At 42.3% G+C, this 57,671-nt stretch carries 40 protein-coding genes and 1 tRNA gene (2 of these 41 cut by a window edge); 19 read left to right on the forward strand and 22 right to left on the reverse strand.

The annotated features are described in order from the left end of the window. Positions 1 to 1,006, forward strand: the final stretch of a protein-coding gene (gene glgX / locus ACEYW6_RS06490; protein WP_412979074.1) for a glycogen debranching protein GlgX. 1,121 nt of this gene lie to the left of the window's left edge; only the last 1,006 of its 2,127 coding nucleotides appear in the window; its start codon lies off the left edge, out of view; the stop codon is at positions 1,004 to 1,006. A 428-nt stretch (positions 1,007 to 1,434) separates the two neighbouring features. Here glgX and ACEYW6_RS06495 read toward each other — a convergent pair whose 3' ends face one another. The 4 genes from ACEYW6_RS06495 to ACEYW6_RS06510 all read right to left on the reverse strand — a co-directional run bounded on the left by ACEYW6_RS06495 (position 1,435) and on the right by ACEYW6_RS06510 (position 4,694). Then, a complete protein-coding gene (locus tag ACEYW6_RS06495) occupies positions 1,435 to 1,725 on the reverse strand; it encodes a tetratricopeptide repeat protein (RefSeq protein ID WP_412979075.1) in 291 nt (96 codons plus the stop codon). 286 nt (positions 1,726 to 2,011) lie between these two features. Beyond that, a complete protein-coding gene (gene petJ, locus ACEYW6_RS06500) occupies positions 2,012 to 2,347 on the reverse strand; it encodes a cytochrome c6 PetJ (protein ID WP_196512008.1) in 336 nt (111 codons plus the stop codon). Positions 2,348 to 2,659: 312 nt separating this feature from the next. Beyond that, positions 2,660 to 3,154 (reverse strand): N-acetyltransferase family protein, encoded by a 495-nt coding sequence (locus ACEYW6_RS06505; protein ID WP_412979076.1) that lies wholly within the window; start codon positions 3,152 to 3,154, stop codon positions 2,660 to 2,662. Between the two features lie 367 nt (positions 3,155 to 3,521). Beyond that, positions 3,522 to 4,694, reverse strand: a complete 1,173-nt coding sequence (locus tag ACEYW6_RS06510; RefSeq protein WP_412979077.1) for an RpoD/SigA family RNA polymerase sigma factor — start codon at positions 4,692 to 4,694, stop codon at positions 3,522 to 3,524. An 808-nt stretch (positions 4,695 to 5,502) separates the two neighbouring features. Here ACEYW6_RS06510 and priA point away from each other — a divergent pair. Continuing rightward, entirely contained in the window at positions 5,503 to 8,022 is a 2,520-nt protein-coding gene (gene priA, locus ACEYW6_RS06515) for a primosomal protein N' (protein WP_412979078.1), read from the forward strand. Between the two features lie 517 nt (positions 8,023 to 8,539). Here the strand turns inward: priA and ACEYW6_RS06520 are convergent. The 4 genes from ACEYW6_RS06520 to ACEYW6_RS06535 form a co-directional block, all read right to left on the reverse strand. Beyond that, the gene (locus ACEYW6_RS06520; RefSeq protein WP_412979079.1) at positions 8,540 to 13,780 is read right to left on the reverse strand and encodes an FG-GAP-like repeat-containing protein; all 5,241 of its coding nucleotides are present in this window, start codon (positions 13,778 to 13,780) and stop codon (positions 8,540 to 8,542) included. A 482-nt stretch (positions 13,781 to 14,262) separates the two neighbouring features. Continuing rightward, positions 14,263 to 18,735, reverse strand: a complete 4,473-nt coding sequence (locus ACEYW6_RS06525) for a DUF4347 domain-containing protein (RefSeq protein ID WP_412979080.1) — start codon at positions 18,733 to 18,735, stop codon at positions 14,263 to 14,265. Between the two features lie 678 nt (positions 18,736 to 19,413). Then, a complete protein-coding gene (locus ACEYW6_RS06530) occupies positions 19,414 to 20,088 on the reverse strand; it encodes a response regulator (protein ID WP_412979081.1) in 675 nt (224 codons plus the stop codon). 193 nt (positions 20,089 to 20,281) lie between these two features. Continuing rightward, positions 20,282 to 21,358: a sensor histidine kinase gene (locus ACEYW6_RS06535; RefSeq protein ID WP_412979082.1), complete on the reverse strand. Its 1,077-nt coding sequence runs from the start codon at positions 21,356 to 21,358 to the stop codon at positions 20,282 to 20,284. A gap of 567 nt (positions 21,359 to 21,925) precedes the next feature. On the opposite strand from ACEYW6_RS06535, the gene kdpA reads away from it, so the two are divergent. The 5 genes from kdpA (at position 21,926) to ACEYW6_RS06560 (ending at position 28,153) form a co-directional block, all read left to right on the forward strand. After that, a complete protein-coding gene (kdpA, locus tag ACEYW6_RS06540; RefSeq protein ID WP_412979083.1) occupies positions 21,926 to 23,611 on the forward strand; it encodes a potassium-transporting ATPase subunit KdpA in 1,686 nt (561 codons plus the stop codon). Positions 23,612 to 23,825: 214 nt separating this feature from the next. Then, complete coding sequence (gene kdpB, locus ACEYW6_RS06545) at positions 23,826 to 25,931, forward strand: potassium-transporting ATPase subunit KdpB (RefSeq protein WP_412979084.1); 2,106 nt, start codon at positions 23,826 to 23,828, stop codon at positions 25,929 to 25,931. A gap of 116 nt (positions 25,932 to 26,047) precedes the next feature. Beyond that, positions 26,048 to 26,227, forward strand: a complete 180-nt coding sequence (locus tag ACEYW6_RS06550; RefSeq protein ID WP_412979085.1) for a hypothetical protein — start codon at positions 26,048 to 26,050, stop codon at positions 26,225 to 26,227. A gap of 72 nt (positions 26,228 to 26,299) precedes the next feature. Continuing rightward, complete coding sequence (gene kdpC / locus ACEYW6_RS06555) at positions 26,300 to 26,902, forward strand: K(+)-transporting ATPase subunit C (RefSeq protein WP_190893887.1); 603 nt, start codon at positions 26,300 to 26,302, stop codon at positions 26,900 to 26,902. 72 nt (positions 26,903 to 26,974) lie between these two features. Then, positions 26,975 to 28,153: a universal stress protein gene (locus tag ACEYW6_RS06560; RefSeq protein ID WP_412979086.1), complete on the forward strand. Its 1,179-nt coding sequence runs from the start codon at positions 26,975 to 26,977 to the stop codon at positions 28,151 to 28,153. Positions 28,154 to 28,157: 4 nt separating this feature from the next. On the opposite strand, the gene ACEYW6_RS06565 is transcribed toward ACEYW6_RS06560, so the two are convergent. The 3 genes from ACEYW6_RS06565 to ACEYW6_RS06575 all read right to left on the reverse strand — a co-directional run bounded on the left by ACEYW6_RS06565 (position 28,158) and on the right by ACEYW6_RS06575 (position 32,375). After that, positions 28,158 to 29,702 (reverse strand): carotenoid oxygenase family protein, encoded by a 1,545-nt coding sequence (locus ACEYW6_RS06565; protein WP_412979087.1) that lies wholly within the window; start codon positions 29,700 to 29,702, stop codon positions 28,158 to 28,160. A 119-nt stretch (positions 29,703 to 29,821) separates the two neighbouring features. Next, on the reverse strand, positions 29,822 to 31,237 hold the full coding sequence (locus ACEYW6_RS06570; protein ID WP_412979088.1) for a folate/biopterin family MFS transporter: 1,416 nt from the start codon (positions 31,235 to 31,237) through the stop codon (positions 29,822 to 29,824). Between the two features lie 391 nt (positions 31,238 to 31,628). Next, positions 31,629 to 32,375: a PEP-CTERM sorting domain-containing protein gene (locus tag ACEYW6_RS06575; RefSeq protein WP_412979089.1), complete on the reverse strand. Its 747-nt coding sequence runs from the start codon at positions 32,373 to 32,375 to the stop codon at positions 31,629 to 31,631. Between the two features lie 481 nt (positions 32,376 to 32,856). On the opposite strand from ACEYW6_RS06575, the gene ACEYW6_RS06580 reads away from it, so the two are divergent. The 4 genes from ACEYW6_RS06580 to ACEYW6_RS06595 all read left to right on the forward strand — a co-directional run bounded on the left by ACEYW6_RS06580 (position 32,857) and on the right by ACEYW6_RS06595 (position 38,418). Continuing rightward, on the forward strand, positions 32,857 to 34,149 hold the full coding sequence (locus tag ACEYW6_RS06580; RefSeq protein ID WP_412979090.1) for an anhydro-N-acetylmuramic acid kinase: 1,293 nt from the start codon (positions 32,857 to 32,859) through the stop codon (positions 34,147 to 34,149). A 101-nt stretch (positions 34,150 to 34,250) separates the two neighbouring features. Continuing rightward, entirely contained in the window at positions 34,251 to 34,697 is a 447-nt protein-coding gene (locus ACEYW6_RS06585) for a hypothetical protein (protein ID WP_412979091.1), read from the forward strand. 205 nt (positions 34,698 to 34,902) lie between these two features. Beyond that, positions 34,903 to 35,916, forward strand: a complete 1,014-nt coding sequence (locus ACEYW6_RS06590) for a glycosyltransferase family 2 protein (RefSeq protein WP_412979092.1) — start codon at positions 34,903 to 34,905, stop codon at positions 35,914 to 35,916. A gap of 948 nt (positions 35,917 to 36,864) precedes the next feature. Continuing rightward, on the forward strand, positions 36,865 to 38,418 hold the full coding sequence (locus ACEYW6_RS06595; RefSeq protein ID WP_412979093.1) for a serine/threonine-protein kinase: 1,554 nt from the start codon (positions 36,865 to 36,867) through the stop codon (positions 38,416 to 38,418). 461 nt (positions 38,419 to 38,879) lie between these two features. On the opposite strand, the gene ACEYW6_RS06600 is transcribed toward ACEYW6_RS06595, so the two are convergent. The 5 genes from ACEYW6_RS06600 to abc-f form a co-directional block, all read right to left on the reverse strand. Next, positions 38,880 to 39,077, reverse strand: coding sequence for an NblA/ycf18 family protein (locus tag ACEYW6_RS06600; protein WP_041565841.1), 198 nt, complete (start codon positions 39,075 to 39,077; stop codon positions 38,880 to 38,882). 629 nt (positions 39,078 to 39,706) lie between these two features. Next, entirely contained in the window at positions 39,707 to 40,432 is a 726-nt protein-coding gene (locus ACEYW6_RS06605; protein WP_412979094.1) for a Stp1/IreP family PP2C-type Ser/Thr phosphatase, read from the reverse strand. A gap of 18 nt (positions 40,433 to 40,450) precedes the next feature. Next, a complete protein-coding gene (locus tag ACEYW6_RS06610; RefSeq protein WP_190893943.1) occupies positions 40,451 to 42,136 on the reverse strand; it encodes an ABC1 kinase family protein in 1,686 nt (561 codons plus the stop codon). A gap of 165 nt (positions 42,137 to 42,301) precedes the next feature. After that, positions 42,302 to 42,628 (reverse strand): DUF6825 family protein, encoded by a 327-nt coding sequence (locus tag ACEYW6_RS06615; protein ID WP_190893877.1) that lies wholly within the window; start codon positions 42,626 to 42,628, stop codon positions 42,302 to 42,304. Between the two features lie 184 nt (positions 42,629 to 42,812). Then, positions 42,813 to 44,414: a ribosomal protection-like ABC-F family protein gene (gene abc-f / locus ACEYW6_RS06620; RefSeq protein WP_412979095.1), complete on the reverse strand. Its 1,602-nt coding sequence runs from the start codon at positions 44,412 to 44,414 to the stop codon at positions 42,813 to 42,815. 479 nt (positions 44,415 to 44,893) lie between these two features. Here abc-f and ACEYW6_RS06625 point away from each other — a divergent pair, with 479 nt between their 5' ends. Further along, a complete protein-coding gene (locus ACEYW6_RS06625; RefSeq protein WP_412979096.1) occupies positions 44,894 to 45,616 on the forward strand; it encodes a Uma2 family endonuclease in 723 nt (240 codons plus the stop codon). 12 nt (positions 45,617 to 45,628) lie between these two features. Here ACEYW6_RS06625 and ACEYW6_RS06630 read toward each other — a convergent pair whose 3' ends face one another. Further along, a complete protein-coding gene (locus ACEYW6_RS06630) occupies positions 45,629 to 48,415 on the reverse strand; it encodes a CBS domain-containing protein (RefSeq protein ID WP_412979097.1) in 2,787 nt (928 codons plus the stop codon). Positions 48,416 to 48,565: 150 nt separating this feature from the next. Here ACEYW6_RS06630 and psbZ point away from each other — a divergent pair, with 150 nt between their 5' ends. From psbZ to ACEYW6_RS06660, 6 genes are all read left to right on the forward strand, one after another. Continuing rightward, positions 48,566 to 48,754, forward strand: coding sequence for a photosystem II reaction center protein PsbZ (gene psbZ, locus ACEYW6_RS06635; protein WP_185585168.1), 189 nt, complete (start codon positions 48,566 to 48,568; stop codon positions 48,752 to 48,754). Positions 48,755 to 48,943: 189 nt separating this feature from the next. Continuing rightward, complete coding sequence (gene ribH, locus ACEYW6_RS06640) at positions 48,944 to 49,522, forward strand: 6,7-dimethyl-8-ribityllumazine synthase (RefSeq protein WP_190893873.1); 579 nt, start codon at positions 48,944 to 48,946, stop codon at positions 49,520 to 49,522. A gap of 155 nt (positions 49,523 to 49,677) precedes the next feature. Beyond that, positions 49,678 to 49,749, forward strand: a tRNA-Gly gene (locus ACEYW6_RS06645). Between the two features lie 915 nt (positions 49,750 to 50,664). Further along, on the forward strand, positions 50,665 to 51,072 hold the full coding sequence (locus ACEYW6_RS06650; RefSeq protein ID WP_094348002.1) for a hypothetical protein: 408 nt from the start codon (positions 50,665 to 50,667) through the stop codon (positions 51,070 to 51,072). Between the two features lie 4 nt (positions 51,073 to 51,076). Continuing rightward, positions 51,077 to 52,342: a glutamate-5-semialdehyde dehydrogenase gene (locus ACEYW6_RS06655; RefSeq protein ID WP_412979098.1), complete on the forward strand. Its 1,266-nt coding sequence runs from the start codon at positions 51,077 to 51,079 to the stop codon at positions 52,340 to 52,342. A gap of 799 nt (positions 52,343 to 53,141) precedes the next feature. Continuing rightward, positions 53,142 to 53,993: a universal stress protein gene (locus ACEYW6_RS06660; RefSeq protein WP_412979099.1), complete on the forward strand. Its 852-nt coding sequence runs from the start codon at positions 53,142 to 53,144 to the stop codon at positions 53,991 to 53,993. An 80-nt stretch (positions 53,994 to 54,073) separates the two neighbouring features. On the opposite strand, the gene psbM is transcribed toward ACEYW6_RS06660, so the two are convergent. The 5 genes from psbM to ACEYW6_RS06685 all read right to left on the reverse strand — a co-directional run bounded on the left by psbM (position 54,074) and on the right by ACEYW6_RS06685 (position 57,005). Continuing rightward, on the reverse strand, positions 54,074 to 54,190 hold the full coding sequence (psbM, locus tag ACEYW6_RS06665) for a photosystem II reaction center protein PsbM (protein ID WP_138497365.1): 117 nt from the start codon (positions 54,188 to 54,190) through the stop codon (positions 54,074 to 54,076). A 117-nt stretch (positions 54,191 to 54,307) separates the two neighbouring features. Next, on the reverse strand, positions 54,308 to 54,604 hold the full coding sequence (locus ACEYW6_RS06670; protein WP_196511830.1) for a 2Fe-2S iron-sulfur cluster-binding protein: 297 nt from the start codon (positions 54,602 to 54,604) through the stop codon (positions 54,308 to 54,310). 185 nt (positions 54,605 to 54,789) lie between these two features. Further along, on the reverse strand, positions 54,790 to 54,927 hold the full coding sequence (locus ACEYW6_RS06675) for a photosystem II reaction center protein K (RefSeq protein ID WP_190893869.1): 138 nt from the start codon (positions 54,925 to 54,927) through the stop codon (positions 54,790 to 54,792). 78 nt (positions 54,928 to 55,005) lie between these two features. Then, on the reverse strand, positions 55,006 to 56,154 hold the full coding sequence (tgt, locus tag ACEYW6_RS06680) for a tRNA guanosine(34) transglycosylase Tgt (protein ID WP_412979100.1): 1,149 nt from the start codon (positions 56,152 to 56,154) through the stop codon (positions 55,006 to 55,008). A gap of 398 nt (positions 56,155 to 56,552) precedes the next feature. Then, positions 56,553 to 57,005, reverse strand: coding sequence for a hypothetical protein (locus ACEYW6_RS06685; protein ID WP_190893867.1), 453 nt, complete (start codon positions 57,003 to 57,005; stop codon positions 56,553 to 56,555). Between the two features lie 375 nt (positions 57,006 to 57,380). On the opposite strand from ACEYW6_RS06685, the gene cobS reads away from it, so the two are divergent. Then, positions 57,381 to 57,671, forward strand: the 5' portion of a protein-coding gene (gene cobS, locus ACEYW6_RS06690; RefSeq protein WP_412979101.1) for an adenosylcobinamide-GDP ribazoletransferase. 483 nt of this gene lie beyond the right edge of the window; only the first 291 of its 774 coding nucleotides appear in the window; its start codon is at positions 57,381 to 57,383; its stop codon lies beyond the right edge, outside the window.

The raw sequence follows: 57,671 nt of genomic DNA on the forward strand, positions 1-57,671 counted from the left end.
CCCAATCTTGGCAGATGTAAAGCTTATTGCTGAACCTTGGGATTTAGGAGAAGGCGGCTATCAAGTCGGGAATTTTCCACTGCGTTGGTCTGAGTGGAATGGAAGATATCGAGATACAGTACGAGATTTTTGGCGTGGTGCAGATGATAGTTTAGGACAATTTGCTTACTGTTTTACCGGTAGCCCTGACTTGTATCAAACAAACGGGCGTAACCCAAATGCAAGTATTAATTTCGTGACTGCTCATGATGGTTTCACGTTAAATGATTTAGTCAGCTACAACGAAAAGCATAACGAGGCAAACGGGGAAGACAATAGAGATGGTGAAAGCCATAATAGATCCTGGAATTGTGGTGTAGAAGGCGAAACCGACGATACAGAAGTGATGCGTTTGCGCCAACGGCAACGACGAAACTTTTTAGCAACCCTAATGCTATCTCAAGGTGTCCCAATGCTATTAGAGGGAGATGAAATTGGCTGTAGCCAAAAGGGAAATAATAATGTCTATTGCCAAGACAATGAGATTTCCTGGCGGCATTGGGATTTGCAAAAAGCGAACGCGGATTTACTAGACTTTACCCGTGAACTAATTAATTTTCGCCATCAACATCCAGTATTCCGACGGCGTAAGTGGTTTCAAGGTCGCCCCATCCACGGTTTAGGCATTAATGATATTGCTTGGTTTAATTCTGATGGCAGTGAAATGACTGAGAAGCAATGGCTAGTTAGTTATGCCAAAGTAATGGAGATTTTTTTGAATGGGCAAGGAATTTCCACTCCAGGAACTCGTGGTGAGCGGATTATTGATGAAAGTTTTCTGCTATTTTTTAACGCTCACTATGAGTTAATTGAGTTTGCTTTACCCAATGAATTTAAAGAAAAGGTATGGGAGATAGTAATTGACACTAATGAACCTCGCTTCCTAGATCGAGGAAAATTAGTTTCAGGCTCTCAAACTGTACCAGTCACAGATCGCTCTCTAATGGTGTTACGCCTTATTAGTTAGCAGTACGAGAATAAAAAGATACTAGACTTTATAGAAAAAATATTTTTCTATAAAGTTGCTAATGTGCTTTAACGATTTTTACTTGTAACTCTAATTAGAAAACGCAGAGCTTCATTTACTGCTTCCGAATTGGGAAACATTTCTGCAATGTCAAGATATCTTTTAGTCTGCTTCAGATGCTCAAATTCCCAGACGATTGAGACGAATTGCTAGATTAAAGTCGAGCATAGTTGCTTGGATATTTTGCAATACAAAATGCGCTAAACCTCGGTCATTATAGATATCTGCAAGCAGTGAGCTGCTGATTCGAGGTATCTGAGTTAGGGCTAAATTAAAGTCAAGAATTGCCTCAGAGTCTTTCCCTTCCCCAGCACGGGCTAGCCCTCGGTTGTGGTAAACTCGTAAATCATAGGGTTTGAGTGCGATGTCTACGACGGGCTACGCATACACTCGATTATGATCGACAGACAATGGTAGTCTGATAACCCCCTTGTCTGTAGTGCCACTCCCCGGTTCAGATAAGCCTCAAAGTTATCAGGTGCAAAATTTATAGCTTGAGTACAATCTGTAACACCTTGATGGTAATCTTGTAATTGCAGAAGCTTATAGCGATCGCTATAAGCTTCTGCAAAATCTTTTTCAAGTTCAATCGCCTGATTGAAATTCTCTATTGCTTCCTGGTAATTACCCCGCCGCATCTTAACTACACCCAATTCCAAGAAGTCATTCGCTGTAATTTTGGTAATTCAAATAGGTGAGGAATATGCAGATAAAGTCCACAAAGTCAGAGGTAAAGCAACAATTAAACTGAGAAATAATCGCCAGAAATTACTCATAGTACCAAATTAGGATAAGTAGTATTGTTTGATGTTTTTGGAACAGTCTTTTTGTCAAGACTCTAAATCCAAAATTGGTATAAGCATTCTATTTGACAATTTCGGCAACCTTAAAATTAGCGGGAGAAAAAGTCCCGCTAATTGTTAATTATTGAAGTTATATTTTAGTCTACTTCCAGTCCTTATCTGCTTGTGAAAGCACATAAGCAGTTACATCTTCAATCTGGTTAGATTTTAAACGACTGCCAAAAGCAGGCATAGCATTTTTACCTTTTGTAACTTGGGCGATAATCGCCTCTTCTGAGTACATACCATACTTTTCTAAAGCGTCCTTCTTGAGGTTCTTCGGAGCTTGAACCAGATTTTTACCCCCCGCGTGACAAGAGGCACAATTAGCACTAAATACTTTAGCTCCACTAACAGCATCTCCTGCCAAAGCTGGACTACTGAAGGCAAAGGTGAAGATTGCTATGCCTAACAGCATCACTGTAATAATTTTTTTCATTTCGTGTTCTCTCTGCAATAACGGCTTATTCGCTGCAATATCCTCCATAATTGTCAGTTGAGCTGCTGCCATAGTCAAATGACAAGCTGTCAAACTTCGCTCTCAAGTTTTTGGATTTTGAATATTCGGGGTTTTAGATTTAGGATTGTTAGCACAGAACGATATCTGGCAATAAACTGCTTACATCTACAATTAAAATGTAAATTTATACAAAATTTAATATTTTATATCCAATAAATAATGGGCGTTTAAGGATGAAATATTCAAGATGAAAATTGTCCTGCTTCATCCTTTATATTCATCCTTTGTTATTTAGTTAAGAGCCCCTAAGCGAGTAAGCGCATCTTCTGTAACACGACAAATGCGCCAATCATCTAATATAGATGCTCCCATACTCCGGTAGAATTTTTGGGCTGATTCGTTCCAATCCAACACACTCCACTCTAACCGCCCACAATCACGTTCTACAGCTATCTGAGCTACTTTACTAAGGAGAGCCTTTCCAATACCTTGCCTGCGATATTCTGGTAACACAAATAAGTCTTCCAGATAAATTCCTGGCTTAGTCAGAAATGTTGAATAATTATGAAAAAATAGGGCAAAACCAACAGCTTGACCCGCAGATTCTGCTAAAATCGCTTCTATATATCTCCGGGAACCAAATAAATGCTCCTTAAGTTCGAGAGCATTGCCGGTCACAGCGTGAGATAATTTTTCATATTCAGCCAGCCCCTGAATTAATTTAAACAGTACGCTGTAATCAGTTGGTTCAGCAAAACGCACAATCAAATTGCTACGCGAAGTCATTAGTATATAGTCTATAGTTCCTAGTCCATAGTCTATAGGCAACTGTGCAAGTTTTTTTGACTAATGACTAAAGAAAAGCCGAAAAAAGGTACAAAACGCCCGGTTTTTGCAATTTGCGATAGGTGAAGCTCAAGAAAGATGCAGATACAAGCTCGCCTTCATTCGTTAGCAATCTGGATTTAATAAAGAGCAAGTTTTGTAGGGTGTATTATCGCCAAGAGTACGGCACCATCCCGAATTTTAGGTGCGTTATGACAAATGCCCGTAACACACCCTACAAGATTTAAAGTTTTGCACTTTATTTGAACCATTTTCGTTAATGTAGCTAATTAGGTCAGGTATTGCATATCTATCTTCGTAAATGTAATTAAATCAACCAACCTTTTAAACGTTTGGCTATGTGGGGACGGCGCAATTTCCGCATGGCTTTGCTTTGAATTTGTCGCACTCGCTCACGAGAAAGATTGAACATGTTGCCAACTTCTTCTAAGGTACAAGGTTCGCTGGTTGTCAAACCATAGCGCAGAGAAATCACATCTTTCTCCCTTGGAGTTAACACGTCACCCAAGACTTCCCATATCTCCTGACGCATCATGTTTTCATTCATTTTTGCTTCTGGAGACAAGTTATCTTCATCTTCTAGCAAATCCATCAATTCCGTGTCTTCTTCTTTACCGACGCGGTGGTTAAGAGAAAGTGCTTGACGCCGTAGTTGTTGTAGCTGGCGTAGTTGTTGCACACTAATTTCTAAAGTTTCTGCCATTTCACCTTCAGTAGGATTGCGGCAAAGTTTTTGCTTGAGTTCCCGTTGTGCTTTTTTCAGCTTGTTAAGCTTTTCAACAATATGAATAGGTAGCCGGATTGTCCGCGCATCGTTAGCTATAGCCCTGGTAATCGCTTGTCTAATCCACCAATAGGCGTAAGTAGAAAACTTATATCCTTTATCTGGATCAAACTTTTCTGTAGCGCGATTTAAACCCATTGCTCCTTCCTGAATTAAATCCAGGAAAGGCACTCCTCGGTTCAGGTATCGTTTAGCAATAGAAACTACCAATCTCAAGTTCGAGCGAATCATTTTGCGTTTCGCTACTCTACCTTGATACAAGCGACTTTCTAATTGCTTTTCCGTCATTTCTAGCTCGGAAGCCACTTCTACCTTGCTGGGTTCTTGTCCCAGTTTTAATTGTAAAGCTGCTTGTAATTCCCTAACTTCCTCTAGAAACCTAACTCGCCGCGCTAACTCTACCTCTTCATCAGCTTTTAGAAGCGGATAACGCGCCATCTCTTTAAAAAACGCGCCGACAGCATCATCATGCTCGGTTTTGTTGTATCCCGAAGGACGGGCCGCAGCCATATCATCCCCGTCGCGTTCATCTGATTCCAGATTTTCTACTACAATTGGAGTCTCTTCATCAGCCACTGCTTCTAAAATATCGAGTGATGGTTCTTCAATATCAGCAGTATTCTCCAGTATTTCCATTTTTCCCAATTCAACAATATTCATAGTTTCCTTTAGGGATTGTTGTTTTGTTTGGTACATAAATTAGTTACAGCTACTCGTTTGAGGCTTGGTAGTTTTCCCTAAGGGACGAATGCACCCGTTTATATAGCGAAATACAGGCTGATGCTAATTTTTCTTTAGAAATAAAAATCGGCATCTACCTAATCTACCTACCACCTATGGGTTACAGTTAGATACAACCTTTAACGAAACTGGCCTTCGCACCCAACAAAACTTTCTTCTGAGGCTCCCAACAGATTATATTCTTCATTTTTTTCTTAATTTCCAAATATGTCAAACCCCCTCAAACTTTCTCAACCTTAACAAACATATAAATCTCAGCTAACCATCCAATTTTCTTAAACTTTCATATATTTTTCTAAATATTTTTAATGTTTAGACCTTGGAAGTCACTGGATAAATTTAAAACCTAGTGTTGGGGTTATGCATTCCCGATTTCAACTTACCCACATGAGACAAATTACAATAATGGCAGCTTAATTTCGAGATGTTCTTATTTGTATAAAAGCATCTCATATGCAGAAAGGCTTGAATATCTATCGATAGGCGGAAAAAGGCTACTCCCTATTTAGTAGATAGAGCAACTGTTGCAGAAAGGTCCGACATGCTTTTATTTGTATAGTGGGTACCAAATATTTATTGCATGTATAGTTGATACGAATTTGTCTAGTAGATTACATAAGAGGAAACTTATCAAGTATTATGAAGGATAACAGTATTGAGAATCACCATTTAAGTCTAAGAAAATAAAAAATTAGACTTTAGTTAGCTAGGTTATTTTTGACAAGCTATCTGAGGGAAATATCTAACTATAAAGTCAGCAAGTATGTATATTAATGACGTAAATTTATCTCCTTTATTAGTGGCCCAAGCTAGTGCATCGTACCAGTCAGGTGCAACTCTTAATAGGTGGGTTGAAGTACTGGTAGACTGTCCAGGAAGTACAGGACTATTTACTTATCGATTGCCAGCCCAGTTAGAAATAAAACCAGGGGATATTTTAAGCGTGCCATTTGGGGCACAACAATTAGGAGCGATCGCCATTCGGTTACTGGCACAACCAAATGTCGATTTAGCACCAGAAAAAATCCGGGAAGTAGAAGATATAGTGAGCGTTGGATTTTTCCCAAGTGCTTATTGGGAATTACTCAATCGAGTCGCTGCATATTACTATACGCCTCTAATTCAAGTAATCCGGGTTGCTCTGCCACCAGGGTTGCTGGGGCGATCGCAGCGTCGTATCCGCATCATTAAAGGCAGGAGGGCAGAGGGAAATAATTATTTACTTGCATCTCCCAATCCTGCCGCTTTTCTGACTCCAACTGCGCGACAAGTTTGGGAACTTTTGCAAGCACAGCCGGCGGGGGACTATAGTTTTGTCTACCTCCAGCAAAAAGTCAAATCTGCTTATCGGGGAATTCGGGAGTTGTTGCGATTCGGTTTAGTAGAAAGCTACTTAGAACCACCACGACTAACTCGACCAAAGCTGCAAAAAGCAGTCACGCTCACAGGTACAATCGACCACGACTTAACTACTCGCCAACGAGAAATTTTAGAAGTGCTGCGGCGGCATAATGGAGAGTTGTGGCAAAATGAATTACTGCAAATTTGCAATGCTAGTTCCTCTATTCTCAAAACGTTGGCACAAAAAGGTTACATCGTCATCGAAGAACGGGAAGTATTGCGAACCGAACAGGGGCCAGCATTAGCAGGCGATGGGGCTAAATCCTTAACTGTTGCCCAAGCTAGCGCCTTAGCGACAATCCAGACACTAGATGGCTTTGCTGAAGTTTTGTTGCATGGAGTGACAGGTTCGGGAAAAACAGAAGTATATTTGCAAGCGATCGCACCTCTCCTCAACCAAGGCAAATCCGCCCTTGTTTTAGTCCCAGAAATTGGACTTACACCCCAGCTAACCGATCGTTTTCGCGCCCGTTTTGGTAATAAAGTCAGCGTCTATCACAGCGCCCTCTCCGATGGTGAACGTTACGACACTTGGCGACAAATGCTCGCAGGAGAACCCCAAGTTGTCATTGGTACGCGCAGTGCTGTTTTCGCCCCTTTGCCCAACTTGGGTTTAATTATTTTAGATGAAGAACACGACAGCAGCTTTAAGCAAGACTCACCCATACCCACCTACCACGCCCGTACCGTCGCCCAGTGGCGAGCCGAATTAGAAAATTGCCCCTTATTGCTAGGTTCCGCTACCCCTTCCTTGGAGAGTTGGGTAAGTGTGAGGGGGCAGGGGGCAGGGGGCAGGAGTTATTACTTAAGTTTGCCCGAACGGATCAACTCCCGCCCTTTACCGCCGGTGGAGATAGTGGATATGCGGCAAGAGTTGCAGCAGGGAAATCGTTCTATATTTAGTAGATCGCTGCAAGAAGCTTTGCAACAGTTGCAAGAGAGAAAACAACAGGGAATTTTATTTATCCATCGCCGGGGACACAGTACTTTTGTATCTTGCCGCAGTTGTGGATATGTGTTGGAATGTCCACACTGTGATGTCTCATTAGCGTATCACCACACCGAAGAAAAAGCGCCGGAATTATTGCGCTGCCATTATTGTAACTATGCGCGATCGCATCCCAAATTCTGCCCCGATTGCAGTTCCCCTTATCTGAAATTTTTCGGTAGCGGTACTCAACGAGTAACGCAGGAACTAGCGCGACAATTCCCAGAGTTGCGCTTGATTCGTTTTGATAGCGATACCACCCGCAACAAAGGCTCACACCGGACTCTACTTACCCAATTTGCCAACGGCGAAGCAGATTTATTAGTAGGTACGCAAATGCTTACCAAAGGTTTGGATTTACCGCAGGTGACACTTGTGGGCGTTGTCGCCGCCGATGGATTGCTAAATTTATCAGATTATCGCGCCAGTGAACGGGCATTTCAAACCTTGACTCAAGTCGCTGGACGTGCTGGTAGAGGCGATGATCCGGGGAGAGTGATTGTGCAGACTTATACTACAGAGCATCAGGTAATTGCAGCAGTGCGATCGCACGATTATCACTCTTTCTCCCAAGCTGAATTAGAACAACGCCAAGCCCTCAATTATCCCCCATATGGGCGGTTAATTTTGTTGCGCTTAAGTAGTCTCGATCCCATTCAAGTGCAAAATACCGCGCAAATAATTGCCACCGCCTTGAGTACAGAAGAAGAATTTGAGATATTAGGCCCAGCACCAGCGAGTATTTTACGAGTAGCTAATCGTTATCGCTGGCAAATATTGATTAAATTTGCCCCCGATGCATTGCCACAATTGCCAGATTGGGAACAAGTGCGATCGCTTTGTCCCCAATCTGTTAGTTTGACAATAGATGTAGACCCATTAAATATTATGTAAAATAAAGAGATTCCTGCGGGAGCAATTTCTAAAGCTGAGGCAATCTATGAAGTGCGATCGCCACTAATTAGAGCGATTAACCACTTTCTTGGAAACACAGAATACAGTCAAAAATATTTTCATGAATTAAGTGTTTCTGAACAAAAAATTCCAATCATCATGAATGGAATAGATTTGCTTATTATTGATTTTACAAAAAATCCTTCTGGCTAGAAAAAATATAAAAATGTAGGCATTAGTTCAAAAAATGCTAAAAAGATGTTTGAAAAGTCCTTTTCTTAGTACTAAAACGTTTTAGATCCCCCTAAATCCCCCTTATAAAGGGGGACTTTGATTCCAGTTCCCCCCTTTTTAAGGGGGGTTAGGGGGGATCAACAAGTGCCTAAAATCACAGCTAAATACTTTTCAAACAACCTCTAAGAGAGCGCCGTTTTCTGGCGCTCCGAACTTTCGCTTTATAGGTAGAGTATTCTGACTTCTGACTCCTGAATTCTGACTCCTGACTCCTGTTTATAAATCAACTCAAAGTAATGAAATGATTAGCGTTTAAATCTGATGGCATAATTCCAGTTAACAAACCAATACTTTGGTTACCAGAAATCACCTTAATTAAGGTATCATTGCCGCTTTGAGTAATAGACAAAGCTGAGTAGCTTAAACCACCTGACAAAGCAATCAAATCTTCACTGATATTGAAGTCTTTGACAACATCTCTACCTTCACCTTTGGCAAGCACAAAGATATCGTTACCTGCACCCCCTGTGAGATTATCAGTACCAAAACCGCCATAAATGCGATCGTTTCCTCCTCCACCGACAATTGTGTCATTAGCAGCAAAGCCAAAAATCAGATCGTCTGAGCTAGTTCCCTGCAAATTATTAGCCGAGGCTGAACCTGTGATAATGCTATTAACTTGGTTGCCACTTTTAATATTAACGACATCAATATCATCAGGGTTGAGATTATTATATTTGGTATCACTACTAACTGCTTTGGCAGTAATGATTTGGTAAACAGTATTATCATCTACAACACCATCATCAACACCTGTAACCGTAATGATTTGAGGCGTATTCCAGTTAGCTGCGGTAAAGGTGACGCTAGAAACTGAAACAGTACCTTCACTAACCTTGGAACTGCTTAAACTTAACGTGACATTGGCAGTGGGTTGGGTATCAAGTTGAAGACTGAAGTTAGCGATGCCACCAGCTTCGGTAGTTACAAGTGCAGTGGTAGGAGAGATAGTAATACCCGCTGTGTCGTCGTCAGAAATAGTACCAATACCTTGGTTATCAGCAATGGTGGCGTTGGTGGGGTTTGTGAGATTGAGAAAAAAGCGCTCACTGGATTCGGCAACAAAGTCGTCGAGAATTGGCACCGCGATTGTTTGAGAAATAATTCCAGGGTTAAAAGTGATGGTTCCTGTGACTGGGGTGTAATCAACGCCAGCGATCGCAGTATCATCACTAGTGTTGTAATCAACTGTAATCGGGTAAATGCTGGCATTAGAGAGTTTGACGGTAAAAACAAGATTGCCGCTATTTTCGGTGCCGCTATCATTTACGATGGAAATAGTGGGTGGGTTGTCATCGTTAACTATGGTAACTGTAGCTGGATTGGTAATAGGATCTGGGTGGTTCGGGTGACTCAGCGTCAGATTAATGGTTTCATCAAGTTCAGTGACCTTTTCACCCAGAACGTTTAATGTAATAGTCTTTGTCGTTTCTCCAGCAGCAAAAATTAAAACTCCAGATACGGCACCTGTTACACCTGCAACCTTAATAGTGTTGTAATCACTGCTAAAAGTTGCTGTGCCATCCAAGGCATAATTTACGGTACTGGCAACAGCAGTATTACCACTGCGAGTCACAGTGAAAGTGACAGTTTGGCTACCACTATTACCTTCAGTTACAGTTGGGGTAGCAGTTGAAATGGCGTAATTGATATTAGCAGGAAGAGCAAAGTTAGTATCCCCTATGTGATTTAGCGGTTGACTAGCAAAGTTTCCAGGTGAAGTGTTAGTAGCATTACCTAATGAAAAATTTGGAGATGTGCCAGCGATCAAACTTGCCACCCAATCTGAAGCTGTTGAACCTGTGGTATTCCCTGAACGCCCTACATATCCGGCAATAAATGAGGTGTCAACAACTGTGGCATTCGTTGGAACTGAACCGCCAGAACCTTTTCTAAATATAATCGAGCCATAAGCTTTGTCTGTAGTTCCCCCATCTAAAACCGAAACTGAATCCAGCACAGTCCAATTTGAGTAAGTAGCACCATCAGCAATACCATTGTTATCCGAATCAATATCATTGCTAAGGTTAGGTGCAATAGTAGTTTGAATCAAAAAGAAATTAACAGACCCATTTTCGGTGTCAGTTGCATTCGCCTGACCAATGTGACCGAGTGAACTTGAGGCCCCGCTTCCCCATCCGGCTCCAGTTCCAGTATTAGTTACTACATTTGCATTGGGGTTAAATGCATAAGTATTGCCTTTTTGCAGAAGAACCAGCAACCCATTGCTACCAAACTGCTTACCAGACAAATCAAAAATATCTTGAACATTGCCAGGGTTAGTAGCGGAATCACCCTCAATTCCAACTAAATAAGTTCCAGGTGCTAGAGTCGCACCCGGAGTACCACGCAGTTCGATATATTCTTTCGAGGTATCTGTACTGAGAGGATCAAACAGAATTTCGTTGATAAGTATCGGTTGAGGGGGAACAGGTTCATAAGTTTCATCCTCAGCAGATACCAGCGAAACGTTTTTAGATTCGCTGTTTGCCACTGCCAAGTCAGATTTCCCATCCTTGTTGAAATCGCCTACGGTGAGAGAATGGGGTTTTGTCCCCACGACAAAGTTCGTGGCAATTCCAAACCCACCATTGCCATCTCCCAGCAGTACTGAAACCGTGTCTGAGCCTGCATTTGCCACTGCTAGATCAGAGTTACCGTCATTATCGAAGTCAATCACTGTAACAGATACAGGATTTAACCTCACATCAAAGTTAGTAGCAATTCCAAAGCCGCCAGTGCCATTACCCAACAGTATTGAGACATTATTAGAGTCATAATTCGCCACTGCCAAGTCAGATTTTCCATCGTTGTTGAAGTCGCCTACAACAACAGAATGAGGATTTGTTCCGACATCAAATGAGATAGCTGAGTTAAAAGTGCCATCACCCTTTCCCAATAGTACTGAGACGTTATTGAAGTAAGAACTCGTCACCGCTAGATCGGATATTCCATTCCCGTCGAAGTCGCCCACTATGACGGAAGTGGGACGGCTAGGAACTCTAAAGTTTGTGGGAGTTGCAAAACCGCCAGTACCATTTCCCAACAGCACTGAAATATTTTGGGAAGCGTTGTTTACCGTTACTATGTCAGATTTTCCATCCTTGTTGAAGTCGCCCACTGCAATAGATATGGGTGCTGAGGCTGACTCCAAAGCAAAATTCACAGCAGTTTGAAAGCTGCCATCACCCTTGCCAAGCAGCACTGAAATGTTATTTGAGATACTATTTGCCGTTACCAAATCCAACTTTCCATCTTTGTTGAAGTCGGCTACAGCGACAGAAGAAGGACTTAAGCCATTGAACCCGACCGTACTAAAAGTACTAGCAGGTTTAAAAGTGTTATCACCCTTTCCCAAAAGTACCGAAACGCTTTGAGAGGACTTGTTTGCCGTTACCAAATCTGTATTACCGTCTTTGTCAAAGTCGCCGACAACAATGGAATAGGGTCTTAATCCCACATCAAAGGTGTTAGGTATAATTGAGACGCTAGCAGTTTCCGTAACACTACTGTAAGCTGTTGTACCTCCACCAACGCCGGGAACTACGTTAGTAGTGCCACTAATGTTGCCGTCTGAGGTATCCCAAGCGCGAAAAGTGAATTCCGCTGTGCCTTTGTAGCCAGGGTTGGGGACAAAACGAATTTTTCCTGTATCTCTGAGCAATGTAGCAGAAATATCGGATACAACGAAATTAATCCAGTTGCCGCCATCATTTATGGAGTATTGCCAAGTACCGTTAGTATTATCTACACCAATGACGGCAATTCCTTCTACTGCACCTGTGTCAGGATCGGTAATGGGGTCTCCACCTGCACCTCTAGCAAGGATGACGGAAATTAAAGTGCCGGAGTTATTGGTATCGGTTACGTCTTGAGCAATGGCAGCCAGTCTGGGACTACCAGTGTTGTTCAGTGTTGGAGCTGTGTTGGGCGGAAGAGTAGTATTGAGTAGCACTGAAACGTTATTGGAGTCAAAGTTAGCCACAGCTAAGTCAGAGTTGCCGTCTTTGTTGAAGTCCCCCACTGTCACCGAGAAAGGATTGCTTCCCACACCAAAGTTGCTGGCAGCCCCAAAGCCACCACTGCCATTGCCCAACAACACTGAAACGCTGCTCGATCCTCGATTAGTCACTGCTAAGTCAGAGTTACCGTCTTTGTTGAAGTCCCCCACTGTCACGGAACTGGGATCGCTTCCGACGCTAAAGTTGCTGGGAGTGCCAAAGCCACCACTGCCATTGCCCAACAGCACTGAAACGCTGCTGGAGCCTCCATTCGCCACCGCTAAGTCAGAGTTGCCGTCTTTATTGAAGTCCCCCACCATCACGGAAAATGGAAGGCTTCCCACGACAAAGTTGGTGGCAGCCCCAAAGCTACCACTGCCATTGCCCAACAGCACTGAAATGTTATTGGAGCCTGCATTCGCCACCGCTAAGTCAGAGTTGCCGTCTTTGTTGAAGTCCCCCACTGTCACGGAAAAGGAACTGCTTCCCACGCCAAAGTTGGTGGCAGCCCCAAAGCCACCGCTGCCATTGCCCAACAGTACTGAAACGTAGCCCGAGTTAAAGTTAGCCACCGCTAAGTCAGAGTTGCCGTCTTTGTTGAAGTCCCCCACTGTCACGGAAATGGGATTGCTTCCCACGCCAAAGTTGGTGGCAGTTCCAAAGCCACCAGTGCCATTGCCCAACAGTACTGAAACGTTGTCGGAGCCTTCATTAGTCACTGCTAAGTCGGGGTTACCGTCTTTGTTGAAGTCGCCCACTGTCACTGAATTGGGATTATTTCCCACGCCAAAGCTATTGGCAGCCCCAAAGCCACCAGTGCCATTGCCCAACAGCACTGAAACACTGCTGGAGGCTGCATTCGCCACTGCTAAGTCAGAGTTGCCGTCCTTGTTGAAGTCACCCACTGTCACGGAACGGGGATAGCTTCCCACGCCAAAGTTGCTGGCAGTTCCGAATGATAAGGGCAAAATTGAGCTGTAAGCCTTCGTGACCTCTGGTGCCAAGGCTAAATCTGACTCAATTTCTCCAACCTTCACTTCTAAATCCCAGTCACCTCCCAACTCGGCACTACCAGTGATGTCATCAGAAGCAGCCACATCTGCACCTGTGATTTGGCTCAACTGTTGCACAAAAGTTAGATCTCCTGATCCCACGTTGCAACCATAAAGCAGAATGTCGGCATCGTTAGTTAAATATTTTCTCCACTGTTGCAATTGATTGGTGTAGGAGTTCAAATTGTTGGCATTGAGTTGAGTTTCTCCTAGTTGCAAACTTCCGCTACTGCCGTGGGAGATAATTTGAACTGATTGGTATTCGCCACCCTGCAAAGCTTGAGTGATTTGTTCTACTCCATCTCTGGTGGAGTCAAGGATTACTACACTAGTACCTGGTTGAATGCCAGCAATTAAACTTTCGTAGTCTGTAACTGCTCTGTCGATAAAAACAATATTTTGATTTGGCATTTGTAATTCCTCAGTAAAATTAATTTGCGTTTTAGAAGTTTTCTTTTCTGACAGTTGCACTCTGATTAATTAGACCCACCTTGAAAATACGGAGTAGAGAGCAGAGATTAGTTACACATCGCTAAATATCCGCTTTCGTACCTTAATTTAATTGGTAGTTATAACGTTTGTTTTGAGGTCAAAAAGTAATATGATAAGTAAGTACAAAATTACGCTAAAAATACTATATTTTCTACTGTATTATTACTGCGATCGCTCAAATAACCTCAAATTTAAATTTGAGAGTTTAGTGAGAAACTAGAATACTTTTAATTTCCATATCTAAATTAGTCAACGTCTTGTAGGATAAACTTTTTAGCAGTCAAATTCCTACAGTTAAAAATTTTAAAAGCTAATTATGTAATTTTATTAATATAAAAATTTGATAAAGCCGATTGATTTAGCTCAATCGGCTAAAGTTGCTGTATTGGCGTCTGGCTGTACTAGTAAGTAATGAAATTGCTAGTGTTTAAAGTTGATGCCGTAATTCCAGTTAACAAAGCAAGACTTTCGTTACCAGAGGTAATCTTAATCAAGGTATCATTGCCACTCTGAGTAATAGACAAGCCTGAGTAGAGTAAACCACCTGATAAAGCAATCAAATCTTCACTAATGTTGAAGTCTTTGATAGTATCTCTACCTTCGCCTTGGGCAAGCACAAAGATATCATTACCTGCACCACCTGTGAGATTATCAGTACCAATACCACCATAAATGCGATCGTTTCCTAGCCCGCCAACAATTACATCATTACCAGCAAACCCAAAAATCAGATCGTCTGAGCTAGTTCCCTGTAATGGGTTATCAGCTTTGGAAGTACCAGTGATAATGCTATTAACTTGGTTGCCACTTTTAATGTTAACGACATCAATATCGCTGGGGTTGAGATTGTTATAATTGGCATCACCACTAACTGCTGCGCTAGTAATGATTTGGTAAGCAATGTTGTCATCTGCAACACCATCATCAATACCTGTAACAGTGATGATTTGGGGCGTATTCCAGTTAGCTGCGGTAAATGTAACGCTAGAAACTAAGACAGTACCTTCACTTACCTTGGAACTACTCAAATTGAAGGTGACATCAGCAGTGGGTTGGCTAGTGAGTTGGATATTGAAGCTATCAGTGCCACCAGCTTCAGTAGTTATGAGTCCCTTGGTGGCAGAGATGCTGAAACCTGCTGTATCGTCGTTAGTAATCTTACCAAGAGCTTGGTTATCGTTAATACTGGCATTGGTGGGGTTGGTAAGATTAACAAAAAACTGCTCAGTTGATTCGTCAATGAAATCATTGAGAATCGGTATCGTGATTGTTTGAGAGGTAACTCCAGGGTTGAAAGTCAGAGTTCCTGTGAGTGGGGTGTAATCAACGCCAGCGATCGCAGTATCATTACTAGTGTTGTAATCGACTGTGATTATCTCACTGCTGGCATTAGAGAGTTTAACGATAAAAACAAGATTGCCACTGTCTTCGCTGCCACTTTTATCTGCAATGGAGATAGTAGGTGGATTGTCATCATTAATTATGGTAACTGTCCCTGGTGCGATCGCAACTGTTTGGTTGGGGTAAGTCAGGTTAAGATTAATGATTTCGTCAGCTTCAGTGACATTTTCACCTAGAACGTTTAATGTGATAGCCTTTGTTGTTTCCCCAGCAGCGAATTTTAAAATCCCAGATGAACTACCTGTGACACCTGCAACTTTAATACTGTTGTAATCACTGCTAAAAGTTGCTGTGCCATCAAAAGCATAATTTACGCTAGTTGCAACGCCAGTATCGCCACTGCGAGTCACGGTGAAAGTGACAGTTTGCGTACCACTATTACCTTCAGTCACAGTTGGGGTAGCATTTGAAATGGCATAATTGACACTCGGAGCAAAATTAGTATTTCCTATGTGATTTAATGGTTGACCAGCAAAGCTTACAGGTGATGTGTTAGTAACAGTACCTAATGTAAAATTCGGTGCTGTGCCAGTGATTAGACTTGCTACCCAATCCGAGGCTGTTGAACCTGTGGTATCACCTGAACGGCCTACATATCCTGCTGTAAATGAGGTGTTAACAACTGTGGCATTCGTTGGAACTGAACCGCCAGAACCTTTTTTAAATACAATCGAGCCGTATGCTTTGTCTGTGGTTCCCCCATCTAAAACGGAAACGGAATCCAGCACAGTCCAATTTGAGTAAGTAGTACCATCAGCAATACCATCGTTATTTGAGTCAATATCATTGCTTAGGGTGGGTGCAGTGGCAGTTTGAATCAGGAAAAAGCTAACAGACCCACTTTCTATATCGGTTGTTGAACCGGTGTGACCGATTGAACTTGAGGCTCCGTTCCCCCATCCGGCTCCACTTCCAGTGTTAGTTATTACATTTGCACCAGGGTTAGCTGTATAAGTACTACCTTTTTGTAACAGAACTAGCAACCCATTGCTGCCAAACTGTTTACCAGACAAATCAAAAATATTTTGAACATTGCCAGGATTGGGGGAGCCAGAATCGCCCTCAATGCCAACTAAATAAGTTCCAGCTGCTAGAGTTGCACCAGGAGTACCACGCAGTTCGATATATTCTTTCGGGGTGTCTGTGCTTGGGGGGTCAAACAGAATTTCGTTGATGAGTATCGGCTTAGAGAAATCATCATTAATGATGTTTACTTGAGCTGAATTGGTAGTAATTGTGGAACTTGCCGGTGCAATTGTGAGATTGGAGTTACTGAGAGTAACAAGAATATTTTCATCAAGTTCAATTGTATTGTCACCCAAAACATCGACTGTAATCGTCTTTGTTGTTTCCCCAACTCCAAAGTTTAAAGTCCCCGATGAAGCAGTTCCTCCATTTGTAACTTGAATATTGTTATAGTCACTGTTCAAAACTGCTGTACCACTCAAGGCATAATCCACTGTACTCGCCACACCAATACCACCACTGCGGGTGACGGTAAAGGTAACAGATTGAGTGCCGCTATTACCTTCAGTTAATGTTGGGGTAGTAGTAGAAATTGCGTATTGAATCGCATCGTTAGCAGCAATATTCAGAGTACTTTCAGTGATTATCCCTGCAACAGCCCCCGTCAGTGTCCCGAAGTTGAGTACAACCGTTTCGGCATTCTCAGGTAAATTGTCTGGTTGAATGGTGAAAGTCACCAGTTTGGTTAAATCTGAGCCTGTCGCTCCAGCACTAAAAATAAGGCTAGTGGGGGAAAAAGTGTAATCGTTGCCACTGCTAGCAGTGCTGCTGTTCTTGATAACGATAGGAACTGTGACATTAGTGTTGGGAGTGGCGTCTAAAGTAACGGCAATAGTTACCTCAGTAGCAGTACTACCTTCGGTAGTATTGTAAGTAGCAGCACCAAAGTTAACTCTTGGGGGTACATAGCCCCCACTAAAAGTACTATTGAGCAGCACTGAAACGTTATTGGAGCTTGAATTAGCCGCTACTAAGTCCAAGTCGTTGTCTTTGTCAAAGTCCCCCGCTGCTACAGAATAAGGATTGCTTCCCACTCCCAAATTACTGCCAGTAGGAAAACCACCACTGCCATTGCCCAACAGCACTGAAACGCTGTTGGAGTAATAGTTACTCACAGCTAAATCAGAGTTGCCGTCTTTGTCGAAGTCACCCACTATCAGCGAAACGGGACTGTCTCCCACGACAAAATTGGTGGTAGCACCAAAGCCACCAGCCCCGTTGCCCAACAGCACTGAAACCTTATTGGAGCCAAAATTAGCTGTGGCTAAGTCAAGGTTACCGTCTTTGTTGAAGTCCCCCACTACCACAGAATAGGGATTGTTTCCCACGCTCAAATTGTTGGCAGCCCCAAAGCTACCAGCCCCATTGCCCAACAGCACTGAAACGTTGTTGGAGTCAAAGTTAGCCACAGCTAAGTCAAGGTTACCATCTTTGTTGAAGTCCCCCACTGCCACGGAAATGGGACTGCTTGCCGCGTTGAATGCCAGAGCAGTGTCAAAACTACCACTGCCATTGCCTAATAGCACTGAAACGTTGTTAGAGCCAAAGTTAGCTACTACTAAGTCAGATTTGCCGTCTTTGTTGAAGTCCTCCACTGTCACGGAATAAGGATTGCTTCCCACATTGAAGTCGCTGGCAGTCCCAAAACCACCACTGCCATTGCCCAACAGGAGTGAAACGTTGTTGGAGTCAAAGTTAGCCGCAGCTAAGTCAAGGTTACCATCTTTGTTGAAATCCCCCACTGTCACAGAAAGGGGACTGTTTCCCACGCCAAAGCTGCTGGCAGCCCCAAAACCACCACTGCCATTGCCTAACAGCACTGAAACGCTGCTGGAGTCAAAGTTAGCGACGGCTAAGTCAAGGTTACCATCTTTGTTGAAATCCCCCACTGTCACTGAAAAGGGACTGCCTCCAACGCCAAAGTTGCTGGGAGTTCCGAATGATAAGGGTAAAATTGAGCGGTAAGCCTTCGTTGTCTCTGGTGTTAAGGCTAAATCTGACTCAATTTCTCCAACCTTCACTTCTAAATCCCAGTCACCCCCCAATTCGGCACTACCAGTGATGTCATCAGAAGCAGCCACATCTGCACCTGTGATTTGGCTCAACTGTTGCACAAAAGTTTGATCAAAAGATGCCACATTGCAACCATAAAGCAGAATATCGGCATCATCAGTTAAATAATTTTTCCACTGTTGTAACTGATTGCTGTAGTAATCCAAATTGTTAGCATTGAGTTGGGTTTCCCCTAGTTGCAAAGTTCCGCTACTGCCGTGGGAGATAATTTGAACTGATTCGTACTCCCTGCCCTGCAAAGCTTCAGTGATTTGTTCTACCCCGTCTTTATTCGAGTCAAGGATTACTATACTAGTATCTGGTTTTACCCCAGCAATCAAGCTTTCATAGTCGATAACTGCTCGATCAATAAAAATAATATTTTGATTTGGCATTTGTAGTTCCTTTGTAAGGTTCCTGGGGTTTTTAGAAGTTTTGTGTTCTCGTAGTTGCACAATAATTGTTGTTAGTCTATAAAACTTGGCAACTCGAAAATGATGACTCTAGTCACGCAACACTAAACAGGAAGCAAATGCTTAGATATACGCTTCCTATAGGTAAATAAAATGTTGATTTAACCTCTTTTTATTGAGGTAAAACAAAAAAGTCGGAATATCATAACCCGGTAAAAATTTATGTTAAAAAAATATAATTGCTTCAGTATTATTACTGAAATAACTAAGATGTGCTAAAAATGGTATTTTTGATCAGGATTGAAAATAATCGTTTCTAGTCCAGATTTGATAAAACTCTGGATTGAATAAGATACTTTTTAGTTCAAAAGGTTTACATTGATAGCTTTGATTACACAGCACGATTACACAGCACTAAATAGGAAGCGAATGGCTAGACATTCGCTTCCATCCTCAAATTTGATAGGCAAGAAAACCTATTATTTATTGGGGTAAAACCGCAATATTTTTAATCGTTTATAACTAAATACAGCCTAGAAAAACTAAGCTATATTTTAGCGATCGCTTTTATTTATGAAAAGAAATTTATACTCTTTTAAGTAAAATACCACTGTATTTACACTTAAATCAGCCTTGGCGCATAGCCCAATGTGAATGAATCTAATGAATCAATAATTCTGGCGCTACCATTCCTTTTTGGATAGCTAAAACTGCGGCTTGAGTGCGATCGCGTACTTCTAGTTTCTGCAAAATCGCATGGACATGAACCCGCACTGTACCAGGGGCAATGTAGAGAATCTCAGCAATTTCTTGATTGCTTTTGCCAGCTGCTACTAGTGCCAAAATTTCTTGCTCCCGCTTCGTTAGGGGATTTTCTAAGTTTTCCTTAGTTTTTGCTGGCTGCACTGCCGTAGAATTACCTTCAAAAGCGGCTCTAATTTCTGTTGTTGCCGTTTGATCCCACCAGGAAGCCCCCGCAGCAACCGATCGTACTGCCAATATCAGAGACTCAGCAGGAATACCTTTGAGGCAGTAACCTTGCGCCCCAGCGGCTATTAACCGCGAAATTATGGGTTTTTCAGAACGAGACGTTAAAACGAGAATTGGTAAATTTGGGTGCTTCTGCTTGATTTGGCGACAAGCTTCAATCCCGCCAATTCCCGGTAAACCTATATCCAACAGAACCAAATCTAGGGGATAGCGATTTGCTAATTCTACAGCTTGTTCCCCGTCTTCTGCTTCTGCGACAATCTCCAAAGTAGTTTCTTGTTGCAACCGCATCCGCAGACCAAGCCGAAATAATTCATCATCTTCAACAAGTAAGATTTTTGTCATTTTTCATGGGGCATTGGTTATGGGTATTATCCTTGTCTCCCTTATCCTCCTTATCTCCCATGCTTCCCAATACTGCTCGGGTTTTACATTTTTAACTCGGCATTGGGTTTGGGGAAAAGGTTAAAGGTTTGTTCTTTCCCCTTTCCCCTTCCCCTTTTCCCCTTAACCGACAAGTATTGCCATGCTTTCCCTCTCATCTCCCCGGTGGTGGACAAGCTGGGAGTCGGAAACCAAACAGTGCGCCCCGTGGTGAGCGATTCTCTGCCCAAATTGTACCTCCATGAGCAGCAATAATTTGCCTGGTCAAATAAAGTCCAAGTCCAGATCCTGAGACGTGGCGATCGCTATGTCCCTGATAAAACCTCTCAAATAAGTGGGGTAACTCTTCTTCGGTAAAGCCGGAACCAGTATCGAGTATTTTTACTACTTGATCGCTAGAATAACCTTCAAGTACTACTTCTACCTTACCGCCACGAGGGGTATGGTTAATGCCATTACTTAGGAGATTAGTAAAGACTCGTCCAAGTTGCAAAGAATCGCCATTTACCCAGAGAAAGCTACGAAAATCTGATTCGCCGTAGTGCAGAGAAATATAAACCTGACGTGTTCTTGCTAGTTCAGTCAGGGTAGCTATAATCTCCTCTGCCACAGTTACCAAGTTAATTGGTGATATCTGTAGTTTCAGCCCTTCAGCATCATTGCGGTACACATCTAAAAGAGTTTGAACTAATTGCAGTGTACTCCGATGACTACGAGCCATTGTTTGTAAAACTTTTGCTTGCATTGGCGTGATTCCACCAAATTGTTCATTTTGAAAATATTTCAGCGTTTCAATTGCTCCTAATAAGGGAGTTTTCAAGTCATGAGTCAGGGTAGAAACAAAATCTTCACGCATGGTAGCTAGTTGTTCTTGGGAGCGTAATTGTGCTTGAGTATAAGCGATCGCTTCTTCATTGCGGTGGTTGCGGTCACTTAACCAACCCGTTACCATCAAAGCCAACACTGCAATCAATCTATTTGCCAACGTTGGGGGATCAATTATTTCTCCTCCCGGGACAAACAAATTCAACAATGTTAATCCTGTAGCTACAAGAGTGATCCCCAACACTGCTCGCCGATTCAATCGAGAATCTGCTAAAAAAATCATTCCTGTGTAGAGGTAGCCAAATACGTACTCAGGTGGTGTCAAATATTCTAAGCTTATGACGAGAGCAAAGGCGATCGCTATTAGCCCATATGTCTTTCCATGCTTATTTATAGCTTCTTTCATAGTCAATAATCAACTTAACATTGTCATTTTTGATTTATTAAAAAATCGTTATCATACAATCTTTACAACTATTTAATTCAGCGATTATGATTTATCTGCAAACTATATCTGCAAATCTCAACTTGAGAACTAAACCGAAAATTATGATTGTCCAGATGCAAGAAAGGGGACTGAGACCTGGGGATTGAGGATTAGAGACTGCGTAGTTGCCCATAAGGGGCGGGGTATTTACCACAATCTTCCCAATCCCTGATGCCTAATCCCTTTAATAAAATCCTCTTGAATATTTATATTCTTTGAAAGTAGCGAACTTCGAGAATGTATTGTATAAACAAGTAATACTAACTAGCGAGATAGAGAAATAAACGTAAAATTTAAAGATTCTTAACAGATACTTTAACAAGTATCTGAAAAATAGTAATAACTAAAAATAGTAAATCCAGATTAAAGAATTGTGGTGATATGAGATATCGCCAAATAGCTCTGAATCATATATACCAACAGTTATAATCTGTTATTTCTCAGAATTTGCTGGCTAGCACTTAAATTTAATTGATCGCGAAATATATGGGACAAGGTTTTTTGCAAATTGGCTTAACGCTATGTATTGTCATAGCAATTACTCCACTACTCGGTAGATATATAGCACGTGTCTTCTTGGGAGAAAGAACACTGCTTGATTTTTTAATGAACCCCATAGAGCGAAGTATGTACGTACTAGCGGGTGTTCGGAGGAAGGATGATATGACGGGTTCGCAGTATATCCGGGCTGTACTTTACAGCAATCTCATCATGGGTGTTTCAGTGTATTTACTGCTATATTTTCAGAGAGTCTTACCCTGGAATCCTAATGGCTTCGGTGCGCCCAGTTGGGATGTATTACTGCACACAACCATTTCATTTGTGACGAATACCGACCAGCAACACTATGCTGGTGAGACAACCTTTAGTTATTTTAGTCAGGTAGCGGCTTTAGGCTTTTTGATGTTCACCTCCGCGGCCACCGGTTTAGCTGTGGGAATTGCCTTTATTCGTGGGTTGTCGGGTAGAAAGCTGGGAAACTTTTACGTCGATCTTGTCCGTGGAATTACGCGAATATTGCTGCCGATTTCTATTATTGGAGCGATCGCCTTGCTTGTAGCAGGTGTACCACAAACATTAGCTAACACTCTGGATGTAAGAACCTTAGAAGGCGGGACTCAATATCTTGCCAGAGGCCCAGTGGCATCATTTGAAATGATCAAACTTTTGGGCGAAAACGGCGGTGGTTATTTTGGCGTAAACTCAGCTCACCCCTTTGAAAATCCTAATGGCGCTTCTAATTTGATAGAAATGATCGCCATGATTTCTATACCAGCAGCCTTGATTTACACTTACGGTATATTTGTTAACAACATCAAACAAGCTTGGCTACTTTTTTGGATGGTGTTTGTGATTTTTGTAGTTCTGGTGGGAGTGACAGCCGTAGGAGAACTACAAGGTAATCCCCTAGTTAATAACGCCTTTGGATTAGAACAGCCCAATTTAGAGGGTAAAGAACTTCGATTTGGCTGGGCACAAACTGCGTTTTGGGCAGTTATGACTACCGCTACTATGTCTGGTGCGGTGAATGGGATGCACGATTCTTTGATGCCGCAAGGAATATTTTCGACTCTCTTCAACTTATTTATCCAGGTTATCTGGGGCGGTCAAGGAACTGGAACAGCTTACTTATTTATTTACTTAATTCTCACAGTGTTCCTAACTGGACTAATGGCAGGACGCACCCCAGAGTTTTTAGGACGCAAAATTGAGAAGCGGGAAATCGTCCTCGCCAGCGTGGTGCTGCTGATTCACCCAATTCTAGTTTTGATTCCCAGTGCGATCGCCTTGGCTTATCCCATCTCCCTATCTGGAATTAGCAACTCTGGCTATCACGGTATTTCCCAAGTAGTTTATGAATACGCCTCAGCAGCAGCAAATAATGGCTCCGGCTTAGAGGGGTTGAGAGATAACACCCTGTGGTGGAACTTGAGTACAATAGTTAGCTTAATCGGAGGACGCTACATTCCGATAATTGCCATCCTGCTCTTAGCTGACGGGATGTCTCGCAAACAACCAGTCCCTGAAACCCCTGCTACGCTGAGAACTGATTCTCTAGTATTTATTGGGATCACTGCTGGAGTGACACTGGTTTTGGGAGTATTGACTTTCTTTCCCGTTCTAGCTTTAGGCCCCATAGCTGAGGGTTTGAAACTAGCATCTGGCAGTTAGAAAATTTATGAGTTATAAGTCTGGAATTAAGAGAATACCAAAAAATAAATAAATTATCTGGTTTCGTAGGGTGTATTAGCGATCGCGTAACGCACCGTCTGATGAAAATGCCTTATTAACCCACCTTACAGGTTGGATATTTTTTTATTGGAAGTTCCTAATAACTCCTAACTTCTAACTTCTAACTTCTAACTCCTAACTCCTAACTTTATTCATGAATCAAGTGGCAACTAACTTCAAAGCTAGACGGCCAAATTCTCGTCCTGGCGATCGCCGCCAAGCACGTAAAAAGGCCAGGACAAGTAATAAGTGGCTGTACTTAAGGGCAATAAGAGATGCTTTTGTCAAGCTCAACCCTAAGTATGCAATCAAAAATCCAGTAATGTTTGTGGTTTGGGTGGGGACAATCATCACCCTATTGCTAACAATTGATCCCAACCTATTTGGCCCAGCCCTTCAAAAGAACCCACAACTTTTCAACGGCTTGCTGTCGGGGATTTTATTCTTTACAGTTTGGTTTGCCAATTTTGCCGAAGCAGTGGCAGAAGGGCGAGGTAAAGCTCAAGCCGATGCCTTGCGATTAACGAAATCAGAGGCGATCGCTAAAAAACTTGCTGCTGACGGCACAATTAATGAAGTTTCATCCACCACCCTTAAACAGGGTGATACTATCTACGTCGTTGCTGGCGATATTATTCCTGCCGATGGCGAAGTAATCATGGGTATCGCCTCAGTAGATGAATCGGCAATTACTGGAGAATCGGCACCAGTATTAAAAGAATCAGGCTCCGACGTTTCTAGTTCTGTGACTGGTGGGACGCGGATTATCTCAGATGAATTAATTATCCGCATCACTACTGACCCAGGCAAAGGTTTTATTGACCGGATGATTGCCTTGCTGGAAGGGGCAGAACGTAGCAAAACACCCAGTGAAATTGCCCTGACAGTATTGCTGGCAGTTCTAAGCCTAGTGTTTTTGTTAGTTGTGGTAACCTTGCCCGCACTTGCCTATTATGTCAACCGTCCGGTCAGCGTGCCAATTTTAATTGCCCTATTAGTAGCATTAATTCCTACCACCATTGGCGGCTTACTAAGTACCATCGGCATTGCTGGTATGGATAGAGTTGCCCAATTTAATGTCATTGCCACTTCAGGACGAGCAGTCGAAGCCTGTGGTGATGTCAACACTTTAGTTCTCGACAAGACAGGTACAATTACCCTTGGCAACCGTTTGGCGGAAGAGTTTATTCCCATCAACGGTCATTCAATGTCAGAAATTGCTAATGTTGCGTGGGCGGCTAGTGTCTTTGACAATACACCAGAAGGTAAATCCATTGTCCGACTGGCAGAAAATTTAGGCGCACGGTTTGATTTTGACTCCAGTCAGGCAGAAGGAATTGATTTTTCTGCAAAAACATGCATGAGTGGTACTAACTTGCCTGGTGGGTATGAGGCCAGGAAGGGAGCAGTAGAAGCCATTAAAGGATTTGTCCGTTCCCGTAACGGACGCGATATGCCAGAATTGGATGCTGCCTACGAACGAGTTTCTCGCCTGGGAGGTACACCCCTAGCAGTCAGTCTAGATAACGAAATCTATGGGATTGTTTATCTCAAAGATATAGTTAAACCTGGTATCCGCGATCGCTTTGAGCAACTGCGACGAATGGGAGTGCGTACCATCATGCTAACTGGAGATAACCGGATTACAGCTTCTGTCATTGCCAAAGAAGCTGGGGTGGATGACTTCATTGCCGAAGCCACACCAGAAGACAAAATCAGCGTTATTAAAAAGGAACAAGCAGCAGGCAAACTAGTCGCCATGACGGGAGATGGAACTAACGATGCTCCAGCATTGGCCCAAGCTAACGTCGGCGTTGCGATGAATACAGGAACGCAAGCTGCAAAAGAAGCTGCCAACATGGTCGATTTAGACTCCGATCCTACAAAGCTGATCGATATTATTAGCATTGGCAAACAACTGCTGATTACTCGTGGGGCATTGATGACATTTTCAATTGCTAATGATATTGCTAAATACTTTGCAATTATCCCAGTGATATTTGTCGCTGCTAACCTGCAAAGCTTGAATATTATGAATTTGACTAGCCCTAATTCTGCTGTCTTATCAGCGCTGATTTATAATGCTTTGATTATTCCCGCTTTGATTCCCTTGGCATTGAAGGGTGTGCGGTTTAGACCGCTGACAGCTAATCAGTTACTCCAACGCAATATTTTAATTTTTGGCTTAGGTGGGGTAATTGCGCCGTTTATCGCTATTAAGTTGATAGATATACTGATTACAGTTGTGGGCTTGGCTTAAGGACAGCAAAAATAGAGACACTGCCAAACGAGCGCATCTTGATAAAAGTAAAATAATAAACATTTTTAGCTTTGTTATTTTTACTTTTACCTGTTCAGAAAGGGAACAAGAAGAATATGAATAAACAGGTTAATATTTGGGAAAAGTTTCTGCCGATAAATTTGATGCAGTCGATATCCTTTATTTGGCCACAATGGCGTAAACAACACCTAACACTCGCTATTTTTATCCTGCTGTGCTTGAATGTGATAATTACCCCAGTTGTTTATGCTGTTGCTGACAGCATCTTTGAATGATGTTCTACTTGGGTAAAATAATTAAAATTAAAACTTAAAAATTAAATTTGAATAGCAATTGGAAAACTTTTTATGACTATTATTCGAGAAACCATCAGAGCAATTTTCATAACTCTAATGCTTTGGTTGTTGACTGCAATCATTTATCCTCTAATAATCCTTGTAGTAGGTCAAGTGTTTTTGCCCTATCAAGCTAATGGCAGCATTATGCTGAATCTAAATAATGAACCAATTGGTTCGGCTTTGATTGGTCAGGTGTTCACATCTGAGGGATATTTCCATCCTCGTCCCAGTACTGTTAGATATAGCCAAGGCAAAAAAGCCAAGCCAACTGGCATATCTGGAGCCAGCAATCTCGCTGCAAGCAATCCAGAACTACTGACGCGAATTCTAGAACAGGCAAATCAGTTGCGAGACGAAAATCTTCAACCAATCGCCGATATAATTTATACTTCAGCTTCAGGGTTAGACCCGCATATTTCCTTCAAAGCGGCACGGCAGCAATTGGCGCGAGTTGCTGGTGCGCGTGGAGTCAAAGAAGATGAGATCCTACGTTTAATTAATAAATATACTGATGGCAGATTTTTATGGATTTTTGGCGAGCCGGGAGTGAATGTTCTGCGATTGAATTATGCTCTTGACTTGCAAGATATTAATCGTCAGCAAAATCAATAAACTTGGCATTGGGCATTGCTAAAGAGCCGTTTTTCCATGAAATAGAATTGCTATACAGGTAAAAAGAATGAAATGTCAGATAATAGTAATGCTGGTTCGGTTGGCACTTCTTTAAATTCTGCAAGTTACTCACTTTATCCGGCACGACGGCGGGGGAAGCATAAGATATTTATTGGCATGGCTCCTGGGGTAGGCAAAACCTACAGGATGCTGGAAGAGGGACACGCGCTTAAACAGGAAGGAATTGATGTCGTCGTTGGGCTTTTGGAAACCCACGGACGCAAGGAGACAGCTGAAAAGGCAGAGGGACTGGAGATCATACCCCGCAAACAATATCATCGGGGTGAGTTGATGCTAACGGATATGGATACAGATGCTATTTTAAAGCGATCGCCCCAATTAGTTTTAATCGATGAACTTGCCCATACTAATGTCCCTGGTTCCCCACGCGAAAAACGCTACGAAGATGTAGAAGTAGTTTTGGTAGCAGGTATTGATGTCTACTCCACAATGAATGTGCAACATTTGGAAAGTCTCAATGATCTAGTAGCCAGAATTACTGGGGTAGTAGTCCGTGAGCGAGTTCCTGACAGGGTTATGGATGAAGCAGATGAAATAGTGGTGGTAGATGTTACACCGGAAACCTTGCAAGAACGGTTATTAGAAGGCAAGATTTACGCACCGCAAAAAATCCAACAATCCCTCGATAATTTTTTCCAACGCCGTAACCTGATTGCTTTACGGGAATTGGCTTTGCGAGAAGTAGCAGACAACGTGGAAGAAAATGCGATTGCGCTTCGCGCACGCTTTGCGAACGCTACTACCCCCAACGGCCAATTTTGTAATATTCACGAGCGGGTTTTAGTGTGTGTATCCACTTATCCCAACTCAGTGCAACTTTTACGTCGGGGTGCGAGGCTAGCTAACTATATGAACGCCCCACTTTATACCTTGTTCGTTGCCGATCCAGAACGCTTCCTCACCAAAGAGGAAAGCTTACACATCCACACTTGTGAGAAACTCTGTAAGGAATTTGAAGGTACTTTTATTCGTGTTACCAACAGTAACATCGCCAATGCGATCGCTGAAGTCGCCGAGAAATATCGGATCACCCAAATTGTAATTGGAGAGAGTCAGCGATCACGCTGGCAAATGCTCCTCAAAGGATCTTTGACGCAAAAATTAGTGCGCTTGCTCAAAAATATTGATTTGCATATCATTGCCAGCGAAAAAATGGTTTCAGCTAAATAAGAGATCAAATTTCCATAAAAATCTCAGAAGTAAAGCTTCCATGCAGACCATAAGGGATATGATGCTTCAGATGTAGCCGCGCGTAGGCGCGTTGGCGGAGCCTCTCGTAGAGAAGCGACTTGTCGTCAGACATCATTCCTTTAGAGAAATCATTGGCATCCAAAATTATCACATCTGACCGATGATGAGCAGCATCATAAATCAGAGCTAATACCCAACCATCATCTTCCTTTTTCGAACCTGGGCGCGGGACAAAAATCGGTTCACCGACAAAACCACGGGGTGCAGCACTCCAAAATTGTCTTTCTCCAGACTCTAAATCAATTTTCAGCAATGCTTGTAAGGGAGCATTACCAGTCTCTGCATGAGCCGCACCTATATATAGATATCGATAAGGGCGTCCCACATTCGCCGGATGTATGCTGGGAAATTCACAACATCGGCTCTCAATCAATTCCCGCCGGACTGTCCCATCCTTTAGATTCAGATAAAATCGCCAAAGTTGCCCAGGTGAAAGCGCCTCAAAATCAACTTGTCGAAAATCGCTTTTAGGTTCCACTTCTGGTAAATCTTGATAACAAATGGAGTCAATCAAAACTTCGTCTCCTACCTCAAAAGCATTGACGTGATGAAAGACGAAACCAGACTGAGTTTCCAGAAATTTTATCTCTTCTTGCCCTTCTTTGGGGAAGCGGGGAATAATTAGAATTTGAGTTGGCTGATTTGGCTGAAATTTTATACATTCTCCCGCCGCACGGATTCCCAAGGCAAAAGGTATGGGATTGAAGATGACAGGATTTTGAAAGAAGATGCAGTAATTGGGAGTAATGACAAAATCGTGAATAAAACAGAAACCTGGAACCTTATGAGCGTGCTGTCTGATAATTTCACCCGCTGGGTTTAGCTCAAAAATAGTAATTGTGGTAGATAATCCCGGCTTAATTGAGAAATTTACCAGGCAAGGTGCGCCCCCATCTTGGTCACAATTGTTTTCCACGCGGGGATGTGCAGCAAAAGCTTCACCTGCTGAAAAAACGCCATTAAAATATTCATTTCCAAATGTTTCAAGAGTATAAGGATCGAGGCGATATGCTTCAGCCGCTTCCCACAGCGCAAGCAGTTTCCCACCCCAATAGATAACATTTGTATTGGCGATATTTTTCAGTTTGAAGTCAAAAATATTAGCTAGCCAACCGCCACGTTTTTGAGTACCAAAAGTACCGCGATAGAGGATTTTTTTCGCCTTTTGTTCTGCCAAATAGCCAGTTGTGCGGACAAAGCGGTTGCGAAAATGGGCACGACCATTGGTAAAGGTAATTCTGCTAATCATCCCATCTCCATCAAACGGGTGATGAAGAGGTTGCCCATTCACATCCAGCAAACCGGGGCCATTTCTAAACAGCGTACCTTGTAACTCTCTGGGAATTTGTCCTTCTATATCATCAATCCAATAATCAAACTCTTGGGTGAGAGATTGATATCCTTTTTGCCAGTCTGCATGAGTGTAAGATTTTTCTGAAACTAGGCTTTCTTGAATTTTCAAATGCATATACTTTGTTTTTGTTATCTTGGACGAAAATATGTAGCCGCTAAAAATATTTTTTGCAACTTTACTACCCTATTTACTACGCTACCAAGGCAGCGCACTGCCTCGACTTAGCATGAGATTTATTCCACTATTTCCGACTCTGGTTCTCTCAGTACCAACTCAGACATCAAATCTGGCAAAAATGCTTGTTCCCCATCTTTGGATGTATCAGTTTGTTCTTCAGCAGCAGGTAGCCAGTTGATAAATGGTAGGGGTAACAGCGTGCTGAGGTTAGTAATTACCACCAATAGCCAAAGTGACTCAAAGTTCGTTGCAGTGATGCCTAGCCAATAGGTGATTAATGCCCCAAATGCATGGGAAACTGTTGCTGCTGAATTAAACACCGACATTAACAAGGCAAATAATGTCGCTTCCACACCAGAAGGACAAAGCCTTGCTGCTAGAACCATCACTTGCATAAAGGCAATTTTCCCCATCACAGTGAGAATCAGGCTATCACCCAAACTAAACCAGTGGTCATCTATACCCAGTAGCCTGTTTGTGTGAGTCACTAACAACAGCATCGTCATCCCCAAAATTGACGAAAGGACGGTACTCCAAGCAAAAATCACGCGAAAAGGGATGCTTTTGAGGAAACGTTGAAAAATCCAAACACCTGCTAGAGAAGCGAAACTTGTCACCAAGTGTACTCGCCCCAAAAATTCTGGTTCAAAGTGGAGTTCGTTAGTAGCGAAGTAGAAAAAGGCTGAGTCAGCATTTGGGGTAGCTTGCCAGATGAAGATAAACGCCGTTGGCAGCCAAATTCTTTTTTGGCTAATGGCTTGGCGTAGCTGCCCCAGTTGATGTTTGATTGGTAAAGAGTTGGCCTGATTAATATCTTGAGCATCTTTGCTAACGGGGGACTCAGCAATTAACCAAGCTACCCCTGAGACTATGAGAGGAAATAAGGCGGTAATTCCAAAAACAGTACGGGTAGTAAAGTATTGCAGCAACAGACCGCTAAAGTATGCTGTTATTAAACCTCCGATCGCAGAAGCACCCCAACACAGAGATTGTAATGAACCGGCTTTTGCTTGCGATTCACCTCTAGCCCGTTCCACAACTAGCGAGTCAACTATCACATCACTCATGGCGACGGAGAGAGAACCAAGAGCGATCGCTAACGTAGCTGCCCAGCTAGTATGAACTATTGTGGCCAGACTTACCCAGGAAGCAGTTCCCAATATCCCAGATAAAATCAAGTAAGGACGCCGACGATAGCCAAATATAGGCAAGCCATCAGAGATAAAACCAAACACCGGCTTGATCATCCAAGGTAGGAAAACAATTCCCAATAGCGCCGATACCTCGACTGGACTCAGCAGTAGTTCATCTTTGAGGAAAAAGCTAACGGCTAGACGCGATAGCCCTAAAATTCCTTGGACAAAATAAACAGTGAGAATTGCAATTAACTCTGCATTGGGTTCATTACCCAAAAAGATTTTTTGTGTTAATGAATCTTTGACCTTGGACAAGCCAGATGATTGAAGCACCATTCGATAAATATTTTTTAAGTTTTATCTACTTTTCTATCATATCGATTCTGAGGAGGTGGGTTTTATGTAAACTTTTTCCTTTTATTTCTTCTGTGAGTATTATTTAAGGCTTTTTTAACAACTTTTCTTTCTTCTTGCAAGACTGCGCTTAAGCTGCCTTGGATGTACTCTGACTTTGAAAGCTTGCTATGCGTTGTGTTGACTGTAGGAGAAGGGCAATCATAAATCGCAAAAAGATTAGGGAGAGCTTACCTAAGTAAGCTCTCCCTAATTTGTCTTTAATATTGAATTGTCATCGGAAGTTCTGAAATCCTTGTACAGCCTGGGAGTATGTGTAGAGAAAATCAGGAAAATCTTACTGACCTAGGATTGATATATTTAATGAGTTTATCTAGACACTTTGCAACTTCTTGTTCTTGCGCTTGCGTAGAAACATACCACCTACAGCCAGCATACCTAAGGTAATACTAGGCTCAGGAACAGCTTTAGGGTCAAAACCTGTAAATCTGTCAGTTCCTAGATGGAAAGAATGGTTATCGCTTTCAAATCCACCACCACCAGCTTGGGTAATGACAATTTTGTTGAAAATATCGTTGCTACTATCTGAGTAGAAGTGAAGGAAGCCATTTCCTTCACCACCATGCTGTGATGCATGAACTGGAGCAACTGGGTTCACATCCTCAGTTGTAAATGATTTGATCAGAGTATCGCCATTGTAGAATGAAAAAATGTTACTGGCACTGATAGCTCCCCAGTCAATACCAAAATAATTGAGGGAACTTTCAAGATTAATTGTGACTTTATCACCATTGAAAACTGCCAAATACTTACCAACATTGACCTCACCGTTTGCTCCGGCAGGTGCCCATACATCTGACCTTACACTGCTGTTTTGACCAGTTTCAAATGAGTACTTAGCAAAACCAGTGGTTGGTGCTTGACCATTATTGAAGTCAACAGTTTTCGTACCAGGAAGCTGAGTAAACTCAGAAAAAGCACCTTGGTTCGTTTCTCCATTGGGGCCTGCAATCCCTGTAGTCACCTGGAAGGAAATAGCCTGGGCAGAACCTGCATATATAAATGAGGAGATTGCAGATAAAGATAGAGCAGCGATGCAAGCAATTTTTTTAAGAGACATAATTTTGAGATTCTGTATTTTTATTTGTTGATAAATTCGTTGTGCGGCTTGAATTCATTATGTAATGGCTTGCAGGAGAAACAACAGGATGAAATTACTGGATTTGTGTTTGCCGATAAATCCATATATTGGGTAAATATTTGGCTCTCTTCTCGATGCTAAATAAGTATTTTTACTTTTCGAAAAAGTGGATAAAGTATTTGTTCTTTATCTGAAGATAAAAAAGTTGCAAAGCTTGACCATATATCAAGAATTTATATCTTTGGATATTGTCCTTGTTAAGGATTAATAAAGTTAACAGATAACCCTGCTTGCCTGATAAATAAAAATAGATTCGTGGTGATTGTTATTGGTTTTGAGATTCTTCCCTTGCTCTACCTACATCATCTTTCTCCACTCAACTATGCCACCTGAGTTTTTTTGACATGGGTAGTAACATGAATTAAACTACCTCTTGCAATCAACAAAAGAATCTTTGTCAATGCATCTGACTGAAGAACCTGCTGTCCCTACTCGCGTTATCGGTTTAATTAGTGGCACATCCGTAGATGGCATAGACGCTGCGTTGGTAGAGATTTCCGGTACAGAATTGGATCTCAAAATTGAGTTGCTCACCGGGGCAACGTATCCCTATCCAGCCGGACTCAGAGAAAAAATATTGGCAATTGGTGCAGGCGTTGCCATCTCAATGCCAGAATTGGCAGAAATAGATGATGCGATCGCTCAAGTCTTTGCCCAAGCAGCCCAAAATATTCAAATTGGTCATCAGCCAGCTACTATCATTGGCTCTCATGGTCAGACGGTTTATCATCGACCACCTGCGGATAGGGGAATAGGGAAAAAAACTACTCCTGACTCCCCACTTCCTAGTACAGACGCGATTAATCGCATCTCTGCCCACTCCTCACTAGGTTACAGTCTGCAATTAGGGCGCGGTGAATTAATTGCCCATCTTACGGGCATTACAACTGTGAGCAACTTCCGCGTTGCTGATATCGCTATTGGTGGTCATGGTGCGCCTCTCGTGCCGAGAGTAGATGCCTATTTGCTCAGTCACCCTCAAGAGGGCCGTTGTATTCAAAACATTGGTGGTATTGGTAATGTCGCTTATATTCCGCCTCGTTATGGCAACTGGCTCTCAAAAATTCGTGCTTGGGATACTGGTCCAGGAAATAGTCTATTGGATCTGGCGGTAGAGCATTTAAGCGCTGGTACTAAAACTTACGATGAAGATGGCAATTGGGCAGCGAGTGGTACTCCTTGTCATCCATTGGTAGAACAATGGCTTAACCAAAACTATTTTCATCTACCGCCACCCAAATCTACAGGTCGAGAGTTATTTGGTGTGACTTACATACATCAGTGTTTAAAAGATGCCCAAGCATACCAACTCAATGCTGCCGACATACTGGCAACTCTCACAGAACTTACAGCAGCTTCAATTGTTCATAGTTACCGCACTTTTTTGCCGGACATGCCACAGCGGGTACTATTATGTGGCGGTGGTAGTCGCAATCTCTATTTGAAACAAAGATTACAGTTGTTGTTGGCATCAATACCAGTTTCGACTACAGATGAAGTCGGTTTGAGTGCAGATTTTAAAGAAGCGATCGCCTTTGCAGTTTTAGCCTACTGGCGACATTTGGGTATTCCTGGCAACCTACCTACTGCTACAGGGGCACCTCAAGAAGTGCTTTTGGGAGAAATTCACCAAGGTCAGGACTCAGTACTGAGTAGGGGGTGGGAGAGTAAGGGAAAAATTCCTAACTCTTAACTCTTAACTCCTAACTCTTAACTCCTAACTCAGCACTCACGACTCGGCACTGCTATAACTGTAGTCTTGGCGGCACTCGATCAAGACAGGGAATATAGAAGGTGGCTCATACTTTTTTATTGGAACCAGGACGCTGGGCAATGCAAGGAAATTGGCTAGAACGAAATGGTATGCCAATCAGCGTCAAGGGTATGACCTTGGTAGCTTGGAATCGAAATAACTGGTTCACTATGGCTACAAAGCTGATATTCCCAGGTAGCGATCGCTCAGAAATCTCTCTGCAATACAAGGGGCGGCTGCATGAAGGAGAGCGCCAGTATACTTTTTTACTGCAACATAATATTTTGGGGCAAGTTGAAGGTGAAGGCTGGATTGGTTTAGATACTATTGTGCAACGTTACTGGGTAATAGGCGATCGTCAGCGTCGTAGTGGCTTTGAAACCCTGCACCGGATTTCGGAAGATACATACTACCTCAGTAGTGGCATCTTGGCTGGTCATTTTTTAACTAACACAATGGAAGCTAGCCTAGAACGTCAGTCAAGCTAAAGACAGCGCAGCCGGCTGTGTTTCTGCCGATCAAACAACTCTGACAACGCACTGGTTTCCTAATGTCCAATGTCTCATGCTTGACCTTAATGAGTGATTATTTATTCTCACTTACCTACTGAGTTGTATACTAAAAAAGAAATTATCAAATTATTGTTAGACTTTTAGTATTTTTACCGAACCGTGTAGTCTGGAGTCCAGTTTCATGAATCCTAAAGTATCTGTCATTATCCCTGCTTACAATACTGAAGCTTATATTGCGAAGGCAATAGAGTCAGTCTTAGAGCAAACGCTTACAGATATTGAAGTTATCATAGTCGATGATGCTTCAAGTGATAAAACTGTAGAAGTCGCTAAAAGTTTTACTGATCCACGTCTCAAAGTAATAGTTAATCAACAAAACCTTGGGGCTGCTGCTGCGCGTAATTGTGCCTTAAGAGCAGCCCAAGGAGAATGGATTGCTGTGCTTGATTCAGATGATTGGTATGCTCCTGAAAGATTAGAAAAGCTTGTGTCACTGGCAAATGAAAGAGATGCAGACATGATTGCGGACGATCTTTATTTAATAAAGGATGGCGAAACATCTCCTTGGAGCACATTGATTCAAGAAAGTGAAAAACATATAGATAAAATTCTCCAAATTGATATCGTTTATTTTGTAGAAACTGATGTCTATGGACAACCAGGTTTGCATCTTGGTATAAGCAAGCCTCTATTCAAACGAGAATTTCTGGTTAAGCACGGCATAGAGTACGATGATGCCATCAGGATGGGCCAAGATTTTTGGATTGATATGAAATGCTTAATCAAAGGGGCTCGCTTTTTCCTTGAGCCAAAACCCTATTATTTCTACCGTTCACGCCCCGGTTCTCTTGTACATAAAAGCCAATTGTCACGTCTAAATCAATACTTGAATGCTAGTAGTTCTTTCATGCAACAAGAAGTTGTGAAAAAAAATCCAGCTTTAATGCGTGCTCTGTCTTATAATAATTCAGTCTACAAAAAACATTTAGCTTACCTTCAAGTTGTAGAGCCTCTAAAAGAAGGGAAATGGGTAACAGCATTGACAGAAATGGGTAAAAATCCGTACTTCTTTTATGATTTTATTTCCCGATTGTCCAATATTATCGAACGTCGAATTCAATATTATGTAATGGGTAATAAATCAGTTTTTGACATTTCTTATAATATACAGAGAGAGCGAAAGAGTAACAATTAGTACTATCACAGTTCCCTCAAGAAATAATCCATCCTTACGTAGTCAGAATTAGCCTGGAGGTTAAAAATCTGGTCAGGCAATAAGTATTTTTAATTATCCCTAGTTACAAAATAAACGCAGAGAATAGCTTTGCTGGAGGTAGGAGCAAAGTACTAATTAAGCAAAACTTTAGTTATGGGTCATTGCTCACTAACATAACCTGAGTTTGACGAACCTCTCCCTACCTTGAACTTAAGTTCAAATCTGTACCTCTGCCACTCGAAGAGGGACTGTTTTGGGTAGTAAAACTTCTTTTTTAGAGGTCTTTTTATTGGGCTAATTAGGCGGATACTATATGAGCCGTCGAATTCACGTTAAAATAACAGTCAAAAATCCTAATAAGCTAAAGCATTATTTACGAGGCATAAGGGGTTGGAGCTTAAAAAATCTGCCCAGCACGGCTTCATGTCGCCTCCTCAGGCTTTATTGATATTTAAAACTCCGCACTCATTACACAGTTCTTAGAACTCTGTGGTGAGTGTGATGCTACCTAATTAAGGTTTTTGGCAGATCCTAGAGTTATCTATTTAGTCAAAATTGGGCAAACTAAAATTACACCACAATGAAAGTAGCAAAATGGTACAAAGCGTCATTATAAATCTACCCGTTCTGCTTGTTTGATCTGACATGTTGCATCAGTTCTTTTCACCGTCTCGGTTGCAAACTGCCAGAGAATGGTTTCAATCTTCTAAAAGAGGACTGAAAAAAGCCAGTACAGCACTGCGTAAATATACCAACAATTGTAAATCGCCAAAAAGCCTAGCCTCTAAGCTTTTTAGCTTTTATCTTCTATTTGTGCCTTGCGGTACGAGCCTAGAAAGTCATTTCTGGGCGCAATAATTCAGATATCAGTTTGAATGCACCTTATCTCCCAAACATTTACAACCTGCTTTTGGATTCAAATTCTCTATGTCAGACCCCAATATTGGTCGCTTACTCAGCAAACGCTACCAACTCCAGGAGTTAATCGGTACTGGAGCAATGGGTCGAGTTTATCGTGCTAAAGATACTTTGTTGGGAGGTGTACCTGTTGCGGTTAAGTTTCTCGCTCTATCAATCCAAAATGAAAAGATGCGATTGCAAGACCGCTTTGAGCGAGAAGCAAAAACCTGTGCTTTACTAGGGCAAAAAAGCATCCACATTGTCCGAGTCATGGACTATGGCGTAGATGACAATAACACCCCGTTCTACGTCATGGAATACCTACAAGGACAAAGCCTGAACAATATTATTCGTAAGCAACGACTGCCTTTACCAAGATTCCTGAGTATGGCGCGTCAACTCAGCCTGGGGTTACAGTGCGCTCATGATGGCATCCCAGTTGAGGGTAATATTTGCCCAATTATCCATCGTGATGTCAAGCCAAGTAATATGCTGGTGATTCAAGACCCCAGTTTCGGAGAATTGGTCAAGGTTCTAGATTTTGGTATTGCTAAGTTATTACAGTCAGATGGCGACCATACAAAATTCTATTTGGGGACATTGGCTTATTCTTCTCCCGAACAGATGGAGGGTAAAGAATTAGACAACCGTGCTGATATTTATAGTTTGGGTGTCATGATGTTTGAGATGCTCACAGGCAAAATGCCACTGGTGGCACCAACTCACTCTTTTGGAGCATGGTATAAAACACATCACTATCAAAAACCACGTTCTTTTGCTGAGGTTGCGCCCGGATTAGAACTACCCAAAGAAATCGAAAATTTGGTGATGAGTTGTCTAGCTAAAGTAGCACGCGATCGCCCCCAAAGCATCACTGAAATTCTCAGAGTTTTAGCATCTCTAGAAAAGCCTGAGCATCCACGCAAAATTAAGCAAGACAGCCATGCCCTAGTTCCTGCTACTACAGCCAGTACCGAGCTTGAACAAAAGACAAAAGCCGATTTGCGGGCATCTTGGTCAAACGATGAAATCGCTCGTGCCATTTCCTGGCCCCAAAATAAACCAGTTGCCGATATTGTGTTTCCCCAACCCATTAATAGTAATGGGGAGCTTTTACCAGCTCTGTGGGTAATGCTACCGCAAGAGGAAATTCAAAAGCGCTTACTCTGTACCCGCTATAACCAATTTCTTTTCATCTCTATTCCCCATCCTATGCTGCTATGGATTACTGTCATCTACAACCGCAAACATGGCGCGAAATGGTTACCTTACTACCTTGATCTCAAAACCAGTCTTGGTCAAGAAATTGCCCGGTTACTACAGCACACAGGTTGCTACCGCCTTTTATTCTTTGCCCGAGAAACACCAAATTGCTGTACCCATATCTCACTTTCCAGCGTCGCTTCTGCCCAGCGCCAACGCCTGCAAGAGTGGGTCGCAATGAGCAACACATTGATATCCTCTGCCGATCCGCAAATTAGTAAAAGCTTACTCAAAAGCGAGTACGAAAAGATTAAGCCTCAAATTCTCGCAAAACTGGAAAGTATTGATACAGATTCTCCATACGATCTTTCCAGCTAAGAATAATTTCTTAATATTACATGTTTTAGATGTAACTAAGGGGCGATCGCTCAAAGAATGTAAACTTTTATAAACAAAATATATATAAAGATGTAAGTTCTAGTTATATGTATAAGGAGTGAAAACACTAGTTGCCAAATCATGGCTATCTAAATTCTCTTTCAATCTTCCTATGTACATATTTTGGAAAATTGAAAATTTACGCAGGTTAATTCTCACACTAGACGAACGAAAAGCAAGTCTGGCTAAAGTAAACAGTAAATTTGTCCTACAGAATTCAAGTAAGTCTAGACTCTAGCAGATGTATCGTCAAAAATTTTAGTTGTTGGTTTTTTGAATTGAGTTTTTGCCCAACCATTGCACAATTGGTTATCGAAGTTGACGCCCCGACATCCCCAGCTCTTTTCCTCCTTGGAACCAAGCAAGAGAAGGAGGTCGCCCACTGCGACAGTAGAACGACTCTATGCCATAGTGGAACCGGAATCTAAGCCCCACTGGTGCTTAAGAAGCTCTTGATAAGTTGCCTCGCGCACGACCATTTGCTCATAGAGCTTTACCAAAAAGTCTTTAGCTTGATCATGGCTCATATTTTGCACCTGAGTAGCAAATGAGCAGATGCTGAATTGCTGTTCCAAGGATAGTTTCATTGGTTGGTTCATAATTAACTCCGAAAAAACAACGCGTAAAGGTGATATGGGTCACAGAAGTCCAAATGGGATAAGAATTGGACTTGTAACTGTCCAACATTTGTTCCTCCGTATTAAGAAAGATAACAAGTGTTTGACAGATTGCCCACATCCTAAGTGTGGACTTTTTCTGGTCTGACATCTTGCACCTAAGCCTACTGATATACCACCCAAGTCAGTTGAGCCATATTCCAGAAAATAGGCTGCCCTTGACCTCAGATAAGGTATAACTACCTCCCTGCCTCCTTCCTGATTTGCAGAACCTCCTTTGAGGAGAAGCTCAGTTGTTATCCTTAACTCTCGATAGTTTTTCCTAAACAGAAAAACTAAGATGTTTCATCCCCAAGTATGCAGGAAACTTTGGAGGGATAGGAATTTTGAGGAGGTTGGGGAATGTAATGGTAATAAGCGTGAATTATAGTCGCTCTACCTTATTAAGTGCAAGATGTCAATTTACTAATTTATGCTAAATTCAGCCTCCTTAGGTCACTTTGGAGGCTAAAAATATTTGTATCAAATTGTAAAAAGGAAAAATGCTCACGCTGAACAAATTGCTGAGTATATCTACCGGATTTGACCAATCACCAATGATCAATGAATTTTTAATCGAGTGAGACGATGACAACTGTGATGTTATCGTGTCCTCCGTGCTCCTTAGCAGCCTCAACTAGAGAGATGGCGGCTTTATCAAGCCAAGGAGTGTTTTGGAGGCAGCTAGCAATCTTCTGTTCGACAAGTTCTTCTGTGAGACCATCACTACATAACAGCAAGCGATCGCCAGCTTTTACATCTAGTGGTTGCACATCAATTTGATGCAAATCTTCACGCCCCAAACAGCGCGATAATACATGACGAAAAGGATGTAATCGTGCTTCATCTAAGGTGATGTCACCGATTTTGATTGCCCGTGCTACCCAAGTGTGGTCTTCCGTTACCTGTTCTAATTGTGACTCTCGGAAGCGATATAGCCGCGAATCGCCAACATGAGCGCACCAGGGCGATTCTGGGGAGCGAAAAATTACCGCTACAACCGTTGTACCCATGTCAGCGCGTTCGGGATGATTTTGCTGATCGTGTAAAATCGCTTCATTCGCACCCCACAAAGCTTGCTCTAGCAATTCTTGAGAAGATTTTGAAGATTCCCAATTTGCCAGCAAATATGCCTGAATTTCTCCAGTGGCAATGCGACTTGCTTCCTCACCTCCCGCATGACCACCCATACCATCGGCAACAACGAAAAACCGCCCCTCTGGGTCGATATAGTAAGCATCCTGATTATTAGAACGAATAAGTCCCGGATCGCTAAAACCCGTGAAATTAAGTTTCATAAATTATTTTTGCAACAATTAATACATACGATCGTAACGGTCAAGGCGTAAAAGTAGTCTGATCAGGATCACTGAAAGCACTGCTGCAATTAAACCAGGCACTAGTGCCCACCATACAGACTTACTAACCACTAAGATCGTAGCTGAAAGTGTGAACCCACTGATTAACAGAGCATAACTTATTGAGAGCTGAATACTGCTCTGCCGCCGCAACAGGCGTTCAGTTTCGATAGACCGAACACGCAGGCGCATGTCTCCCCGTTCTAGCTTTTCTAGGGTATCCTCTAACCTACGTGGTAGACCAAACGCGGTACTACTTACCTGAGCTGCTTGACGACTTAATTCGTTAATAAAGCTATTCCCCTCAGAACCATTCATATCGGTCATAAGCTGCATTGCATATGGTTTGGCAACTTCCATAAAGTTAAACTCTGGATCTAAACCTTTGCCTACCCCCTCTAGGGTAGAAAAAGCTCGCATCACAAAAGTGAAGGTTGCTGGAAATCTAAATGGCTGATTATAAGCTATTTCATAAAGGTCGTCACTGATTGCTGCCACCGATTGGTTTTCAAAAGGCTTATCCATGAAATGATCCAGCATGTACTGGACGGAACGCCGCACTGGACCCATATCATCCGTTGGGGCGATCGCGCCTAAATCGATCAGAGACTGCACAACGCGATCGCCATCTTTTTGAGCAATGCCAAACAGTGTTTGCATCAGTCCTTCGCGGACATTGGACTTAATCCGCCCCATCATACCGAAATCGTAGAATATCAGAGCACCACTTGCACTGATGGCAATATTGCCTGGGTGAGGATCGGCGTGGAAAAAGCCACTATTGAGCAACTGTAGTAAGTAAGCTTGAGCGCCTTGACGAGCGATCGCCTTTCGATCCAAACCTGCTGCTTCTAAAGCTTCGTATTGGCTAATTTTAATTCCAGGGAGATATTCTAAAGTCAGTACTCTGGACGTGGCGTAACGCCAGTATATTCTTGGGACGTTCACCCAATCGTAGCCGCGAAAGTTCCGGCGAAAAGTATCAGCGTTACGACCTTCATTGAGATAATCAATTTCTTCCCAAAGAATGCGACAACACTCTTCATAAATACCCAACCAATCTCGCCCCCTTCCCCATTTAGGATGGTTTTGAAAATAGCGGGTAATTCCCTTGAGAATCTGTAAATCTATTTCAAATAACTTTTTTAGTCCAGGACGTTGCACCTTGACAACAACCGATTCCCCAGTATGCAGCACAGCTTTGTGTACTTGCCCCAAGCTAGCAGCAGCTAAGGGAATAGGTTCAAAATTATGGAATAGCTCAGGAATTTTCTTGCCTAGTTCTTTCTCAATGGTCGCTTCTACTTGCTCATAGCTAAATGCCGGTACTTTGTCTTGTAACTTGGCTAATTCTTCTACATATTCAATAGGGAATATATCAGCACGGGTAGAAAACAGTTGCCCAACTTTGATAAAGGTTGGTCCTAAATCCAGCAGGGTATTACGAATCCAGACCGCTTGGGTTTTGCGTCTTGCAGCTTGCTTTGCCTCAGTCACGCCACCCGGATAACTCCAAGATTTGTTGTATAGCCAAAGTTTGAACAATAAGGTCAAGACAAAAGACCAAATGTCCACAAAACGCCGTCTGCTAGAGTAGTTTTCCCGATTCCAACGGTATGCCTTATCTGAATAACCTTGTTCCATATGCTGTGTGTACCGTTGGTTTGCAACCGAATCACTTGGAAGAAAAGACACTCTGATTCCTAAACTGTTTTTGATAAAGTGCCATTTGTTTTTTGTCCTTTGTCATTTGTGGATAATTTTTGGTCTAATAACTCATGACCAATGACCAATGACTAATGACTAAATTTATGCAGAAGTTCTGCGGTAATGTTGCAATTCTGTTCGTAACAGCGCAATTTCTGCTCGCAATTCATCAATATCTGCTTGCAAGTCGCCTGAATCAGAACTAGCTTTTCCACTACTTGTAGTAGCTTGACCAGCATTAGCTGCTTCTGCTGCCCGATTTGCCCGCTCTACGACTTCTTCTGTAAACTGGCGCAACTGCTCTCTAGCTTCTGCATCAAATTTGCCCAGATCACTCAAAGCATCGGTCAAAGCGACCTCTAAACGCTCATTAACTACTTCAGCTACTGCTCTGCCTACGAAAAAGGCTTGCACAAGGGGGTTACTCATAAATTTTTGTTACGTTGATCCGCAAGAGAATTATAACTTGCCTGTATGCTTTACGGCTTCTGCTGAGGAGTTAGAGATTTACGTGACGCAATGTGCGACTTCAGCCCTAACGAATAGAATTCGCGGAGTTTACGGGCACACAAACGAGGGCTACACCGACCTGGGATCAAATATTATCGTGACATTATAGTAAATCTCGATAATATTGGTCTGGTCTACTGGGTAAATAGGTGGTCATTTGCAAGGCTTGCTCTTTCAATTTGAAACTTTGAGTAATATTAATCCGGCTGAGGAAATCTAAATCGTGGGAAATTACCCAAAGCGCTCCTTGATAGTCATTGATACCTATTACCATTTGTTCAACAGTTTCAATATCCAGGTTATTAGTTGGCTCATCGAGAATCAGCAGATCGATTTCTGAGATACTGATCATAGCGATCGCTAATCTTGCTAACTCACCTCCACTCAGTACAGAGGCGCCTTTGTGAACGTCATCATATTTAAAGAGGAAGTGTCCCAACTGTTGACGTAAAAGCTGATAGCTGAGATTAGGATTAACAGCTTGCATATTTTTCAAAAGTGTGTATCGGCGATTTACCAATTCGTAGGTTTGATCGAGATATACAGCTTTCATTGTTGGTGCTAGCAAAACCTCACCTGAGTCCAAAACTGCTGTTTGGTTTTCCATTCCCAGAATAGCCTTTACCAGGCTCGATTTACCAGAACCGTTTGCGCCGATAATGGCTATGCGATCGCCAGATGATACATGCAGTTGAATATTTTGAATCAATAGCCGTTCTGATATCCTAAGATTTGCACCCTGGATATTAATTAGATTTCTGCGCTTTTGATTTTTTTCTTCTAGCTGAATACTCGTTACTTTGGTAGTTTTGACCTTCGTCTCTGCAACCTTTTGATTCGCCTTTGTTACTGCTGCTTCATGTTTCTTTTTCGCAGTTCCGGTAGACACCTCAGCTTTGGTTTTAATCAGCCCTGCTGCCATTCTATCAATACTGCCATTCAGAAACTTGGCGCGACCGTTGCGGCTAGATTGGGCTGCGCATTGCTGTTCTTGCATAGCTGTGGCTTGGGTACGTTTGAGTTCCTTTCTGGCAGCTTCGTACGATCGCAATGCTGCTTCTAACTCGATTTCTTTCTGTTCTCTATACTGAGAAAAATTGCCTCCATATACCTTTATTCCAACAGGTGTAAGTTCCCAAGTAACTTGTGTTACTTGGTCTAAGAAAAAAGGCTTGTGCGAGACAATCACAAACGCGCCAGTAAAATTTTGGAGAAATTGCCTTAAACTTTCTAACGCTTGCAAATCCATGTGGTTGGTTGGCTCATCCAGCAACAGTAAATTTGGTTCTTGAGCTAAACCGATCGCTAGAAATAGTTTTGTGAGTTCTCCTCCACTCAAGTTAGTAATTGGTAGAGAAAAATCAATACTTGTATCAAATTGTGTTTGCAAAATATCCTCAATCTTCCACCATTCATCAGAAGTGGAAATCAAAAAGTTAAGTACTGTATCTGCTGTTATTTCTTGTCTGATATTGCTGATTTGTGGCAAATAATAGACAACACAATTACGCCAAACTGAGCCTGTATTGGGGCTAATTTGACCTGCAATTATCTTGAGTAGGGTTGATTTTCCTACACCGTTGCGACCGACTAAAGCAATGCGATCGCCTGCTTCGATACTCACCTGAATTTTTTGAAACAAAGTTCTATCTAAGCTGATTTCGTAGGCTAAATTATCAGCTAATAATATTGATTTTTTCGGCATTCTTCTCAAACCTCAATTCGCAAACTTCCACCCGCGTGTTCACAACAATTACGGGTAGATTAGACACAAAAAAACTTAGCCGCAGATAGTTGCCAAGCGGTTCAATGTAGATACGAGTGATGACAATATTTTTAGTACATGACTATGTGAAGTAACCCTGTCAAACTAGTTGCGTTTATTCTTCGTTGACATTTGTTGCTTTGGCGCAACAAGTGTTTGGTACTACTTCATTTGTGCTATCTCGTTGGAGTTGTGATGAGGTTTGATATTGACTACAGTCTAGCATGAAGGTATTTCGGAAGGTAGCGATCGCTTTTTTCTTCTCTGTGCTCTCTGTAGTTAAACTGCGCCTGTGTTAAGCCTTAATTTTATGATTTACCCCATCCTCAAAATCGGCGATTACCTAGGGTATGCTATGCGATCGCTAACTACAACACTGCTAAAATAAATCCATAACTACTTGATGCCGTATCCATTCTATGACCATAGCTCAAGAATTAGATTTTCAAGAAGGCATCTGTCAAGATGTTATATTTCCCCCTGGTGATTTATATAGTGATGAGCCTCCCTTGGAAAGCGAACTTCATCTAGAGCAAATCATGCTCTTACTCAAATGCCTAAAATGGTTGTGGCGAGATAGAAATGATTTCTATGCGGCGGGAAATCTGACTATTTACTACAGTCCACGCCAACGCAAATCAGAACACTTCCGGGGGCCAGACTTTTTTGTAGTGCTGGGATGTGAACGTAAAACCCGTAAAAGTTGGGTAGTCTGGGAAGAAGATGGCAAATATCCGAATGTAATTCTGGAAATTTTGTCTGACTCAACAGCGAATACTGACAAAGATTTAAAGAAAAAAATCTATCAAGATACCTTCCGCACACCCGATTATTTTTGGTTCGACCCTTACACACAAGAATTTGCGGGATTTCATTTAGTAGATGGAGAATATCAACCTTTACAAGCAAGTGAACAAGGATATTTGTGGAGTCATCAGCTAGGGTTATACTTGGGGGTTTATGAAGGTTTATTGCGGTTTTTTACACGAGATGGGCAACTAGTACCAACACCGGAAGAAACGGCAGATCAGATACAACAAAAAGCTGAACAAGCTGAACAAAAAGCTGAACAAGCTGAACAAAAAGCTGAACGTTTAGCAGCAAAACTACGGGAGTTAAATATCGATCCAGAGACAATTTAGACCAGAGCTATTTCATTTAGGATAGTTTTGCACTAAAAACTCCTCAGCTTCCGTCCTATCTTTAATCACTCCATCTAAGGCAGCAGCAACTACATCATCTAATATTTGCCGATATTGGGGGCCTGGTTTGTAACCAAGTTTCTTTAAATCATTGCCATTCAATAGTGGCTGCACATTAGCCAAAACAGTTAAATATTCCCAAATCTGATGTCTAAGCGATCGCGGACTTTGCAAAGCAATTAAAATCAGCATTGGTAAGTCGTACTGCCGCAACAACTGCACTACTTGACTGGGACTTTGACACTTAGGCAAAGATTCCATCACCTCAGTTTGGGCAGAAGCCAAGTTTTGCAAGCGTTTAATGCTATCTTCTTGCAGTTGCAGATTTTTTGCTACTTTCGCTCGATATTGTGTTGCTAGATGGGCGATTAAGGCTTCTAAGCGCATTTCCCAATGGATGAGAGTTTGTTCAGCATCAAATCGCCGCAAGCAGCGTTCTAGCAAAAGTAGTTGTCGCAGGAGTTCTGCGTCTAGCTGGAGGGTAGGATGGATACATTGCAATGCCCCTAAGTTATCGAGTAACTGCAAAGCCGATTTCCAGTAAGGAGCTTCTAGAATGTGCTTTAATTCTGTTTTTAGTCGAGTTTGCAGAGCTGGAGTTTTGCTATTCTCTTGAGCAGTGCGATCGTAAACACCACTGTTGATGGCATAGCGGATAAACTCTTCAGTTTGCGGTTCAATTTGAAATCCAAAGCGCACGGCAAAGCGCACGCCACGATAAATCCGGGTGGGATCTTCGATAAAGCTGTTGGGGTGTAAAACCCGAATTTGCTTGGCTTGTAAATCTAGTAATCCGCCAAAAAAATCGAGTAATTCACCAGCACGGGGAGTAGTGAGGCGCAAGGCGAGGGCGTTGATGGTAAAATCTCGCCGATACAAGTCTTGACGAATAGAACTAGCCTCAACTTCTGGATTTGCTGCTGGATAAGGATAGAATTCTGTTCTAGCGGTGGCAATATCTACCCATAAAGAATCTAATTCTGGGTCTTTATGCCACAACAAAGCAGCAGTTTGAAAAGCTCCGTGGATTTCTAAGCGGGCAACAGGATAAAGTTGCTGGAGTGCCTTTGCTAGTTCTACACCAGCACCAACATCTGCTGATTTGTGAAAGCCATCAACCACAAGATCAATATCTTTAATCATCAAAGTGCCCGATGCTGCTTTAGCTAATAGCAAATCCCGGACTGCACCCCCGACAAGATAAAGATGCCAACCTCTTTGTTCTGCTTCTTGCGATGCTATGGTGAGCAATTGCCACAGTTGCGGAGCAAGCCGATTTTGCAACTCAGTGCTGAGAGGAATTTTGAATTTTGTTAGTGCAGCGTAAGCCTTTGGCATGGCTTCTCTACGAGAGGCTGCGCCAACGCTTAGAGCGAGTCTGTGAGCGTCATTTTGAATTTTGAATTTTTGCTCTCTTTCTCCGTCTTCATCCCTTTCCTGATGTAATTCCCGCAAGACATCAGTACGAGTGACCAGACCAACTAACTGCTCATTCTCCAATACTGGTAAGCGTCCGATATCGTATGTCACCATCAGCGCTTCAATTTGTGGCAGTGTCGTATCTGGTGCAATCGTTTTGAGATTTGTGGTCATATAGCCTTTGACTGGCGCATGACTAAATCCGTGGTGCAAGGCTATATCAATATCCCGCCGCGAAATAATACCTACTAATTGCCCTTGAGCATCGACTACAGATAAACCAGAGTGTCCATAGCGCAACAAAATGCGCTGGGCTTCACTAATAGTAGTTTCAGGCAGAATTGTGCGAACAGGAGATGACATCAAGTCCCTAGCGGTGAGGGGATGAGGAATTTGTGCTTTTACCCCATCTAGGAGTTGTTTTAATATTGCCTGTGAATCAACTCCCCTTAAGTTGAGCGATGCGGCTTGTGAATGACCGCCGCCACCTAGAAGTTGGAATAATAGGTTAAGATTCGTTTTGGGAATTTGCGATCGCCCAATTACAGTTAAGCGTGAATCACTTTCACTCAAAGGATATTCATTAGCCAACAGTAGGGCATCAATTTCGGTTAATTCCACGAGTTCCGAAGCCAGACTCGATAGCCCCGGTACAAAACCATCTGTTTTCAGAGTTACCCAAGCAACCGTATATCCATGTAGACAGAGATATTCTAAACTTTCCAGTGCCTCAGTTAATAGCTGCTGCAATTGCGGAGATAATCCGGGGTCACGGTAGGTGGAAATTACTGATAAACTAGCACCTTGTTGCATCAACCAAGCCAAAGCTAAAGCATCCCGTGGTTTAGACTGGTCAAAAGTCAAAGAGCCAGTGTCAACGTGGATACCCAAACCCATCACAGTTGCTTCGGCAGGAGTCAAGGAAATTTCCTGCTGTTGCAATTGCTCCACGATCAAAGTTGTCGTGGCTCCTACTGAGGAAATATATGATTCCGTGGCAGGAATATCTGATTCTTGTCCTAAGTGATGGTCATAAATTATAATTTCTCTTACATAGGGTAAATCTAACCACTCAGCAGCTTTACCCAAGCGATCGCGGTGTTGCGTATCCACCACAGTCAGAGAACGAATTTTTTCTGGATTCACCGAACGGCGTTCAATCAGCGGATATTCATCCCGATGCAATGCTAAAAAATCCCGTACAGGAGGGTGAGAACCGCCAGTCAGCACAATCTTACTTCCCGGTAGTAGGCGCGTTAACCCTACCGCCGCTCCTAGTGCATCAAAATCTGCTGTTGTGTGGCAAAGAATTAAATCCATAGTTACGAGTCATTAGCCATTGGTACTTAGACAAAGGACAAATGACTAAAATGTTGCAATTTCTGCTAGCTTAAAAATAATAAGAAAGTGTCAGTGTCGCCCTTTAGGATATTCTATCCTTAGTATTTCGCTGTATTGGGAGAAGCAAAAATGACCATAATATTCCAATTTGCCTTGATAGGTCTAGTCCTATTGTCTTTTGTCCTGGTTGTTGGCGTCCCCGTTGCTTACGCCACTCCCCAAAATTGGGTTGAATCTAAAAAACTGCTCTGGGTTGGTTCCGCCGCTTGGATTGCTTTGGTGTTTTTAGTTGGTTTGTTAAACTTTTTTGTCGTGTAAGCGACGGCTTCGCTCTGGCGCAGGCACATAATATAAGAACTAGAGGGGCAGAAAAGCCAAGGTCAAAAACCAAAGGAAAAAAGGAGAAATTTTTTCCAATTTTCTTTTTTCTGACCGTGCTTTCCTGCTCCTCTACATTTTAATAAGAAATGTATATTGGCCAGAAGTATAGTTGATTAAGAGGCAGTCATGGCAGTTTTCGAGGGAACTTTTACCCAAACGGAGCCTTTACGGTTTGCAGTAGTGATTGGTCGATTCAATGACCTAGTTACCGGAAAGCTGCTAGAGGGATGTCAAGATTGCTTGAAACGCCACGGTGTAGATCCTAACCCCCAAGGCGATCAGGTGGACTATGTTTGGGTTCCAGGAAGTTTTGAGGTACCTTTAGTAGCTCGCCAACTAGCACTTTCCCATCGTTATGATGCTGTAATTTGTCTAGGTGCAGTCATTCGAGGACAAACACCCCATTTTGATTATGTATCCGCAGAAGTTTCTAAAGGCATTGCTGCCGCTAGCTTTCAAACTGGAGTACCAGTAATTTTTGGTATTTTGACAGTAGACACTATGCAGCAAGCCTTAGAACGGGCAGGCATAAAAGGTAATCATGGCTGGGATTATGCCCTGAACGCCCTAGAAATGGCAAGCCTGATGCGGCAATTGCGTTCTAACCTAGCAGAGCCATATTCTCGTAATAGCCAGTCTTTGCCAGCCTCTTTTCAAAGTGCCAGCATAGGTAATTTAACTGCGGAGTCAGAAGAACTAGGCTAGGGCGTCATTAGTCATTTGTCCTTTGTTATTCACTAATGACCAATGACTAATGACTAATGACTAATGACTAATGACTAATGACTAATGACCAATAACTAAATTAAGGGGTTGACAATCAGGGATGAATCTGCGATATTGATATATGGCAATTGATTGCGGGTATAGCTCAGTGGTAGAGCGTCACCTTGCCAAGGTGAATGTCGCGCGTTCGAATCGCGTTACCCGCTTCCAACTAAAACCTCTTGGACTTGATAATTCCAAGGGGTTTAGTATTTTTAGGGTGCGTTGAAGTGTTCGACGATTCGCACTACACTCTTGTGAATCGCTCCCTATGTAGACAGATTGAGCAAACAAATCGTCTACTGTCTCAATTTGAATATCGCCCACTCAAATCACGTTACCCACATGCTAAGAAATATAAAACCCAGCTTTAGACTGGTGTAGATATACATTAGCTTGGCTACAATCTGTATAGGTGTAATCAATTCGTTTTGTGTAGGGTGTATTACACTGGACTAAAAGTGGCTAGTTAAATAGTAGTGTAGTCAGGTGCAAAGCGTCTTGTAGCAGTGAAGTTAGCCACAATCTATTTGGAGAAAGATATTTGGAGAAAGAGTCACACACTCTGGCACTCTGGATGTTTTGGTAATTCCCGCTCTTGAAACGCTTGTGAAATGCAAGGAATAGAGATTAGACCTAATCCCGATCTAACCTTGATCACTGGATAGTAATATACAGTGACCCAAAGGTAAATTAGCGGGTTTGTTAGCGTCTGTTGTTTATGAGCGTAGCCTTCCCAAACGATTTGTTTTAGGAGTGGTCGCCCCGTAGGCTTAAAATTGTACCAGGTGTGTCAGCACAATAAATGCCCAAAAACGCAACCACATTACCTTTAAAGCGACAAATGAAGAGAAGGAAATTCTTAAATAAGATTGCCAGCTACGAGCAAAGATTACAAACAGATAACCTCGTACTGATATGGCAATTAGGACATTTAGAGTCGGTTGTATCTAGTGTTTGCAATCATGGCGATGTTTGCATCGCTTGTCCATCTTTATAAAGAGATAAGCCTTATCAGGCATTTACTAAGGGATCATATTCTCGTTGTTCGTGTAAAACACGCTCAAGTTATTAGAACGCTTGTGCAATCTCAAAAACCCGAAAAAATAGACTTTAATACCGAATACCCCTGTCCCTGTCGTCGCCGGGGTCAGTTAATTCCGATTACGCTGACAGAAGCATTTGGTTGCGATCGCTGTCAGCAAATCTTTGTAGTAGAAGATAATGGTCATGTCCTAGAACAGCTTTCTACCACCTATCCTTACAAGCGGGCTTGGCGTTGGATGGGAAATAGTTGGCATGTTGTCCATCCCCGCTTGGGAGAAAGCTATCTGCCTATAGCACTTGGCATTATTTTCGTGCTAGTGATTATATGGCTGCCATTAGCGCTGCGATTAGCAAATGGTTCCAGTATTATTGCTTGGGCAATGGTGGCGGTGCTATTGGCTATTCTGCCAGCGCTAATGGTCTGGCTTACCTACAGACGTTAACTCAATGACTGTTGAAGTTTTGGATGACCACCCCGAACCGATTACTAGCGCCCAACGAGCCTATCATGCTTCCCTAAAGTTAGGGATCACAAAGGGAGCAGACCGGAGTCGTGCAGTACTGGCAATGGCACAAGCCCTTGAGCGCTCATTTGACGACATTCTAGAAGCCAATACCTTGGATTTAGAAGCCAGTCGAGAAATGGCAGTGCCAGAGTTGATATTGGACTGGCTGAAGCTGACTCCCACAAGGCTAGAGATGACCGTGGACATTTTACAACGGTTGGGGGAATTATCAGATCCGCTGCGGCGCGTCAGAACCGCTGATTATCAACTGGAAGATTCCCAAAGTTACACCCAGTTAATGCCTTTGGGAGTGATTGGATTTATTTATGAAGCGTTCCCGGATTTAGGGGCGATCGCAGCGGGTTTTTGTATCAAAACTGGCAATAGTATTATTCTCAAAGGCAGTACTGAAGCTAGTCATTCTAACGCGGTCATCGCTGAGATCCTGCAAAGTGCGATCGCAGAAGTTGGTCTAGCTCCAGGCTGTCTAGAACTGATCACAGCAGAACATGGGGCTTCGATTCGGGATTTAGTTACCCAAGACCAGTATGTGAATCTAGTGATTCCCTACGGGCGCACTACCTTAATACAGCAGGTAGTACGACATTCAACTTGCCCAGTCTTAAAGTCAGCAATGGGTAACTGTTATCTTTACTGGTCGCTCAATAGCAGCTTAGAAATGGTGCGCTGGATGATTTTTAATAGCCATCAGAGCGAACCAGACCAAGTTAATGCCATTGAAAAAGTACTCATTCACCGCCAAGCATTGCCATCATCTTTAGCAGTTCTGTGGAACAGCTTGATGGAAAAAGGCTTTGAAATTAAAGGGGATGCAGAACTAGTAGAAGCCTTTCCCCAGTTGCAGCTGGTGAAGGAAGGCGAATGGGGAAACCCTTATTTAACTAGGACAGTAGCTTTTAAACTGGTGGATAGCTTAGAGGGTGCGATCGCCTGGATTAATGAACACAGCAGTGGTCATGCTGACTCTATCGTTACTGAATCCTATCAGGAAAGTCGGCAGTTTGCCTTAGGAGTTAACAGTGCTTCTACCTACATCAACACTTCCCCGCGGTTTTCCCGCAACCCCTCACGGGGAGATTCAGTATTTCTTGGCATGTCTAACCAAAAAGGTCATCGTCGGGGATTTATCAGCCTGGAAACTTTGACCACCGTCAAGCACATTGTTCAGGGGAATGGCAGATTTTAAATAATTCGTAATTCGTAATTAAAAAAGGGTTTGCCAAAAGTGCCTGTAGTGGCAGTTCTGTGGGGTCTAAATATCCCACCAAATTCTTCCCATGCTCCAATCCGACAACTGAGACTTGAATGCCTCTGTGAAAACCCTAGCTTCGTTTGTAGTCCAAAACGGACAACCAGGGGCGCATCTAAGTTAAGCGAATCTCATCAGTAATCAAACAAACCCCCACAGATTCTATTGGGGGGGTTTCAATATAGTATTAAATATGATTTTTACTATTAGAACATCTGAATTCGGATGTTGTTATCCTACATTTTTCTGCTGTTGGAATATGGCAATCCTATCTGAGTTCCCAAAACTGCAAGAGACTTTAAAAAAGGCGGATAATAGGGAAAATTTAGAATTAGTCGTAGACTATTCAAGCCTGAGCGATCGCCTGTCAAGGCTTATAGTGAATAAATTTTTCTGAAGAGTTATTTTGGCATTTCTTTGCAATACTTAACTAATTTATAATTAAAAAAAATTAACATAGATTAAAAATAATAACTAACATCATAATTTATTAAGTTCTTCAGGCTAAGTTGAGAGTATGCTTAATAATTGAAGTCTAGTTGAGAGTTTAAGTAACTAGGTGCAAATAAATCTAAACATTTGTTTACTTATTCATTTGTTTGAGTGTTAAATACTAAAAAACAAAGTTTATTTGTGCCAACTTACTAACTAGATTGTCGAGCAAGGCGGTAAAAATTTTACCAGAGCCAAGTACTAACAGCGAAAACAAAAGTAAACTTAACAAAAATTACGTAATATGATAAGAAGAATTTTGCTGGCTGTATCGGGATTGGGACACGCAGAAGAAATGCTCAAAACCCTGAGAGAAATCCCTTCAATTGAATCTGCAAAAGTTACAATTTTGCATGTTGTTCAGGCACAGAGTACTGCTGCTACTATGACAACTAAATGGGAAAATGGTGGTAAAATTCTGGCGAATGCCATCCAAACTTTGAACTTAGACCCTAGCCAAGTTTCTTCAATTTTGCGCGAAGGCGACCCCAAAGATGTAGTTTGCCAAGTAGCTGATGAAATCGACGCTGACTTGATTATTATGGGTTCACGCGGACTTAAGCGGCTGCAATCGATTTTATCGAACTCAGTCAGCCAGTATGTTTTTCAACTATCTTCTCGCCCCATGTTGCTGGTAAAAGATGACATTTATGTGAAAAGAATTAAGCGCATTATGGTGGCAATAGACAACTCTGATTCTGCAAAAAACTGCTTGAAATTGGCACTGTTTTTACTGCGAGATATTCAGGGAGGCCAGTTAATTTTGGCAAATGTTACTACAGACTTAGGCGGTAAAAAATCGGAAATAACTGAAGTTAGTTCAGACAAAAATCCAGTTTTAGCAGCCGCAGTTGCAGAAGCTGAAAAACAGGGCATCCAATCTCGTTCTTATATCAGCAGTGGCAAACCTGGTGAAGAAATTTGTCGATTGGCAGAGGAGTTGAATGTAGACTTATTATTGCTCGGTTCTCCTGATCGCCGCCCATCGATCGCTAAGAGTTTTGTCGATATAGACAGACTCATCGGATCTTCCTTGTCTGATTATGTTCGAGTCAATGCCACTTGTCCGGTACTATTGGCGCGGACGATCGCTTAAAGGCAAAATAGAGTTAGTGGTAGATAAATAAAAACCCCTACACTACTGGTGCAGGGGTTTTTTATTTGATACACAAACTTTTAACTATCTTTTCCACCTTCGCGGCTAGCAGTTTGGATGTACAGAATTAGTAAAAACACAGTGGGGACTAGTACGAACAAAATGCTCGCTACGAACCCCAGGTCATTAACTTGCATGGCAAGAAAGCCTCTCTTAAATTTCCAGTCAACAACATTAGGATAGCATCATCAATGACAGAGTTAGCCCAAATTTTTTACTTTCTCACATGCTAACCACGGTTGATCCCACAAAAGTTAAGGCTTCGTAACCACACTGACTGAGCCATTCACTAAAGTTTGACAGGCAAGGCGGTAATTTTCTGGCTTTTTTTTGAATTTTCGGTTTTCTACGTCTGTGCGGGGGGAGAGATTTTCTATTCCTTCGACTATTTCCACAACGCAAGTACCACACTGACCATTACCACCGCAATTGGTCATCTTGCCAATGAATGTATATATATCAATGCCATTTTGCATCGCTTTGAGCCGGAGATTTGCACCATCTGCCGCCACTACTTCTTTATTCTCTTTAACGAATTTGATATTACCCATAACTAATTCCTCCTTGACTCTAAGCTTGGCTTTCAAGGCTTCATATTGACATGGCTTGATTCACATCTTATTTATTATATTAAATCATTACAAAATATTAATAAATATTAATTTTATAAAATATATCACCACAAAAAAATAGAACAGGTATAGTACCTGTTCTATAAATTGAAAAATAGATTAACTTACCTAAATCCCACGGCTGCTTGCCAAACGAAAGCAAGCAACAAGAAGAATACGGGGATGACTGGGAGAACGTCCACCAAAGGATCAAAGATTTGGTAAGCTTCAGGCAGTTTTGCTAATAAAAGTCCTGCTTCCATGTTTGTTTAAATCCAACTATCCAACACAGCTTTCATAATTGAGAGATATCTTAACATGGTTTGGGTCTTGATCATTTGTCAATAGTCATTTGTAATTTCCCCCTCATCTGGTGCTGATTCAGATGAGTTAAGCCAGTGACCAAATTCTGTAACAAAGCGATCGCTCAATATTGCTTCTCTAATTTTTTGCGTAAAGCGAATTAGTTCGGTAATGTTGTGAATGCTCAACAAAGTATAAGCTAAAATTTCTTGCGATCGCACTAAATGAGATATGTAAGCCCGGCTAAAATTTTGACAAGTGTAGCAAGGACAAGTTTCATCTAATGGCGTAAAATCTTCACGAAACTTAGCATTTTTTAAATTCCAGCGTCCGCCCTGGACTATTGCCGTCCCATGTCTTGCCCAACGGGTGGGAATTACGCAATCAAATAAATCTACACCAGATGCGATCGCGATCGCCATTTCCCGATAAGTACCGACACCCATCAAATAACGCGGCTTTTCAGGCGGTAGAAGCGGTGCTGTCACTTTCACAATCTCAGCCATCAATTCTGGCGGTTCTCCTACACTCACGCCACCAATGGCATATCCGGGCAAATCCAACTTAGCCAAAGCTTCCGCCGCACGGCAACGCAAATCCAAATATACGCCCCCTTGTACAATCCCAAACAAAGCCTGTTCACTGCGTTGATGAGCCGTAATGCAGCGTTCTAACCAACGATAAGTGCGCTCAGTTGCAGTTTCAACCTCTTGGCGAGTAGCTGGGTAGGGCGGACACTCATCAAAGGCCATAATCACATCTGCCCCTAAAGTATTTTGAATCTCAATGGAGCGCTCTGGGGTCAAGTTAATAATTTGTCCATCATGGGGTGAGCGGAAAGTTACGCCTTCTTCAGTAATTTTTCGCATCTCGCTTAAGCTGAAGACCTGAAACCCACCTGAATCTGTGAGCATTGGGCCGTTCCAACCCATAAATTTGTGTAACCCACCACCTCCAGCCACGATCGCTTCTCCAGGTTGTAGGTGAAGATGATAAGTATTCGATAAGATCATTTGTGCCCCAGTATCTCGTAGCTGAGATGGGGTGATAGTTTTGACATTTGCCAGCGTTCCCACTGGCATAAATCTGGGAGTTTCTACAACACCGTGAGGAGTAAAAAACACTCCTGCTCTAGCTTTGGTTTCGCTACAGCAAGCAAGACATTCAAAGGAAAAATTCGCACTCATACCATTTTAGATTTTTGAAGATGCGCCTATAGGACTTACCCAAAACTATACGATTGTAGGGGCAATTCATGTAGCCGAAGGCTTCCCATACCACTTTGTGGAAACAAGCTATGCGTACTGTCTCCGTTAGAAGAAGGATATTGCTCCTACATGAATAAAGCGCAGTCTCATTGAAAGAGGCAGGAGGCAGGGGACAGGGGGCAGGAGGGGATTCAATCCCTACTGATTTGAAGCCACTTAACTCTCGTTCAGTGCTTTTGTTTTAAGCCCTTGCTCTAAGGGCGTTGGCGCAGCCTGCCGCGATGCCTGCGGCAGAAAACAGAGAGCAGTTTTCTTCTCTCTTCAACTGCCCTCTATTTTCTGCCTTCCTTGATAAAAATGGTATGACAGTTGCTATTTTAGAAAGAATCAGAACAGTCATCGTCAATTTCTGCATCCCATCTGGCTGAGAGGACTTGCTCCATCATCGCTTCTATAGCGCTGACATTGAAGTTTCGCTCTCGTCGCTCTTGTATGGGAGTTGAGCGGGGAATCAACCGCAGACACACTCCTTCTTGCATCAAATCAAAATAGGTTTCTTGTTGCGACGACTGTTTTAGTTCCAAGTAATCAAAACTACAAACATTCAGATATAGCGCGTGGTTAGCCACTAAGGTAGACCTTTGTGGATTGGCGAAAACCTCCATCACATCCCCTTCACCCTCGCTCAGTATCTTATCTTCTTGGGTGTAGATGTAGTGGACTCGACCTAAATCTGTCAGCAATCGCCGGATGTCGAGCTTATTCACAATGATGCCCGTGTTAATAATGCACGGAGCTGGTATCCTGGTGTCGGGTAGATGGTGACTCATAGGAAAATAGCGATTGAGCTAAGGAGAGCAACAACATAGCTAAACTGTCATAATTGAATAGCTTGTTTACTCCCTACATTTAAAAAAATATCAATTTTGTGGGGCAATCGTCTAACTAATCTGGAGTAAGTTTTTACTTAACGAATACAAAACACCAATTTTGATTCCTGATGGAATTTTAATTTCCTGAATCATTCGTTTTTGTATAAAAAGTACTGTGATTATTGGTTTACCACTTAGAACAGCATAACAAAATTTTCAAGGAGAATCTCTAATAGAAGTAAATCTTATCTAAAGTTTTAAAGTCTGTTCATATCGGTTGTAACAAACCCAAGTCTATTATCCAGCAATTAACCAAATATTAATGTAACTAAGATGACGAAACAGCAACAGTGGTGGAAAAAGCTGCTGTTAAAGCTGGCAGCAAGTATTATATTTTACACAATTATTCCTATGCCGTATTTGAACGGTTTGGAATTTGGGGGAGTGGCACGTCTTGCTTGGCTTATAGGATTGGTAATTGGGGGAATTTTGGGGTTACTGGATACAGGGATGGATTTTATTGGTATGCCAGTGTTAACTCGTAGTGCTTTAGTAGTCAGTGTTTGGATTGCCATAACTGGAGGACTGCACTTAGATGGGGCAATGGATACTGCCGATGGTTTG

The sequence above is a fragment of the Nostoc sp. UIC 10607 genome, from assembly GCF_047228265.1.
GTDB lineage: Bacteria > Cyanobacteriota > Cyanobacteriia > Cyanobacteriales > Nostocaceae > Nostoc > Nostoc foliaceum_A.

Excerpts from the sequence above, each read along its gene's own strand:
- ACEYW6_RS06575 (WP_412979089.1), bottom strand. The coding sequence starts at position 32,375 with ATGTCTCTTAAAAAAATTGCTTGCATCGCTGCTCTATCTTTATCTGCA.
- ACEYW6_RS06685 (WP_190893867.1), bottom strand. The coding sequence starts at position 57,005 with ATGAGTCACCATCTACCCGACACCAGGATACCAGCTCCGTGCATTATT.
- psbM (WP_138497365.1), bottom strand. The coding sequence starts at position 54,190 with ATGCAAGTTAATGACCTGGGGTTCGTAGCGAGCATTTTGTTCGTACTA.
- kdpC (WP_190893887.1), top strand. The coding sequence starts at position 26,300 with ATGACTATTATTCGAGAAACCATCAGAGCAATTTTCATAACTCTAATG.
- ACEYW6_RS06570 (WP_412979088.1), bottom strand. The coding sequence starts at position 31,237 with ATGGTGCTTCAATCATCTGGCTTGTCCAAGGTCAAAGATTCATTAACA.
- ACEYW6_RS06625 (WP_412979096.1), top strand. The coding sequence starts at position 44,894 with ATGACCATAGCTCAAGAATTAGATTTTCAAGAAGGCATCTGTCAAGAT.
- ACEYW6_RS06605 (WP_412979094.1), bottom strand. The coding sequence starts at position 40,432 with ATGAAACTTAATTTCACGGGTTTTAGCGATCCGGGACTTATTCGTTCT.
- kdpB (WP_412979084.1), top strand. The coding sequence starts at position 23,826 with ATGAATCAAGTGGCAACTAACTTCAAAGCTAGACGGCCAAATTCTCGT.
- ACEYW6_RS06615 (WP_190893877.1), bottom strand. The coding sequence starts at position 42,628 with ATGAGTAACCCCCTTGTGCAAGCCTTTTTCGTAGGCAGAGCAGTAGCT.
- ACEYW6_RS06505 (WP_412979076.1), bottom strand. The coding sequence starts at position 3,154 with ATGACTTCGCGTAGCAATTTGATTGTGCGTTTTGCTGAACCAACTGAT.
- ACEYW6_RS06670 (WP_196511830.1), bottom strand. The coding sequence starts at position 54,604 with ATGGGTAATATCAAATTCGTTAAAGAGAATAAAGAAGTAGTGGCGGCA.
- ACEYW6_RS06675 (WP_190893869.1), bottom strand. The coding sequence starts at position 54,927 with ATGGAAGCAGGACTTTTATTAGCAAAACTGCCTGAAGCTTACCAAATC.
- ACEYW6_RS06535 (WP_412979082.1), bottom strand. The coding sequence starts at position 21,358 with ATGAAAGAAGCTATAAATAAGCATGGAAAGACATATGGGCTAATAGCG.
- ACEYW6_RS06630 (WP_412979097.1), bottom strand. The coding sequence starts at position 48,415 with ATGGATTTAATTCTTTGCCACACAACAGCAGATTTTGATGCACTAGGA.
- kdpA (WP_412979083.1), top strand. The coding sequence starts at position 21,926 with ATGGGACAAGGTTTTTTGCAAATTGGCTTAACGCTATGTATTGTCATA.
- ACEYW6_RS06530 (WP_412979081.1), bottom strand. The coding sequence starts at position 20,088 with ATGACAAAAATCTTACTTGTTGAAGATGATGAATTATTTCGGCTTGGT.
- ACEYW6_RS06560 (WP_412979086.1), top strand. The coding sequence starts at position 26,975 with ATGTCAGATAATAGTAATGCTGGTTCGGTTGGCACTTCTTTAAATTCT.
- ribH (WP_190893873.1), top strand. The coding sequence starts at position 48,944 with ATGGCAGTTTTCGAGGGAACTTTTACCCAAACGGAGCCTTTACGGTTT.
- priA (WP_412979078.1), top strand. The coding sequence starts at position 5,503 with ATGTATATTAATGACGTAAATTTATCTCCTTTATTAGTGGCCCAAGCT.
- ACEYW6_RS06565 (WP_412979087.1), bottom strand. The coding sequence starts at position 29,702 with ATGCATTTGAAAATTCAAGAAAGCCTAGTTTCAGAAAAATCTTACACT.
- ACEYW6_RS06510 (WP_412979077.1), bottom strand. The coding sequence starts at position 4,694 with ATGTACCAAACAAAACAACAATCCCTAAAGGAAACTATGAATATTGTT.
- ACEYW6_RS06520 (WP_412979079.1), bottom strand. The coding sequence starts at position 13,780 with ATGCCAAATCAAAATATTGTTTTTATCGACAGAGCAGTTACAGACTAC.
- tgt (WP_412979100.1), bottom strand. The coding sequence starts at position 56,154 with ATGAGTGCGAATTTTTCCTTTGAATGTCTTGCTTGCTGTAGCGAAACC.
- abc-f (WP_412979095.1), bottom strand. The coding sequence starts at position 44,414 with ATGCCGAAAAAATCAATATTATTAGCTGATAATTTAGCCTACGAAATC.
- ACEYW6_RS06660 (WP_412979099.1), top strand. The coding sequence starts at position 53,142 with ATGATAAGAAGAATTTTGCTGGCTGTATCGGGATTGGGACACGCAGAA.
- psbZ (WP_185585168.1), top strand. The coding sequence starts at position 48,566 with ATGACCATAATATTCCAATTTGCCTTGATAGGTCTAGTCCTATTGTCT.
- ACEYW6_RS06610 (WP_190893943.1), bottom strand. The coding sequence starts at position 42,136 with ATGGAACAAGGTTATTCAGATAAGGCATACCGTTGGAATCGGGAAAAC.
- ACEYW6_RS06550 (WP_412979085.1), top strand. The coding sequence starts at position 26,048 with ATGAATAAACAGGTTAATATTTGGGAAAAGTTTCTGCCGATAAATTTG.
- petJ (WP_196512008.1), bottom strand. The coding sequence starts at position 2,347 with ATGAAAAAAATTATTACAGTGATGCTGTTAGGCATAGCAATCTTCACC.
- ACEYW6_RS06590 (WP_412979092.1), top strand. The coding sequence starts at position 34,903 with ATGAATCCTAAAGTATCTGTCATTATCCCTGCTTACAATACTGAAGCT.
- ACEYW6_RS06580 (WP_412979090.1), top strand. The coding sequence starts at position 32,857 with ATGCATCTGACTGAAGAACCTGCTGTCCCTACTCGCGTTATCGGTTTA.
- ACEYW6_RS06595 (WP_412979093.1), top strand. The coding sequence starts at position 36,865 with ATGTCAGACCCCAATATTGGTCGCTTACTCAGCAAACGCTACCAACTC.
- ACEYW6_RS06655 (WP_412979098.1), top strand. The coding sequence starts at position 51,077 with ATGACTGTTGAAGTTTTGGATGACCACCCCGAACCGATTACTAGCGCC.
- ACEYW6_RS06600 (WP_041565841.1), bottom strand. The coding sequence starts at position 39,077 with ATGAACCAACCAATGAAACTATCCTTGGAACAGCAATTCAGCATCTGC.
- ACEYW6_RS06525 (WP_412979080.1), bottom strand. The coding sequence starts at position 18,735 with ATGCCAAATCAAAATATTATTTTTATTGATCGAGCAGTTATCGACTAT.